Source organism: Arthrobacter sp. 05T444 (genome assembly GCF_056395905.1).
The window spans coordinates 171,376-226,680 of the sequence record NZ_JBFTKK010000003.1; the positions used below are offsets into that span (position 1 = coordinate 171,376).

Sequence of the window (55,305 nt, forward strand, 5' to 3'; positions counted from 1 at the left end):
CATTCCGGCCGCCGAGGTCAGCGCATGCTGCTCGGCGATTCCGACGTCGATGACGCGATCGGGGTGTCGCGCGGCGAACTTGTGCAGGCCGACCGGGATGAGCATGGCTCCGGTGATGCCGACAATGTCCTGGCGATCGTCCGCAATGTCCGCAATTTCAGTGGCGAAGACAGACGTCCAGGACTGGGCGGCTGCACCCTCCGTGGGTTCGCCGGTCTCCGGATCGATGATGCCCACTGCGTGGAACTGGTCGGCTTCGTGGGCGCGGGCGGGCGCGTAGCCGTGGCCCTTCTCCGTGATGGCATGGACAATCACCGGTCCGGCGTACTGCTTGGCCCTGGCGAGGGCGTGTTCCATGGCCTGCAGGTTGTGGCCGTCCACGGGTCCGATGTACTTCATGCCCAGGTCCTCGAACATGCCCTGGGGCGCCCACCAGTCCTTGATGCCCTTTTTCATGGCGTGCAGGCTGCGGTAGGTCAGCTGCCCCAGCGGGCCGCCGTTCTGGAGCTTGTGCTTCCACCAGTCGAGCGTGCCTTCGTAGGCGGGCGCGGTGCGGAAGGAGTCGATGGTGGGGCGCAGTGAAGCCAGGTAGTCGGCGAACCCGCCCACGGTGGGCGCATAGGAGCGGCCGTTGTCGTTGACCACAATCACCACGCGCCGCCGCTTGTCAGCCGCGATGTTGTTGATGGCTTCCCATGCCATGCCGCCGGTCAGGGCGCCGTCGCCCACCACCGCCACGACGTAGCGGTCGCCGTCGCCGGTCAGCTGGCGGGCGCGGGAGATTCCGTCGGCCCAGGACAGCGAGGAGGAAGCGTGCGAGCTTTCCACGATGTCGTGCTCGGACTCGGCCCGGGCCGGGTATCCGGACATGCCGCCCTGCTGCCGCAGGGTACTGAAGTCCTGGCGCCCGGTCAGGAGTTTGTGGACATATGACTGGTGCCCGGTATCAAAGACGATGCTGTCCCGGGGAGAGTCGAAGATGCGGTGCACGGCCATGGTGAGTTCCACGACGCCGAGGTTGGGTCCGAGGTGCCCACCGGTCTGTGAGACGTTGCTGATCAGGAATTTCCGGATGTCGGTAGCCAGCTGGTCCAGCTGCGCTGCGGACAATTTGCTCAGATCCTGCGGGTTCCGGATGGTCTCCAAGATTCCCAACGGCCCCTCCTTCGGTGGTAGACGTGCCTTTTAACTCTAACGCCTCCCGCCAAGCAGCCGCGCCGGGCGCCCTTTCGGCCAGAGGCAGTCGGCCATCCTGCGAAGGACAAACGAAAGGCTCCGGCGGTCCAGGACCGGCCGGAGCCTTTCACGTTCCAGATTCCCCGGGAGGCATCGCCTCCCGGGGAACTAACCGCTAGTTCGCGGAGATCTGGCGCAGTACATACTGCAGGATGCCGCCGTTGCGGTAGTAGTCGGCCTCGCCCGGGGTATCGATGCGGAGAACCGCATCGAAGGACTTGGCGGTGCCGTCTTCAGCCGTGGCGGTCACCTTGAGCGTCTTCGGCGTGGTGCCTTCGTTCAGGGCTGTCACGCCCTCAACCGCGAAGGTCTCCGTACCGGTCAGTCCGAGCGTGGCAGCGGACTCGCCTGCCGGGAACTGCAGCGGAAGGACGCCCATGCCGATCAGGTTGGAGCGGTGGATGCGCTCGTAGCTCTCGGCGACGACGGCCTTGACGCCCAGCAGGGCGGTGCCCTTGGCGGCCCAGTCACGGGATGAGCCGGAGCCGTACTCCTTGCCCGCCAGGACCACCAGCGGGGTGCCGGCTGCCTGGTAGTTCTGGGCTGCGTCGTAAACGTACGCCTGCGGACCGTCTGCCTGGCTGAAGTCGCGGGTGAAGCCACCCTCGACGCCGTCAAGCAGCTGGTTCTTGATGCGGATGTTGGCGAACGTGCCGCGGATCATGACCTCGTGGTTGCCACGGCGCGAGCCGTAGGAGTTGAAGTCCTTGCGCTCCACACCGTTGGCCAGCAGGTACTGGCCGGCAGGGGTGTCCGACTTGAACGAACCAGCCGGGGAGATGTGGTCGGTGGTGACCGAATCGCCGAGCTTGAGCAGCACGCGGGCGCCGGAGATGTCAGTGACGGGCTCCGGCTGTGCCTTCATGCCCTCGAAGTACGGGGGCTTCCGGACGTACGTGGATTTCTCGTCCCAGGCGAAAGTGTCGCCGGCCGGGGTGTCGAGTGCTTTCCAGCGGTCGTCGCCGTCGAAGACGCCCTCGTAGCCGCGGGCAAACATTTCCTTGTCAATCGAGGAATCGATGACCTGCTGGACCTCGACCGGGTTCGGCCAGATGTCCTTCAGGAAGACGTCGTTGCCGGCCTCGTCCTGGCCCAGGGCGTCGGTGTCGAAGTCGAAGTCCATGGAACCGGCCAAGGCGTAGGCGATGACCAGCGGCGGGGACGCCAAGTAGTTCATCTTCACGTCCGGGTTGATGCGGCCTTCGAAGTTGCGGTTGCCCGAGAGCACAGCGGTGACGGAAAGGTCGTTGGCCTGGATGGCCTCGGAGATTTCCGCGTCCAGCGGACCGGAGTTACCGATGCAGGTGGCGCAGCCGTAGCCCACGATGTAGAAGCCGAGCTTCTCCAAGTAGGGGGTCAGGCCGGACTTCTCGTAGTAGTCGGTGACAACCTTAGAGCCAGGGGCTACGGAGGTCTTGACCCACGGCTTGGAGGCCAGGCCCTTGTCGACGGCGTTGCGTGCCAACAGTGCGGCCGCAAGCATCACGGACGGGTTGGACGTGTTGGTGCAGGACGTGATCGAGGCGATCGACACGGCACCGTGGTCCAGCTCGAACTCGCGGCCATCTTCGGTGACCACGTGGACGGGGCTGGACGGACGGCCTTCGGCGCCGTTGGCGGCCGACTCAACGCGTGCAGTTTCCGTGGTGTGGGAATCAGCGTGGGTGAAGGAGGGCGGATCGGAGGCCGGGAAGGACTCTTCCAGGGACTCGTCCACGCTGCCGTCTTCGATGCTGACGTAGTTGTGGATGTCCTTGCGGAACTGCTCCTTCGCGTCCGTGAGCTCGATGCGGTCCTGGGGACGCTTCGGGCCGGAGATGGAGGGAACAACCGTGGACAGGTCCAGCTCGAGGTACTCGGAGAACTTGATCTCGCGGGAAGGATCGTGCCAGAGGCCCTGTTCCTTCGCGTAGGACTCAACCAGGGCGACGTTCTCGTCCGAGCGGCCGGTGAGGCGCAGGTAGTCCAACGTGACGTCGTCGATCGGGAACATTGCGGCCGTGGAGCCGAACTCCGGGCTCATGTTGCCGATCGTGGCGCGGTTGGCCAGCGGCACTGCCGCCACACCTTCGCCGTAGAACTCCACGAACTTGCCCACCACACCGTGCTTGCGCAGCTGTTCCGTGATGGTCAGCACGACGTCCGTGGCGGTGGCGCCGGCCGGGATGGAGCCGGTCAGCTTGAAACCGACGACGCGCGGGATGAGCATCGACACGGGCTGGCCCAGCATGGCCGCCTCGGCTTCAATGCCGCCGACGCCCCAGCCGAGCACACCGAGGCCGTTGACCATAGTGGTGTGCGAGTCGGTGCCGACGCAGGTGTCGGGGTAGGCGCGCAGTGCGCCATCAACCTCGCGGGTCATGACGGTGCGGGCCAGGTACTCGATGTTGACCTGGTGCACGATGCCGGTTCCCGGCGGGACAACCTTGAAGTCGTCAAACGCGGTCTGGCCCCAGCGCAGGAACTGGTAGCGCTCACCATTACGCTGGTATTCGATCTCCATGTTGCGCTCCAGTGCGCCGGAGTTACCGAAGACGTCGATCTGCACTGAGTGGTCAATCACCATCTCGGCAGGTGCCAGCGGGTTCACCCTCTTCGGATCGCCGCCAAGCTCCTTGACCGCCTCACGCATGGTGGCCAGGTCCACTACGCAGGGCACGCCAGTGAAGTCCTGCATGATCACGCGCGCCGGCGTGAACTGGATTTCAGTGTCGGGCTCGGCGCTGGGATCCCAGCCGGCCAGTGCTCGGACGTGATCGGCCGTGATGTTCGCGCCGTCCTCGGTCCTCAACAGGTTTTCAAGCAATACCTTGAGGCTGAACGGAAGGTTTTCTGCACCTTCAACGGAGTTCAACCGGAAAATTTCGTATTCGGTACCGGCTACATTAAGTTTGCCTTTTGAACCGAAGCTGTCCACAATGCTCATCGCAGGACTCCTCTCGCAACAGTTTCATCTTTGTCGCGCGGTAGACCGCTTGCTAGTTAGGTCATCCTAATTAGTACAAGGTCTTACAAAAGAGCATGGGGTCAGCCGAGAATACGGCGCGCGACGTGGGACTACTAGGCCCATCCTAGTCACATCAGCCGCGGGGAGTCAGCAGAGCCACGGTCTCCAGATGGTGCGTGTGCGGGTACAGGTCGAACGCCCGAAGCGCCGAGAGGGACCAGCCGCCCTGCTGGAAGTACCCGATGTCTCGGGCAAACGATGCAGGGTCGCAGGACACGTAGGCGATGGCACGCGGGTTTGCGGCCATCAGCTGGCTGACCACTGCCTTGCCTGCACCGGCACGCGGCGGATCCAGCAGGAGGGCGTCAAAGCTGCGGGGGTTCTGGCGCAGCACGCGCTCCACGCGGCCCTGCACAATTTCCACCTGTGGGGCACTGTGCAGGTTTTTCCGCGCGTCCCGGCTCGTTCCGGGTGCACCTTCCACCGACAGCACCGAACCCGTCTCACCAACGGCGTCGGCAAGCGGTGCCGTGAACAGCCCGGCCCCGGCATAGAGGTCGGCGACCGCCGCACCCGGCTCCAGGAACCCGCCGTCGTGCAGGAAGCCGGTCACGGCCCCCACCAGCGTTTCAGGGGCGTCGCGGTGGATCTGCCAGAAGCCGGCACCCGTGACCCTGTAGTCGTGTCCCGCGGCTGACTCCTGCACCCAGGTCCGGCCTCGCAGCTGCAGCGTCTCGTCATTAGTGGGGTCGTAGCTGGCTACTGAGACCTCCGCCGGAAGCTGTGCCAGGATGGTGCTGAGCCGTTTGGCGCGGGTGCCGGGCGCTGGAGCGAGGAGCACGAGCGGCCGCGAACCGTTGGCCGGTGCAGCCACTTCAACGCGCTCGATGCCCTGCAGGTCGATGTCCCACAGACGCAGGTCGTTCACGGCCGCGACCGCCAGCGGCATCTCCCTGACCGGAATAACCTGCTCCGAACGGTGGGCGTGCATGCCCAGCTTGCCGCCGGCAGTGACCGCAAAACCTGCCCGGGTCCGCCACGCGAGGCCCGCACCGCCGTCGTTCGTATCACCGCTGTCCGCGGCCGCGGCGCCCACAGCTTCCACCTCGGGAGAAAGTTCGACGCCGGCCAGCCGCTTGAGCTGTTCGGCCAGCACGTCGGACTTGAGGCGCCTCTGGCGCTCGAGGGAGATGTGTCCCAGTTCGGCGCCGCCGACCGGCGGCCGCCCGTGCTCCCACGACGTGAGTGAATCCGCCACCCGCCAGAAGTGCGGCACACGGTCCGGTGACGGCTCCAGGACCTCCACGACGTCGCCGCGCCAGAACTTGGCCGACTCCCCCGCGTCCGTCAGCCGGATTCGTGCTTTCTCGCCGGGGACGCCGTGGCGGACGAAAACAACGCGCCCCTCGTGCCGCGCGACGCAATGGCCGCCGTGGGCCACGGGGCCGATGTCCACCACCAGTTCCACGCCGGCTGAGGAGGTCATGGTGTCGGGGTTCATTGGATGTCCTGCAGTTTCTTTGCTTCTTCGGAGGATTTGAGCTGCCACGGGACACTGGCCACCATGACGCCGGGTTCAAAGTGGAGCCTGGTCTTGATCCGCAGGGCAGTCTGGTTGTGGACCAGCTGCTCCCACCATTTGCCCACCACATACTCGGGGATGTACACGACGATGAGGTCGCGGGGCGAGTCCCTTCGCATGCTCTTGATGTAGTCCATGATGGGCGTGATGGTCTCGCGATAGGGGCTCGCGAGCACGGTCAGCGGCACCGGGATTTCGAGCTTTTCCCAGTCGGCAAGCGTGTGCGCGGTTTCCTCGGCGTTGATGTCCACCGTGATCGCATCCAGCCGGGACGGACGCGAGGCACGGGCATAGGCCAGGGCCCGCAGAACGGGCTTGCGGACGTGGGACACGAGCAGCACGGCGTGGACCCGCGTGGGCAGTGCCCGCGGTGAGGAGTCCTCGTCCACGGCCAGTTCCTTCGCCACGTTGTCGTAATGGGCGCGGATGCTCCACATGATGAGGAACAGGACAAACATGGCCAGCAGGGCAATCCATGCGCCCTGTTCGAACTTGGTGATGAGCACGATCACCAGCACGAGGGCCGTCATGCCGAAGCCGATCATGTTGATGGTGCGGGACTTGATCATGCGGCGCCGCAGTGCCTTGTCCTTGGCCAGTTTCAACTCGCGGCCCCAGTGCCGGACCATGCCGATCTGGCTGGCTGTGAAGGATATGAAGACGCCGACGATGTAGAGCTGGATGAGCTTGGTGACGTCCGCGTTGAAGGCGAGGATCAGCACGAGCGCGCCGGCGGCCAGCGCGAGGACGCCGTTGCTGAACGCCAGCCTGTCGCCGCGGGTGCGGAGCTGGCGGGGAAGGTAGCCGTCCTGGGCCAGGATGGATCCCAGGACCGGAAAGCCGTTGAAGGCCGTGTTGGAGGCAAAGACGAGGATGACGCCGGTGGCGGCCACCACGATGTAGAACGGGATCGAGCCGGCCCCGAAAATGGTCTGCGCAATCTGGCTGATGGCCGGGTTCTGGATGTAGTCCTCCGGCAGCGGCTTGCCGTTCAGCAGGAATTCCTTGGCCGGGTCCAGAACAATGTGGACCTTCGTGGCGTTGGCAAGATAGATGATGCCCGCCAGCATGGCCGAACCGATGACTCCGAGCAGCAGCAGCGTGGTGGCCGCGTTCTTGCTCTTGGGCTTTTGGAAGTTCGGCACGCCGTTACTGATGGCTTCCACGCCGGTCAGGGCTGCAGCTCCGGAGGAAAATGCACGCAGCAGCAGGAAGGCCCCGGCCAGGCCGACGAGGCCCTGGTCGAAACCGGGGTCCGGAACAATCGTGAACGCCGCCGACGGCGCCTGGCGCAGCTGCCCTGTGACAGCCTGGAAGACCCCGACGATGGTCATGCCCAGGATTGATGCCATGAAGATATAGGTGGGGACTGCAAAAACGCTGCCCGCTTCCTTGATGCCGCGCAGGTTCACGAGCGCCAGCACCACCACACCGATGGTCGCGATCATGGCCTGCTGGCCGTGGAGCGAGGGTATCGCCGTGGTGAGGTACGCGGCCGCTGACGACATTGACACGGCCACGGTCAGCACGTAGTCAACGAGCAGGGCAGAGGCAACGGTCAGCCCGGCATACTTTCCCAGGTTCACGTTGGCGATCTCGTAGTCGCCGCCGCCGGAGGGGTAGGCGTGCACGTTCTGCCGGTAGGACGCCACGACCGTCAGGAGCACCACCATGACGGCCAGGCCAACCAGCGGGGACAGCGCCACCGCGCTTACGCCCGCCAGGGCCAGGGTGAGCAGGATTTCGTCCGGCGCATAGGCAACCGACGATAACGCGTCCGAGGCGAAGATGGGGAGCGCGATCCGCTTCGGCAGGAGCGTGTGGGCCAGCCGGTCGTTCCGGAAGGGCCTCCCCACCAGCACCCGCTTCACGGCATTCAGAATTGTCAGCACCACACAAAGTTAGTCTGATTCGCACGCGATGTCATGGCGGGATTCCGGCGGTAGAGTCTTACGGAGCAGTCGGCGAGAAGTTGAGGAGACACGGGTGGCGCACTTCGTGATCATGGGTTGTGGGCGCGTGGGGGCTACCTTGGCGCACACGCTGGAGGACGCAGGCCATTCAGTGGCCATTATCGACCAGGATGACAGGGCCTTCCGCCGGCTCCGTTCGGGCTTCACCGGCAGGAAAGTCACCGGCGTCGGATTCGACCGGGACACGCTGAAGCAGGCCGGAGTTGCCGAGGCGTACGCTTTCGCAGCGGTCTCCAGCGGTGACAACTCCAACATCCTTGCCACCCGCGTGGCACGCGAGACCTTCCATGTGCCTCATGTGGTTGCCAGGATCTATGACCCGGGCCGGGCCGAAATCTACCAGCGGCTTGGCATCCCCACGGTGGCCGCCGTGCGCTGGAGCGCGGACCAGGTCCTGCGCCGGATCCTGCCGGAACAGCACCTCGCCGGCGACTTCCGCGAACCGTCCGGCAGGCTCGTCCTGGCCGAAATCGACCTCGATCCGGGCTGGATCGGCCATGCCGTGTCCGCCATCGAAAAGGCCGCCGATATGCGCATCGCGTACCTGACGCGGTTCGGCGAAGGGATGCTTCCCTCTCCGGGCACCTCGTACCAGGACGGCGATACGGTCCACGCCATGCTGCGCCTGGACCGCAGCGCCGAAGTAGCCCATATTCTGGCCAAAGCACCCGCCAAGGAGTCTTAAGTGAAAGTCGTCATCGTCGGAGCCGGAAGCGTCGGTTCCTCGATCGCCCGTGAGCTGCTGGCCCACAAGCACGAGATTCTGCTGATCGATCTCAAGCCGGAAGTCATTGGCCGGAGCGGGCTGCGGGGAGCGCATTGGCTGGTCGGCGACGCCTGCGAACTGAGCACCCTGCAGGACGCGAAGCTCGACGACGCTGACGTGGTGGTCTCGGCCACCGGTGATGACAAGGTCAACCTCGTCGTGTCGCTGCTGGCCAAGACCGAATTCGGCGTCGGCCGCACGGTCGGGCGGGTCAACAACCCGAAGAATGACTGGATGTTCAATGATTCCTGGGGCGTCGACGTCGCGGTTAACACGCCGCAGCTCATGACGGCGCTGGTCGAGGAAGCGGTGGAGATCGGTGACCTCGTCCGCCTGCTCACGCTGCAGACCGGCGTTTCGTCCCTCGTGGAGTTCACGGTGCCGCACGACTCGCACGCCATCGGGCTCACCGTGGGTGACATTGACTGGCCGGAGGACTCAACGCTCGTGGCCATCCTCCGCGACCAGGCACCTATTACGCCCAGCCGGGACGACGTCATTGACGGCGGCGACGAGCTGTTCTTCGTCACCACGATTGCCGCGGAAGACCAGTTGCGTGAACTGCTCTCGCCTGGATCACGCGACGAGCCGAACCATGCCGACGAGCCGGAAACGGCAGAGTCAGCCGACGTTCCCGCCGGGGCGGCCGTCCAGCAGACGGGGCTGGATCAGTCGGTAGAGGACGACGGCTTCGACGGCTGAGTCCCGGGCACGGTGGCCGGCCTGGTGATCAGCCAGGCCAGCCACACGCCCAGGATGTACAGCGGCGCCCCCATGATGAGCCTCGTGGTAGCCAGCGCCGCGAGACCGTCCTGGCCCATGAGGTACAGCGGCACCTGCACCAGAAGGCGAAGCGCCAGCACCCCGACGATGATCCACGTGCCCAGCCGGTAGGCGCGTACCCGTGCCGGGCTTTGACGCCAGTCAAGGCCTTCGTTTCTGATGAAGCCGAAGAGCAGCCCGGCAATGGGCCACCTGACGGCGATCGAGATGACCATCGCGAGGATGTACGCCGCGTTGGTCAGGAATCCGGGAAGGTAGAAATCCTCCGCCTTGCCGGTGCTGTTGGCAAGCCAGGCGGATATGCCGACGCCGACGACTCCGGCCAGGGCCTGGGTCAGCGGGCGGCGTTGGACGAGCCGCACCACGGTAAACACAGCGGCAGCAGCGAGGGCTGCAATGAGCGAGGGCGTCAAAGCAGCCGTGAGCGTGAAGCTGATAAGGAACACCAGGCCAGGAAGAATGCTCTCTGCGATCCCCTGGTAGCCGCCGGCGCTCTTCAGGACGTCAATGCGGCCATCATCCGTGCGGTGCAAACCTGCCTTGGATGCGTAGCCCTCGGCAAGTCCCGCAAGGCCCGGAGCGTCCGGCACGGACTTGGGTTCCGGCCGTTCGGTTCCCGGTTCAGGGTTTTCAGGCGATGTCATTGGTTCTCCTGGCGGGACAATATCTCGTAGCGGGGATTGAACATGGTTGGCACACCGTCCCGCACGGTCAGCATGCCCTCCAGCCGGACTTCCGTCCCGGCGTCGATGCCGGGAACCCGGCGGCGCCCCAGCCAAATGACCCGCAGCCGGCCGCGCTGGGTCATTGACAGCCGGTTCCTGCCCGTGCCCGCCGACGGCGCCGCAGAGGATTCCGCCGGCAGTGCCGGGACCGCCGTTGCCGTGGACGGTGAAATTCGCGCCCGCGTCGCCCCGGCAGGAATGTCGTGGTCTGTCACCATGACGGTGAATGCCGCCACCTGGGTGGCGGGCACATAGGTCACCGATTCGATGAATCCGTGACACAGCACGTGGCCCCGCTCCGGCAGCCCCCTGATGGGCACCGGCTCGACCTGCGGGTGGCTGCCGGCATCAACCAATCTGGGTGATCTCCGGACCGCGCTCAGGCTGCTGGAACTCCGGGGCCCCGGGAGGCACGGATCCCGTGGCGTCCTTGGGCAGACGCAGCTGCAGGAGATCCCGTGGGGGCATGGGGTTGTCGCCGCGGATCACCACAATCTTGCGGAAAAGCTCCTCGAGACCGGCCGCGGCGTCGCGGTTCAGTGCCGCTTCGCCGCCGAACACGCCGCGGAGGAACCAGCGCGGACCGTCAACGCCGATAAAGCGGGCAACGCGGTATCCCTGGCTGCCGTCGCTGATGCCAGAGGGGAGCTTGGCCACGAGCTCCGTGCCGAAGCCGCCCTGGATCTCTTCCACCTGGCCGCCCTGGCCGCCCACCGACTGGCCGATCTGCTCGCGGATCTCGTCCCACAGGCCTTCGGAACGCGGTGCGGCGAAGGCCTGCAACTGCAGGCTCGACCCCTCCAGGTCCATGGTTACTGCCACCACCCGCTGGGTGGCCTCCTCGACCTCAAGCCGCAGCTGTAGCCCGTCCCGGGGTGCAATGAGCAGGGCACCCAGATCCACATAGCCGTCCCTGTTGCTGATCTCTGAGACATCGAAGGGGCCGGTGGCGCTGCGTCCGGATGTTTCCGTGGCGTCGTCAGCGGCATCGGCGGCGTTGCCCTCGCGGACTTCCGCCGGCTCTGTGGCCTCTTCCTTCTTGGCTTTCCTGCCACGCCCAAAAACCATGGGGTTGTCTCCTTAGTTGTGATCTTGTCGCGCCGGCCGCGCGGGCGCCGCATCTTGTCTTCGCTGACCGCCGGGCGCGCTGTCCGGGAGGCTTCGCCCGCCGGAAACGCTCAGGGTTTCCGGCGTGGGCCGTTTCCGCTGCGGAACTAGGCGCCAGGAACGGCGAAGCCGCCCGTGGAGCCGAAGCCTCCGGCACCGCGGACAGAGTCGCTCAACTCCCCCACGGCAACGAACTGCGCGTACTCCACACGCTGGATGACCATCTGTGCAATTCTATCGCCGCGCCGGAGTTCTATGGCCTTGTCCTTGTCCGTGTTCAGCAGCGTCACCGCGATTTCACCGCGGTAGCCCGCATCGACAGTTCCCGGCGCGTTGACCACCGTCAGCCCGTGTTTCGTGGCAAGGCCAGAGCGCGGGTGGATCAGTGCCACAAAGCCGTCCGGCAGGGCGATCGACACCCCGGTGGGCACCAGGCGCCGCTCCCCCGGTTCCAGGACCACATCCTCGCGGGCGCGCAGGTCTGCCCCGGCGTCACCGGGGTGGGCGTAGGACGGCGCCGCCAGGCCGGCGTCGAGCATTTTCAGTTGAACCTGCACAGTTGGGGCTCCATATTCTGCTGCGGGCGGCGCTTCCGCTGTTGCGGGTGACGCAGCTCCAGGTGCCGCATGCTGCAGCGGAGGCGTAATGGCTGTTATTTCGTCAGTCACAGTTCCTCACTCTATCGCCCGGGGGCGCCATAGTCCTACCGGCCCGGCGCCCTGGCAGGACCGAACCGGCCGGGATGAAATGGCACGGCAAAGATGGAAAGCTGGGTGCATGCCCGAATCAAGCGCAGCCGTGCCTGCACACCACCAGCCTTCACAGGATGACACCGTACTTTTCACCGAAAAGCTGTGGCCGGGAGCCTGGATCTGGCTGGTCGCTGCGGGCTTGGCCAGCGCCGGCATTCTGGTGTTCGCCCCCATCAGCATGACCGCGGGAATCACGGCGGCCGTAGTCCTGTTCGCCGTCGAGACGGCCCTGCTGGTACTGTCCACGCCTGCGCTGACAGTGACGGCCCGGACGCTTCAGGTGGGCCGGGCCAGCATTGAACGCGGGCTCACCGGACCTGCGGAGGCGTTCCGCGGCAAGGAAGCCACGGCCGAACGCGGCACGCGCCTCAACGGCCTCGCTTACCTGTGCATCCGCGGCTGGATAGATCCGGTGGTCCGCATTGAAATCAACGACACCTCGGATCCCACCCCGTACTGGCTGACCTCCACCCGCCGCCCGGATGAACTGGTGGCAGCACTCAACGCAAGGTAGCTCGCCGGGCCTCAGCCTTCGCAGTCGCGGCAGTACAGGTGGCCGTCCTTTTCACGGGCGATCTGCGAACGGTGCCGGACCAGGAAGCATGAGGAACATGTGAATTCGTCGGCCTGGGCGGGCATGACGCGGACCAGCAGTTCCTCACCGGACAGGTCTGCGCCGGGCAGCTCATACCCCTCAGCGAGGTCGGTTTCGTCTTCTTCAACCACTGCCGTCGGTTTGTCGGCACGGCGGGTCTTCAGCTCCTCAATCGAGTCCTCGTTGAGGTCCTCTTCCGACTTCCTCGGCGCGTCATAGTCTGTCGCCATGGCCTGCTGCTCACACTCCGTTGACTCGGGTGGGTAATTCAACGTGCACAACGCCGGACGCCGCCAGTTTGTGCCCGGTCCGGGGCACATTTTTCCCTAAGCTGCAGGGAAAAGCCATACCTGCGCCCAAGCAGTCTTCAGCGGCTTCCCACCGCCGGCGGCAATGCCGTCCCTGTGCCGAAAGTCCCGGAATTTCGCGGCGCGCCCTTCGTCCTAACAGGAAAAGACAGGCTTGGGTGGCAGAGTTTCGATTGATAGTAATGCCAGGGTGGAGGATTGTATGCAGGATCTACGGCTTGTAGGCGTCCACGACGACGGGGAGCATCTCCTGTTGTGCGGCACCGGCGGCGAGATGTTCCAGCTGCCGATCAATGAAGCTTTACGGCTGGCGGCAAGCCGGCCTGCCGTGCGGGCATCGGCCGCGCCGGTTGTGGCCATGTCCCCGCGCGATATCCAGGCCAGGATCCGGAGCGGCTCAACGGCCGCCGAGGTTGCGGCTGCGTCCGGAATGCCGCTGGAAAAGGTTGAACGGTACGAGGGACCGGTCTTGGCCGAACGCGAGTACGTAGCCCAGCAGGCCCGCAAAGTGGAGGTCGCGACTCCCGCTCCCGGCCACGACATCTACCGGGCGGCCTTCGGCGATCATCCGGCCACTTTGGCGGACATGGTGGCCCACCGCCTGACCGCCCACGGCATTGAGTCCTCCACGCTGGAATGGGATTCCTGGCGACGCCCGGACGGAACCTGGACGGTCGTGGCGAGGTTCGATGCCCAGCCGGGCGGCCATTCCAGCATCGGCGAAGAGCCTCCGGCCATGTGGACGTTCAATCCCTCCCGCAAGTCGCTGCAGAATGCCAACCGTTGGGCGCAGCAGCTCAGTGAGCTTGAACCCCTGGACGGTCCGGTTCCCGCACGCCGCCTGTCAGCGGTTTCAGACCGCCCCTTCGATTTTGAAACGGACGCCGAAACTGCCGCCCGGAACGGAGCAGAGCAGCAGAAGGAGGCCGACGGCCTGCTGGACATGCTGCGCTCCCGGAGGGGGCAGCGGCTTGGCTTGGATGAGAACAGCGACGACGCCCTGGCGCTCCTGCTGACCAACGGGGTCCCGGCGGCCCACCCGAGGCTGCCGGAAATTCCTCACGGATCCGGCGCGGACGCGGAAGAACCAGAACCGGAGGCCGCGGAAGCGGAATCATCCGATTCGCCGGCAGCCCAGTTTGGGCCGCTGACCCGACGGCGTGACGGCCGGCCCTCCATGCTGTCCCGCCTCAGCCTCGCACCCCAGCACCAGGATTCAGCCGACGATTCCCTCAAGCTTCACGACGGCGTCAGCACTGATACGCGGGAAATCACCATCGTCCCGTCCCCTCTTCGCCCGGCCGGCACTGCGGGCAAGGAAGGTCCGGCCGCCCCGGCGGCCACGGACAAGCCAATGAACCCGCCGGCGGACAGTCCGGACCGACCTGCCGGCGGTAACGTCGGTCTTGACGAGCTGCTCGGCGGGGGAACCCCCCGGCGCCGGCTGGACGCCGGCAGGTCCGCAACGGACCAGGGTTCATCCGCGCGTCCGGAACCGGACCGGGACGAACCTGAGCGCCAGCCGTCAAGGCCGAAGCGCTCCAGCGTGCCGAGCTGGGACGAAATAGTCTTCGGCACCAGGGGCGACTAGGTCGCGTTCAGCCGTCGGCAGCCGTCCTGCCGGCACGGCTGCTGGCTCCCTGCCACAAGCAGGCGTCGACGTCGAACGGAAGCAGCTGGTCCTGCTGGGCCATGATGTTGGCGCCGTGGGCGGTGACGCGGCGCATGAAGTGGCGACGGCAGAGCGTCTCGTAGCCAACGACCGGCACCTGACTCGAACTTGTGGAATCGGTCTCCGCACCGGAAACCGCCATATCGCCGCCCATCTCGACGTCGCCCACCACCACCTGGGCACCCTTCATGACCATGACGCCGTCTACCGTCCGGGCATTGTGCGTGGCACGCCGCCCGCACCAGCAGAGGGCCTCCACCTGGAGGACCTGCACGCGGTCCGCCAGTTCAATAAGCCGCTGTGAACCGGGGAACAGCCGGGTCCGGAAGTCCGCGGTGATTCCAAAGGCGAAGACGTCAACATCGATCTCGTCCACGACACGTGCCAACTGCTCCACCTGCCCAGGCGAGTAGAACTGTGCTTCGTCGCAGATGAGGTAGTCGACGCGGATCCCCTGGGTCCGGCGGAGTACCACTTCGTCCCAGAAGTCCGTGGTGTCCACGACCTCCACGGCGTCCGTTTCGAGCCCCAGACGGCTTGAGATCCGGGAGCCGCCGGCGCGGTCATTGCAGCTGAAGCGGACCCCGCCGCGTCCGCGGGCACGGTGGTTGTAGTCCATCTGAAGGGCAAGGGTGGACTTTCCGCAGTCCATGGTTCCCGAGAAGAAGACGAGCTCAGCCACGGGCTCCCCTGCGGCCGGGGGCCTTGCCCGCAGCCTGGAAGCATAGCAGCGGCACTTCGCGTTCCGCCTTGGTCAGGGAGCCGTGCTGCCCCACCACTTCCATGGCCGTGGGGCGCACGCGGCGTGTGTCGTAGAAAGCCAGCGCATCGCGGGCGGCGATCATGACGTCTCCGACCCGCCGTTCCACGGCCGGCCTGACCTGCCCGAACAGGCCGGCGGCAATCGCCTCTTCCCGGGTAAAGGCCCAGATCCGGTCACCGAACCGGCCGCGCCAGGCGTCAAGCAAGCGCTGCCGGGTGGTACCGCCGTCGCCGTTCCAGGCATCGTCCTCAAGGTACAGGTGGAGCATTCGCGGCTCCCCTGCAGTGTGCCTGACACCGGCCACGAGCGCCGGGTCGGCGGAGTAGTCGATCCGCTGGGCTTCGGCCACATCGAGCATGCCGTGGTCGGCCGTGACCAGCACAGTGGTTCCGGCCGGAAGAGTCGCGTGGAGGCGCTTGACCGTGGCGTCCAGCTCCTCGAGCTGGTGCTCCCACTGCGGCGATTGGGACCCGTAGCGATGGCCGGCCTTGTCGAGGTCGTTCACGTAGAAGTACATGAGGGAAGCGTCGGAGCCCGCCATCACCTCGGCCGCGGCAGCGGTCCGGGCGTGCGAGGTGGTCGCCGAAACGAACGTGCCGCCCCGGAGGGCAGCCCTTGTCATGGGCGAGTCGCCGAATTGGGGAAGGCTGACGGTGGTGACGTCGACCTGCTCCGCGGCGCGTTCAAAAACTGTGGGGAAAGGCTGCCAGTCATGGGGGTCCACGTCGGCGTCCCAGTTTCCCAGCATGTTGACCACCTTGTCCTGGGACGGATCAAGGACGTCGTATCCCACGAGTCCGTGCTGGCCGGGAGCCAGGCCCGTGCCAAGGCTCGCGAGGGAGGCCGCCGTGGTGGACGGGAACGCGGAGTCCAGCCACACCGGCACCGCCCCCTGGCCCTGCTGCATGACGTCGCGAAGGAAGGGTGTGTGGGCGGACTTTTGTTTCAGGAGGCTGCGGCCCAGCCCGTCGGCGAGGACAACGCAGATTCGCTTGGCCGGTGGCAGGCCGAGCCTGTTTTCGAAGCCGTCGACCCCGAGGCTCGCCGCGGCGCTGCCCAGCACCTCGGCAACGGAACGCCGGCCGTAGGCGGGTGCGGGCGGAAGCGACGGTGCTGCGGAAAGTGTCAACGGGGCGGCGGGGGTGGGGAGGTCGTGGTCGGGCCCCATTTCAGCGCTGGTGTCCGCGGCTTAGGCGGTTCGAGAAGACGCCCATCCGGGGGCGCGGCTGCGATGCAGGGAGCCCGTGCGGAACGGGGGCAGCGGACGCCGTGTTGACGGCCCGCAATGCCCGGGCAAAAAGCTTGGCGTCCTGGACCGCCTGGAGTCCGTCGGCCTCGGCGCTGATGCGCAGGACGATGTCCTCCTGGGCAATGGTTCCGCTGTAGCCGTGGTCTGCCTCGCACTGAGGGTCGCCGCAGCTTGCCGGGCCCATCTCGAGCCTCTGGCCGCCGGACCAGGCGATGGCCAGCGTGACTTCACGCACGGGGTCCGAGGGCTTGTAGTTCTGCGGCTGCGCGTACATGTAGCTCAGCACCACGGAACGGATCTGCGTCACGGGTACGGACTCCGTGGAAATCTGCGCCACGATCTGTTCGCCCGCGTCATCGAGCTGCTGGTCGTCCACATGCGTGATCACCAGCATGTCGTCGGTAAGCACCAGCACGGTGATGTGCCGCCGGACTTCGGCGCGGTCGAAATGCGTTTCGAGGTGCACAAGGTGCGCCACGCAGTCCCGTCCGTCAAGTGCGTCATCCACGACGTCGGCCACCAGTCGCGGGTAGAAGCCGGCCTGCTGAAGGGCCCCGTCCAGGCTCTGGCCCTGGGCCGTGTGGTTGTGTGAGCTGTGGTGAACGGAAGCCTGGGGGCTGTGGTCGGGCGCTTGAGGCTTCGAGGTGGGAGGCTGGGAGCTCATTTCCCCATTTTCACAGATCGGCTTGGCACATGCTAACCCGGGGTCAGCTGCTCATGGCACGGCGGGCACTGTCCGTGCGCTGGGCAGCGTTGCCGATCCGGACGTCCGCGCCCAGTATGAAGGCGCCCCGCGGTGTGGCCAGGACCGGGTTGAACTCCACAAGGGCAATTTCCGGATGGGTGTCCTTGAGCCGGGAAAGACGCGCGGCGAGGTCTTCAAGCGCGGCAACGTCGACGGCCGGAAGCCCCTGGTAGCCGAAGAGCTTGCGGGACGCCCTGGGGCTCCGGATGAAGTCCCGGAGATCCGCACCGTACAGCGGCGGCACCCGGTGTGCCCAGTCGTCCAGCAGGTTGACGGCATCGCCCGCGAGCCCGAACGAGACAACCGGCCCCAGCAGCGGGTCCTCGATGGCGCGGAATGTGCAGGCCTGGCCCACCGGCGCCATTGTCTGCACCTCCAGCGACGAGGAACCGTAAGGCTCGAGTGCGCGCCGCATCTGCTGAATGTTCAGCCGGAGGGACTCTGGGTCCTGGATGTCCAGCCTCACGCCGCCAAGGTCGAGCCGGTGCCGCAGCATCGGATCGGTGGTCTTCAGCGCCACCGGCCAGCCCAGCCGGTCCGCGGCTTCTACGGCTTCCTCTGCCGTTTCGAATCCGGCGGAGGGCAACACCTCGACGCCGTAGTGCCCCAGCAGGCGCGCAGCGTCCGCCGGGGCAAGCTCCTTCAGCTGTTCGCCTTTGACATCCGTGAGCATCAGTTCCAGGTCGGCGTGGGCGGCTTCGGGGTCACAGCCCTCCGGGTCTGCGAAGAGCCCCTGGTCACGGTTCGCCCACTCGGCGTACCGCACCACCGCGGAGAGCGCGGCGACGGCCGCCCCCGGGTTTGAGTAGCACGGGACCGGTTCCGCCCGGGCATCCTCCCCCACCATGCCCTCCACATAGACAGAGGGGTCCAGAATGCCGGTGAACGCTGCCACCACGGGTTTACCGGCCTCGGCCGAACAGGCGGCGAGCGCGGCCGCGATCTTCTCCACTGTCAGGCCCCTTGCCGGCAGGAAAGCCACCACAGCCGCGTGCACGGCGTCCTGCGACAGGATCTCGCGCAGGCGGCCCTGCAGGGCAGGCAGCGCACGCGACATGCCGGTGTCAAGATCCAGGTCGGCCGCGATCTCTTCCACGCCGAGGCCGTGGGCCGCCGCACTGTCCGCCACCACCTTTCCCAGCGCCTTGGAGTTGCTGAAGACCGCGACGCCGGCACCCTTGGGGAGCGGCTGGGCGGAGACAATCTGCGCAACATCCATGAGCTGTTCGATGGTCTCCACGCGGATGACGCCGGCCTGGCGCATCATGGCGTCCACGGCGCCGGCGGGCGCCTGCGTGGTGCGCACCGCATGCCCGGGAGGCAGCTGCAGGCCCATGGAGCTGGACTTGGCAACGATGACGGGCTTGATGCGGGCCAGACGGCGGGCCAGCCGCGAGAACTTGCGCGGGTTGCCGATCGACTCCAGGTACAGACCCACGGCGGTGGTATCGGCGTCGTCCTCCCAGTACTGCATCATGTCGTTGCCGGAGACATCTGCCCGGTTGCCGGCCGAGAGGAACGTGGAAATGCCGACGCGGCGGCGGCTGGACGCGGCATAGACGGCGACCCCGATCGCGGCGGACTGGCTGAAGAGGCCAAGGCCGCCGCGCCTGGCCAGGCTGGGGGCCATCGAGGCGTTCAACGACACCGCGGGATGCGTGTTCACCATGCCCAGCGATGCGGGGCCGATCACGCGCATGCCGTTGGCCCGGGCTTGCCGTACCAAAGCCTGCTGGCGCACCAGGCCGCGGTCGCCGTCCTCGGCAAACCCCGCCGACGCCACGACGATCCCCTTGACGCCGGCGGCCGCACACTCGTCCACCACTTTGGGGACTTCCTCGTAGGGCACGGCCACAATGGCGAGCTGCACGGGCCCGGGTACCTCCGAGAGGCTGCCGAAGGACAGCATCCCAGCGAGCTCCAGCGCTTCGGGGTTGATGGCATAGACCGGGCCGGTGAAGCCTGCCTCAATGATGTGTTCCAGCAGTTGGTACCCCACGGTGCCCCACTTGCGGCTGGCCCCGATGACCGCAACCGACGACGGCGCCAGCAGGTCCTGCACGCTCCTCGCCTCCGCACGGTGTTCCCGGGCTTCCATCACCGCCCGCGACTTGTCGGTGGGATCGATGTTGAACTCCAGGCTGACGACTCCGTCGTCAAAATGGCGTTTGACGTCATAGCCTGCGTCGGAAAAGACCATCAGCATTTTTCGGTTCTCCGGCAGAACCTCCGCGGCGAACCTCCGGATTCCGTTTTCGCGGGCGGCGGCTGCCAGGTGCTCGAGCAGGATGGAGCCGATGCCGCGGCCCTGGTGGGCATCGGCGATGTTGAAGGCCACCTCGGCTTCGGCCGGATCGTCGAGCCGGTCGTAGCGGCCGATCCCGATGATTTCCCCGCCGATGGTGATCACGAATGCCACCCGGTTGCGGTAGTCGACCTCCGTGAACCGCTTGAGCTCCTTGCTCGAGAGCCGGGCCTTGAACGCGAAGAACCGCATGTAGATTGAGTTCTGCGACTGTCCGGCATGAAAGGCTTGAACGGCGTCAGCATCCGAGGGATGAATGGGCCGCAAGTGTGCCGTCCCGCCGTCCCGCAGGACGACATCGGCTTCCCAATATTCCGGATATACGCCGTCCCCGGGCTGATCCACCATAGGCTTAGCCTAGCTAAGACTCCCGAAGTGCACCCCAAAAGGATTTACCAGCCCCATGGCCCGCCGCCAGACTTCAGCCCCGTCAGGGGAAACCGCCCAGGACTACACCGAAAACATCGTAGACATTGACGTCACTTCCGAGATGGAAGGCTCCTTCCTGGAGTATGCCTACTCAGTCATCTACTCCCGGGCACTGCCCGATGCCCGCGACGGCCTCAAACCGGTCCAGCGGCGCATTCTGTACATGATGAGCGACATGGGCCTGCGGCCGGACCGCGGCCACGTCAAGAGCGCCCGTGTGGTGGGCGAGGTCATGGGCAAGCTCCACCCGCACGGCGACACCGCCATCTACGATGCGATGGTCCGGATGGCCCAGGATTTCTCGCTGCGGCTTCCGCTCATCGACGGACACGGCAACTTCGGGTCGCTCGACGACGGCCCTGCGGCGCCGCGCTACACGGAGGCCCGCCTCGCGGCGGCGGCCCTGACGCTGACCGACCACCTCGATGAAGACGTGGTGGACTTTGTCCCGAACTATGACAACCAGCTCACCCAGCCGGATGTCCTGCCGGCCGCGTTCCCCAACCTGCTGGTCAACGGCGCCACGGGCATTGCTGTGGGCATGGCCACCAACATGGCGCCGCACAACCTCGTGGAGGTCATCTCCGCTGCCCGGCACCTGATCGCCAACCCGGACGCCACCCTGGAAGACATCATGAGGTTCATCCCGGGTCCCGATCTCCCCACGGGCGGCCGGATCGTGGGCCTGGACGGCATCCGGGACGCGTACGCCACCGGCCGCGGATCCTTCAAGACCCGCGCCAAGGTGGAGGTGGAGCAGCTGTCTGCCCGGCGGACGGGCATCGTCGTGACCGAACTCCCCTACATGGTGGGCCCGGAGAAGGTGATCGAGAAGATCAAGGACGCCGTCAACGGCAAGAAGCTTGCCGGAATCAGCGACATCATTGACCTCACCGACCGCAAGCACGGCCTGCGCCTGGTGATCGAGCTGAAAAATGGTTTCAACCCAAACGCGGTGCTCCAGCAGCTCTACCGGTACTCGCCCATGGAAGATTCCTTCGGCATCAATAACGTCACTTTGGTGGACGGGCAGCCGCAGACCCTGGGCCTGCTGAAACTGCTGACGGTCTATGTCGACCACCGCCTCAACGTGGTCCGCCGCCGGACCGCGTTCCGGCTGGGCAAGAAGAAGGACCGCCTGCACCTGGTGGAGGGCCTCCTGATTGCCATCGTGGACATCGATGAAGTCATCCAGATCATCCGGTCCTCGGATGAGGCGTCAGCGGCGAGGGAGCGCCTGATGTCCATCTACGACCTCTCCGAGGTCCAGGCCAACTACATCCTGGAACTCCGGCTGCGCCAGCTGACCAAGTACTCCCGGATCGAACTCGAGAAGGAGCAGGACCAGCTCCGCCGCGAGATCGAGGAGCTCGAAGCCATTCTTGGTTCCGACGCGCTGCTGCGTGAACTGGTTTCCGGGGAACTCGCGGAAATTGCGGAGAAATACGGCACTCCCCGGCGCACGGTATTGCTGGAATCCGAGGCCGTCTCCCCCACCGTCGCTGCGGCGGCCGCCCCCGGCGTCAAGGGCAAGGCCGCGCCGCTGGCCTTGGAGATAGCGGATGATCCCTGCTGGGCCATCCTTACGGCATCGGGCCAGATAGCCAGGACGTCCAACCAGGACAGCCTCGCGGAAGCCGGGCCGCGCTCCAAGCATGATGTGTTCCGCTCCGTCATCAAGACCTCGGCCCGGGGTGAGATCGCCGCAGTCACGTCGCAGGGGCGCATGCTGCGCATCCAGGTCATGGACATGCCCGTCCTCCCGCCGATGTCCGGCCTGCCGAACCTCGCCGGCGGCGTCCCGGCCAAGGACTTCATCACGCTGCTGAAGGGCGAAACACTCGTCGCTTTTGCGCCGCTGGATGAGGTCCTGGCCATCGGGACCGCGCAGGGGGTCATCAAGCGCGTGCAGCCTGACTACCCGCTGAACCGGGAAGACTGGGAGGTCATCGCGCTCAAGGACAAGGACGCAGTGGTGGGTGTGGCGCCCGCGGGTTCCGACGACGCCGACCTCGTGTTCCTGACGCGCCAGGCCCAGCTTTTGCGGTTCAACGCGGCAAGTGTCCGCCCCCAGGGGCGGACCGCCGGTGGCATGGCCGGCATCAAGCTTGCGTCCGGCGACCAGGTGATTTTCTTTGGTTCCGCCGCCCCCGGCGACGAGGCCGCCGTCGTCGTCACGATTTCCGGGACCGACGGCGCCCTGCCGGGCACGGCGCCGGGCGCCGCGAAGGTCACGGCGTTGTCCGAGTACCCGGCCAAGGGCAGGGCCACCGCCGGGGTCCGGGCACACCGGTTCCTGAAGGGCGAGGACACGCTGCTGCTGGCCTGGGCCGGCCACGGCCCGGCAAAGGCCTCGTCCTTGGCCGGGGTGGCCCGTTCCCTTCCCCAGGAACACGGGCGCCGGGACGGTTCCGGCATTCCGCTCTCGCAGGCTGTGGAGGCGATCGGGCCCAGCATGACGTGGCCTGAGGCGGAGCAGCCGGGCTGACCGCGCTGCCGGCGGGCCTAGACTACTGCCATGCCTATCATCCCGGATGAAAAAGACTGGACCTGGGTCCTCTCCCGCCCGTGCAGCGAATGCGGCTTCGACGCCTCGACGGTCACGCCGTCCACGGTGCCTGGCAGCGTGGAAAACATGCTCCCCCGGTGGCGCGCTGTTCTGCGCCGTCCGGGCGCTGCTGAGCGCCCCGATGACAGCACCTGGTCGACCCTCGAATATGCCTGCCACGTACGCGATGTTTTCAGTCTCTTCGACCGGCGCCTGAACCTGATGCTCACCGATGACAACGCCCGCTTTGAAAACTGGGACCAGGACCGGACGGCCGTGGAGAGCGATTACGCCGGGTCAGATCCCGCCGCGGTCAGTGCCGAGCTGACGGCCGAGGGCGAACAGGTGGCCGCCTCCTTTGCCCGGGTCAGGGAATCCCAATGGGGCAGGACCGGGCTCCGCAGCAACGGTTCGGAATTCACGGTGCTGACGCTCGCGCAGTATTTCCTGCACGACGTTACCCACCACCTGTCGGATGTGGAGGGCTAGCCTGAATTAGGCCGGGCCTCCCGCTGGCCCTGCGCTTCGGGTATTGGTCAGTGATCTTTGGCGAGGAACGTGGTGATCAGTTCCGCCATGCGCTTGGACTGGGTCCAATGCAGGTAGTGTCCACCGTCGAGCGTCACGATCTCGTGGCGCCTCACGTTGTTCAGCAGCTTTTCCGCAGCGCGCTGTTTGGTTTGGGTTTCGGGTGTCTTTTCGTCTGAGATGAAGGCAAGTACGGGCAGCCCATCGGGATACTTGACGCCCCTGAGGGCGGCAGCGTTGTTTCCGATTCGGGCCGTTTCGTCGACCACAGCTTGGTTCCCGAAGTTCCAGCTCTGCATCAGGCGCATCCGCTCCAGTTCGTCTGCCGTGTAGGCGTCGCCGTCGGGGTTGACAAGGCCGGGGGCCACTGAACCCACGATGCGGACCAGCCCCGTGACAGAGGGGATCCGTTCCCAACTGGCATCCTGCAGCGGCAGCTCGACGGGTCCGCTCTCCGCTTTCGGTATGGTGGCATCGATTCCGATCACCGCCGACACTTCCTTCGGGTAGCGGTTCGCGTAATCCAGCGTGTAGAAGCCGGCGATCGAGTGTCCTGCCAGGACATAGGGCCGCTTGATGTTGAGTTTGGTGAGCACCTCGTGGAGCTCCTTGCTGATGTTCTCGGTGCTGCGCTCCTGGGCGCTCATGTCGCTGTAGCCGTAGCCGAATCCCTCCACCACGGTGACGTCGAAGTTGCCAAGTTCCCGGATCAGGGGTGCGAAGTCGAGGGCGGGTGCCGCCGTCCCGAGGCCGCTGAGGAGAACGAGCGGTTGGCCGGTGTGTCCGTTCCGGTACACGTTGAGGGCGCCGCTGCTGATCTGGATTCTTTCGCCATACGCCGCGATGCTGGATTTCTCTGCCCGCTCAAAAAGCAGGTTGGCTGCCGTCGAGGCGAGTCCCAACACCACGGCGATGAGTGCCACGATGCCGGTGACCCGCAACCAGCGCCTCGGCCTCTTGTAGCCGGCACCGGGCGCGGTAACTGCCGGCGGCCTGGCAGTTCTGTGAGGAAATATGCGCATGACGGGCCTAGAGAACCTTGTCCCACGCCAGGCTTCTGTTGACCGGCTGGTAGCCCATCTTGAGGTACAGTGCCAGCGCTCCCGTGGGATTTTCGGAGTCGACATCCAGTGACGCCACGTCGAGCCCAGCCGCAGCGAACCGCCGCATCGCATCCGCCAGCAGCGCGCGTGCAATGCCGCGGCCGCGGAATTTCCGGCGCACGCCGAGCAGATCGGTGTAACCCTCGCTGAACCCGCGCGTCACGGCACTTTCCTGGTCATGGGCGGCCAGCTGGTAGCCCGCCACCTTGCCGGTGCTGCGTTCCAGCACCACGGCGCTGAGGTCGGGGCGGGCCTGCGGGTCGTTGACGACATATCCCCAGGATTCTTCGTCCTTGGGTTCGCTGCCCCAATGGTCGCGGAAAGCGTCGTTGTGCGCGAGCCGTACGGCTTCGCTGAGTTCGGGATCCATGGTCACGAGCTCAAGGTCCGGGCCGAGGACCGCCTCCGGCAATGGCGGGGTCAGCGGCCGGTGCATCTCGTTGAAGTAGCGGACCACCTCGTAACCGCGCGCGGTGAAGAGCGCCGCCTGGTGCTCGTGCTGCTGCTCGTTGTGGATCCGCAGCCTGGCTGTGACGCGGCCGCCCACGGCGACGTCCTCCAAAAAGCGCTGCCACGCCCTGGCCTCAAGCCACCCGAGCAGCGCAGAGCCGACGCCGCGTCGCTGCCACCGCGGATCCACGCAGCCGAAGCCGTACGACTTATCGCTGGACGTGTTCTTGGTAATGCGCGCGTACGCCCGTGGAACACCCTCCGGATCAAATCCCAGCACGGTGTTGTCCTCCGGCGGATTCTTCCGGGACTCCATGAGCTGCTCGAGGTCCGGCCGGTGCTCAAACCACACCGGTTTCTCGACTGCCGCCGTCCGGGCGATGAGCGCCGCCCACGCATCAAGGTCCCGGGCCCCGGCGCTCCTCCACCGCAGCCCTGGAAAGTCAACGGTGCAGCCGGCGGCTACGTCTGATCGCGTCATGGGAACAGGCTAGCCGGACGCCAGCGACGGCGCCATCACCTCAGCATCGGTGGAATTGCCGCTCTGGCGAAGGGCCAGGAGTGCGTCCCCGGGACTGATGTCGGCGGGGTTGTGTGTCACCAGCACCACCGTGCGGGAACGGAGCCCGGCGCGGAGGTCAGCCATCAGCGCACGGCCGGATTCGGCGTCGAGGTGGGCCGTGGGCTCATCCAGCAGGATTACCTCGGCTTTGGTCATCAGGGTGCGGGCCACGGCCAGCCGCTGCCGTTCGCCGCCGCTGAGAAACGCGCCACCCGGTCCGATCCTGGTGTCGAGGCCGGCGTCCAGCCGGCCCAGCAGCGGGTCCAGGCCCACTGCCGTGACCGCCTCGCGCATGTCCCGTTCGGCGTCAGCCGCCGAGACTTGCTTTTCCGGGCGTGCCAGCAACAGATTGCCCCTGATGGTCGAGTCGAAGAGGTGTGCCTCCTGAGGGCACCATGCCGCGGCCCCCGTGACCGCGATGCTTCCTCCACGGGCCGGCAGGAAGCCGAGCATGACCGCCAGCAGCGTGGACTTGCCTGCCCCCGAGGGGCCGGTGACGGCCAGCCAGCGGCCAGGTTCCGCCGCTGCGGACAGGTCGCTGAACACGGGGGCACCGCCGGGCCACGCGGCCGACAGCCCGGCCAGTTCGATGCCCGGACGGCAGCCCGTGCGGGCGTCCGGCAGGACTAGTGCGTCCGTGTCCGGTCCCCCGGCACCGAGTACACCCGACTCGCTGACGCGGCGCAGCACCGCGCGCAGCGCCGGAAACTGGCGTACCGCCGTCGTCATGGCGGCAAAAGGTTCCACGAGCGCCAACTGCAGAAGAACCACGACGGCGACCGTGGGGGCCGCGGCGGCGCCCGCCAGGACCTGTGGTGCTGCCAGCACGGAGCCGGCAAGGGCCCCCGCGCCGCAGGCTGCCACCGTAATGGCCTGGCCGAGCCCCTCGGCCCATGCCGAGCGCTGGGAAGCGCGGGTTGCCGCGCGGTCCTCGGCGCGGATGTCGTGGAGCACCGGCGCTGCCGCACCGTTGGCGTGAAGTTCCGCCCGTGCGTCGAGGGCCGCCGCGACCCGGCGGAGGACCCCCGACCGGAGACGCTGTTCTGTGCCGGCCGACATCCGGTCGGCAAACAGCGCAGCCGCGGGCGCCACGACAAGGCTGACGGCCGCCGAGGCCAGGACCGCAGGCAGGGCAGCCGGCACCAGCCAGGCCGATGTGCCGGCCGCGACTGCGGCCACCGCCACGGCGGTAACGGGCGGAAGGACCACCCGTGGCAGCAGGTCCCGGACGGTGTCGACGTCGTCAATGACCACTCCGAGGACGTTGCCGCCCTGGAGCAGGCGCCGCAGTGACAGGGCCCGCCGGCTGAGGGACTCCCACAGCCGGCCGCGCAGCATGGTCAGTGACGCAAAGACCGCTTCATGGAGCACCAGCCGTTCGCAGTAGCGCAGGACGGCCCGGCCGATTCCGAAGAACCTGACGCCCACGATGGCCGAAAGCAGGTACAGGATGGGAGGCTGTTCGCTTGCCCTCAGGATCAGCCAGCCGGACAGCCCGGAGAGGGCAATGGCAAAGAGTGAAGCCAGGGTTCCCACGACTCCGGCTCCGGCGAACCTGCCGCGCACCGGCGCGAGCAACCTGGCCAGCAAACCGGCCGTCGGCGGCGCCGCAACAGGCGGCACCGTCTGCAGGTGCTGCGTGGACGCCGTCAGCTCCGTGGCAGGGATGGCCGGCGGCGTGTCCGTGCCGGTCCCGGCTCGCACCGGCGCGGGCGCCTCGATGGCGACGGCAGTTCCGGCGCGGGCCGCCGCGGTGTGGGAGTCCCCGGGGATGTCTGCAGAGCCGGCAAGCGGAACGATATGGTCCGCCAGCTCGCGCGTCTGCCGGTCGTGGGCTACGAGGATCACCGTCGCCCGGCCACGGAGGTGCCGGATGGCGTCGTGGACCACGTCGGCGGACGCCCGGTCCAGGTGCGCGGTGGGCTCGTCGAGCAGCAGCACGGTGGCCCCCGCTTCGATCCGGGCCAGGCCCCGGGCCAGCGCAACGCGGCGCAGTTCCCCGGGACTCAGTTCGGCGGCATGCTTACCTGCCAGGTGTGCCGCACCGGCTGCGGCGAGGCACCGCTGGACTGCGCCGGCCCGGTGGCCGTCATCCACGCGACTGCCCGTCAACGGGCGGGCTGACAGGTACAGCAGCATCTCCTCCCGCACCGTGTCCGCAACCATGACCGGGTGCTGTGGCACCCACGCCACCTCATCCGGGGAGAAGCCGTCAACAGTGCCGCTGACTTCGGTGCCGCCTCCCGAGCCGATGATGCCCGCGAGGACACCGAGAATGCTGCTCTTGCCCGCGCCGCTGGGGCCGTCCAGCGCCGTCACGCTGCCGGCCCGCGCGGAAAAGCTGACGGGCCCGACGGCGGTACCCTCCCTGCCGGCGTAACTGACGGAGAGTCTGCTGACTGTCAGGTCAATAAGCTGCTGCCGTCGCCCAGCCGCGGCAGGCCCGGGTTCGAGCCGCTGCTGCTCCGGTGAATCAAGCACCGCCGTGGTTTCGGCGAGGGCCGCGCGGCCGTCGTCGCTCGCATGGTGGGCCGTTCCCAGCTCCCGGAGCGGAAGATAGCAGTCAGGAGCCAGGATCAGCGCGAGGAGTCCGGCTTCCAGTGCCATCTCACCGTGTACCAGCCGCACGCCGATGAACACGGCGACCACCGCCACCGAAATCGTCGCGATCAGCTCGAGTGCCAGGGCAGAGAGGAACGCGGTCCGGAGTGTTCCCATGGTGCGGGACCGGTACTCCTCGGAGATGTCTTCAAGAGCCCGGCGCTGCGCCGAGGCCCGGCCCAGCCCAACCAGGACGGGCAGGCCTTTGGCCAGCTCCAGCATGTGCCCGGACAGCCGGGACAACGACGCCTGCGCGTCCCGCACTCTGTCTTCCGTGTAGCGGCCGATCAGCACCATGAACAGCGGCACGAGCGGCACCGTCAGCACAATCACCACCGCACTGACCCAGTCGGCAAAAAGGATCCGGGCGCCGAGCAGCAGCGGGATGGCCGCGCAGTTCACCAGAGCAGGAAGGAACTGGGTGTAGTAGCTGTCCAGGGCATCGAGGCCCCGGGTCGCCAGCACGGCCAGGCCGCCGTCCGCGGGGCCCGCAGACCGGACACCGTTCCGCAGGGCTTTCTCCAGGAGCTGCGAGCGGAGCTCCTCCTTGACGCCGAGGGCGGCCCGGCGGGAAGCGACACCCTGGGCCCAGACAGCAGCCGCCCGGAGGACAACACCGGCCAGTCCCCAGCCCAGCTGGTCAGCCCAGGCGGGATCCCGCACCATGAGGCCGGCCAGGACGGAGGCCACTGCCTGGCCCATGAGCACCAGCGCGAGGGCCTTCAACGCCGCGAGCAGGCCAAGACCGTAAAGGGCGGCGCGCGTTGAAGGGCCGCCGGGGAACTGCTGTTTCACGGGTCCTCAGTCGTTCCGGGCCAGGGCCTTGGCGGCGATCGCGGGAAGGAAGCTGTGCGCCTCCGGGATATGGGCGGCACTGACCCGGCGGCGGAACACCCAGTAGGTCCAAGCCTGGTAGGCGATCACCAGCGGGAGCCCGACGCACGCCACGATGCTCATCAGCCCCAGGGTGTAGTCCGAGGACGAGGCGTTGGTGACGGTGAGGCTGAACGCAGGATCGATAGTGGACGGAAGGACTACCGGGAACACGGCCCCGAAGATCGAAGCTGCTCCGCACAGCAGGAACACTCCGACGGCCAGGAAGGCCAGCCCTTCGTTGCCCTTTCGCCCCTGGAGCCAGGCGGTTGCCGCGGCACCCACGGCGACGGCGAGGATGGCCACGGTCCACAGCTCCCCGCTCAGGAGCTGCACGCTGATGGCCCAGCCGGCCATGGGAAGGAGCAGGACGGGAAGGAGCCGCACAAACCAGCGGCGGGCGCGGTGGCGGACGTCGCCGTCGGTCTTCAGTGCCAGGAACGCGAGGGCGTGCAGCAGGGCGAAGCCTGCCACCGCGAAGCCGCCGAGCAGCGCATACCCGCTGAACCAGGAGAAGGGGCCGCCGTCGCGGTCGCCGTTGCTGTTCAGAGGCAGGCCAGTGGTGGTCAGTGCCAGCGCCGCGCCGACCCCGAAGGCAGCGAGGAAGGACCCGCCGGCGATGGCCCAGTCCCAGGTGTTGCGCCACCGGTCGGTGTCCACCTTGCCCCGGTACTCGAAGGCAACGGCCCGGAAGATCAGTGCCACCAGGACGAGGAGCAGCGGCAGATAGAGGGCTGAGAACAGGGAGGCGTACCAGAACGGGAAGGCGGCGAAGGTGGCGCCGCCCGCGGTCAGGAGCCAGACTTCATTCCCGTCCCACACTGGCCCGATCGTGTTGAGCAGCACCCGGCGCTCGGTGTTGTTGCGGGCGAAGAGCTTCATGAGCATCCCCACGCCGAGGTCGAAACCCTCAAGGAACAGGTAGCCGGTCCAAAGGACGGCGATGGCGATGAACCAGATCGTGGGCAGAAGTTCCATGGTCGGTATCCTCAGCTCTTAGTAGGCGAATGCCAGGACGTCGTCGGAGGATCCGGGCTTGCCGCCTGGACCGGGCGTGGCGTCCTCGTTTTCGTCGATGGGTGCGTGCACGAGTTCCGGCATGGCAGAAACGACGCCGCCGCGGATGTACTTGACGAGCAGTTTCACCTCTACAACCAGCAGCACGGCGTACACGGCCGTAAGGACAATGAGCGACGTCAGGAGTTCACCGGCGGAGACGCCCGGGGAGACCGCGGCGGCGGTGAACATGAACACTTGGTCAATTCCGTTGAGGTCAGGGTTGGGGGCGACGACGAACGGCTGGCGGCCCATCTCCGTGAAGATCCAGCCTGTCGCGTTGGCACCGAACGGGGCGAGGATTCCGAAAACTGCCAGGCGCATGAGCCAGCGCGACTCAGGGACGGTGCCCTTGCGGGTGAGCCACAATGCCACGAGTGCTGCCAAGGCTGCCAGCCCGCCGAAGCCGATCATGGCACGGAAGCCCCAGTAGGTGACCTCCATGACCGGAACGTACTGGATCTCCTGGCCGGCCCGTTCGCCGTAGATGGGGTTGTCCGGGAGCGTGGTGCCGTAGTCCGCCTTGTACTGTTCCAGCAGGCTGTTGACGCCCTTGACCTCGGTGGTGAAGTCCCCCTTGGCGAGGTACGAGAGTATGCCCGGGACCTCGATCACGGCTTTGATCTCATCGCAGTTCTTCGAGCCGAGGTTGCCCACGCTCAGCACGGAGAACCCGGTCCCGTCATGGCAGGCGGCTTCGGCGGCGGCCATTTTCATGGGCTGCTGCTCGAACATCAGCTTGCCCTGCAGGTCGCCGGTAAGGGCGGTGCCCGCGAAGGAGATCATGGCGACGACGGCCCCGATCCGCAGGGAGCGGATCCAGACGGTGTGGTCGGCACGGTCACGCCCGGCAATGGCCGCTTCGCCCGGGATCACGCGGCCGTCAGGCCCGACGGTGTCGATGCCGTCACGGCGGCGCCGCCAGAGGTGGTACCACGCAATGCCGAGCAGGAACCCGCCGGCCACGGCAAGGGCGCCGAAGAGGGTATGCGGGACGGCCACGAGGGCCGTGTTGTTGGTGAAGACGGCCCAGGCATCGGTCATGTGGGGCCTGCCGTCGACCATCTTCACGCCCACGGGGTGCTGCATCCAGCTGTTGGCCACGATGATGAAGTACGCCGAAAAGACGGAACCAATCACGGCGATCCAGAGGCAGGCCAGGTGCACGCCTTTCTTGAGCTGCTTCCAGCCGAAAATCCAGAGGCCCAGAAAGGTGGATTCGACGAAAAACGCGAGCAGTGCCTCGAGTGCCAGTGGTGCCCCGAAGACATCCCCCACAAAGCGGCTGTACTCGCTCCACGCCATGCCGAACTGGAACTCCTGGACGATTCCGGTGGCCACGCCCATGATGAAGTTGATGAGGAACAGCTTTCCCCAGAACTTGGTCATGCGCAGGTAGGCCGGGTTCCCCGTGCGGAACCAGATTGTCTGGATCACCGCCACGACGAGGCCCAGCCCGATCGTCAGTGGCACCATCATGAAGTGGTAGACGGTGGTGATGCCGAATTGCCAGCGTGCGATTTCCAAGGCTTCCAAGGCGGTCCCTACTTTTTTGCTAGGTCTCAAGCTCTCAAGCGCTGTTTTCTACGTAGCGTAGAACATCAACTTCTACAGAGTGTAGAACACTGCTCCGACGCTGTAAACATCGTTACACCGCCGCCGGCAGCCTGCAACGAGCAGCGGCGCGCCGGATGTTCTACCTCATGTAGAAAGAACGGCGCAAACGCGCTAGATTTGGAGGTGAAGAATCGTAATCGGAGCACGGGGCGGCCAGCCGGCCGCTGGCGATGCGTTGTCAGAAGGATGTACAAATGGCAAGTCTTGGGGAACTGGAACGGGCAGTGATGGACCTGCTCTGGGCTGGCCAGGAAGCAGCGACTGCCAACACTCTGCGCGACATGCTCGCGCTGAGCACGGCAGCACACGGCGGCGCGGCAGGACACGTGGGCAAAGACCTTGCGGTCACCACGGTCCTGACGGTGCTCTCCCGCCTCGAAAAGAAGGGCCTGGTTGAACGCGAACGCGGCACACGGCCCCACCGGTATCAGGCGGTGTCGAGCCGCGAAGACCATACCGCCGAGCTCATGCACGAAGTCCTGGGATCGGCTCCGGACCGCGAGGCCGTACTTGCCCGGTTTATCGGTTCCGTGACGGAAAGTGAAGCTGAGACGCTGCGCAAACTGCTTGGCCACAGCTAGCGGACGATGTTCTGGACCTCATACTTCCTGGCGGTCCTGGCCATAGTACTGGCCTGGCCGGTACCTATCCTTCTTTCCCGCGCCCAGTGGCCGGCCCGGGATCCGTTTACCGCCATGCTGCTGTGGCAGGCCATCGGCCTCGCCGGCGGCCTTTCGATGATCGGCGCCATGCTGGTGTACGGTCTGGAGCCTGTCGGCGACAATCTGATCGCCGGGTTGCGGGCACTGGCCGGAATGGTGCTCCAGAACGCTCCCACCACCGCACTCGGCTTCTGGCACCTCTTCGCACTGTCGGCGGCGGCGCTGCTGACGGCGCATCTCGTGTTCACGCTGCTGCTGACGTATTTTAAGATCGGGCGGCAGCGCCGGCGGCACCGCGAACTGCTGGCACTGTTGGCCTCGCCGTCCGCTGACGGCACGGGCACCATGGTGATCAACCACGATTCTCCCGTGGCTTATTGCCTGCCGGGCGGAGCACGGTCCGTCACGGTGCTCTCCGACGGGCTATTGGCGGCCCTGGAACCCGCCGAACTGCGGGCGGTGCTGATTCATGAGAACGCCCACCTGAACCAGCGGCACCACCTCCTGCTGTGGGCGTTCGCTGCCTGGCGCCAGGCCCTTCCCTGGCTGCCCACGACGCGCCTGGCACAGGAAGCCGTCAATTCCCTGATCGAGATGCTCGCGGATGACGTTGCCCTCAAGTCGGAGAGCAAAGCCACGCTGATCAAAGCCATAGCAATCGTGGCCAGCGGATCCGCCGTCCCGCAGGCGGCACCGGCCATGGGACCGGCCGGACTTTCCGATTCCGGCCTGCAGTTTCCCGAGGGTGCCGGCGGCGCCGGCCCGGCCGGCACGACGGCGTCCCGCGTCAGCCGACTTCTCTCACCGCGTCCGCCGCTTCCGGGTACCCTCCGGGCTGCGGTGCTGGCCGTGTGCATCCTGCTGCTGGCGATGCCCACCGCTCTGCTGATAGTGCCCGGCCTGCTGGGCTGAGCCGGCCCGCCGGGCCGCTTCGCCGCGGTCAGGCGTCGATGCGCTCCCGGTCCAGGCTGGCTGCCCCCGCTATGATGAAGTCCTTCCGCGGCGCCACGTCCGATCCCATCAGCAGGTCGAAGGTGGCCTCCGCGCGCTGGGCGTTCTCGATGTTCACCTTGCGGAGCATCCGGTGCCGGGGATCCATGGTGGTTTCGGCGAGCTGTCCTGCGTCCATCTCCCCCAGGCCCTTGTAGCGCTGGATCGGTTCCTTGTACCGCTTGCCCTCCTTGGCGAGCCTGGCCAGCAGTGTGTGAAGCTCGGCCTCCGAGTAGGTGTAGATCATCTCGTTGGCCTTCTGGCCGGGGTTGATGACTTCCACCCGGTGCAGCGGCGGCACGGCTGCGAAGACTCTGCCCTCCTCTACCATGGGGCGCATGTAGCGGAAGAACAGCGTGAGCAGCAGAGTGCGGATGTGGGCGCCGTCGACGTCGGCGTCGGTCATCAGGATGACTTTCCCGTAGCGGGCCGCCTCGATCGCGAAGCTGCGGCCCGAGCCCGCCCCGACCACCTGGATCAGCGCGGCACATTCGGCGTTGGACAGCATGTCGCCCACCGAGGCCTTCTGGACGTTCAGGATCTTTCCGCGGATGGGCAGCAGCGCCTGGAAGTCGGAGGACCGTGCCAGCTTCGCCGTGCCCAGGGCGGAGTCGCCCTCAACGATGAACAGTTCGGAGCGGGCAACGTCGTCGGTCCGGCAGTCCGCCAGCTTGGTGGGCATTGACGACGTCTCAAGCGCGGTCTTGCGGCGCTGCGTCTCCTTATGGACGCGGGCCGAGATGCGCGACTTCATCTCGCTGACGATCTTCTCAAGCAGCAGCGCTGACTGCGCCTTGTCGTTGCGGTTTGCGGAGTTGAGTTTGGCGGAGATCTCCCGCTCCACCACCCTGGCCACGATCGCCTTGACCGCCGACGTACCCAGGATTTCCTTGGTCTGGCCCTCGAACTGCGGTTCGGCGAGCCTGACAGTCAGGACGGCGGTGAGGCCGGCGAAGATGTCGTCTTTCTCGATTTTGTCGTTGCCGGCCTTCAGTTTCCTGGCGTTGGTCTCCACGGCCTTGCGGAATGTCTTGACCAGTGCCTGCTCGAAGCCTGCCTGGTGCGTGCCTCCCTTGGGGGTGGAGATGATGTTGACGAAGCTGCGGACGGCGGTGTCGTAGCCGATCCCCCAGCGCAGGGCGACGTCCACCTCACAGTCACGTTCCACTTCGGCCAGCTTGCTGTGGCCTTTGTCGTCCAGCACCGGGACGGTTTCCTTGAACTTGCCGGCCCCGTGCAGCCGCCACACGTCAGTGACCCCCGAGTCAATGGCGAGGAATTCCACGAATTCGGAGATGCCGCCGTCGTGGTGGAACACCTCCTCATGGGGACCGTGTTCCCCCGGGGTACCGGGAACTTTGCGTTCGTCGCGGACGGTCAGCTTCAGACCAGGAACCAGGAAGGAGGTCTGGCGGGCTCGGGCGGCCAGTTCCTCGTAGGAGAACTTGGCGTCCGTGGTGAAGATCTGCCGGTCGGCCCAATACCGGATCCGCGTTCCGGTGACGCCGCGCTTGGCCTTGCCTACGATGTCAAGCACCGAATCGTCCACAAAGGGGGTGAAATCGGCCGCCGGATCGGGCCGGGGGCCACTGTCCTTAAACCGCCCGGGCTCGCCCCGTCGGAAGGACATCTTGTACGTCTTTCCTCCGCGGTCCACTTCCACATCGAGCCGGGCGGACAGCGCGTTGACCACCGACGCGCCCACGCCGTGCAGGCCGCCCGAGGCAGTGTACGAGCCGCCGCCGAACTTGCCGCCGGCGTGCAGCTTGGTAAAGACGACCTCCACGCCGGTCAGGCCGGTCTTGGGTTCCATGTCGACCGGGATGCCGCGGCCGTCGTCGTGGATCTCCACGGAGTTGTCGGCGTGAAGGATGATCTTGATGTCGTGGCCAAAACCGGCCAGGGCCTCATCCACCGAGTTGTCGATAATCTCCCAGAGGCAGTGCATGAGGCCCCTGGAGTCCGTGGAACCGATGTACATGCCCGGACGCTTGCGGACGGCCTCCAGGCCCTCCAGCACCGAAAGGTGGCGTGCGGTGTAATCAGAACTCGGTGTCACAGGTGGTGCACTCCTTCAGCGGCGGGCCGGCTAAGGCATAAAACGACTCCTTCCAGCCTAGTCCCGCGGCCCCTTTGCCCCCGGCTGCCACTCCCGCCGGAGCACCCGGCGGCCCTGGTTCGTTACGCAGACGTGATACGCGCACAGCGAAAGTGACACATCCTTGCCATGCTTTGGCGCCGAATACTGGTTATATAGATGTACAGATCTACTAAGGAGGCCGACATGACAACAGCAGTTGCCGACCGCACACTCACCGCAGCTGACCGGTGCGACCGTTGCGGTGCACAGGCATACGTCCGGGTTGTACTCGAGTCCTCCGGAGGTGAGCTGCTCTTCTGCGCTCACCATTCACGTGCCGTCGAAGCGACGCTCAAGCCGCTGAGTTCGGACTGGCACGACGAGACGGGCCGGCTTCATGAGAAGGCACCGGTACCGGTCGACTAGACCACGCAGCTGAAAAGCTCGAAGCAAAAAAGCCAGGGTTCCCGAAAGGGACCCTGGCTTTCTTCTGTCCGGAATCAGGAACGGGATCAGCGCCCTCCGGCTGAAAAGCGAAAGCCAGGGCCGCCGCCGGTTTGTCCGGCGGCGGCCCTCGCCTTGGAGCTACTGGTCCAGCATGTCCTAGTCCAGGTAATCCCGCAGGACCTGGGACCGCGACGGGTGCCGCAGCTTGGACATGGTCTTGGATTCGATCTGGCGGATGCGCTCACGGGTGACGCCGTAGACCTTGCCGATTTCGTCTAAAGTCTTCGGCTGGCCGTCCGTGAGGCCAAAGCGCATGGCAACCACGCCGGCTTCGCGCTCGGAGAGCGTATCCAGCACCGAGTGGAGCTGTTCCTGCAGCAGTGTAAAGCTCACGGCGTCGGCCGGAACCACGGCTTCGGAGTCCTCGATAAGGTCGCCGAACTCGGAGTCGCCGTCCTCGCCGAGCGGGGTGTGCAGGGAGATCGGCTCGCGGCCGTACTTCTGGACTTCGACAACCTTTTCGGGGGTCATGTCCAGCTCAAGGGCCAGCTCCTCCGGCGTGGGTTCGCGGCCGAGGTCCTGCAGCATCTGGCGCTGCACGCGGGCAAGCTTGTTGATGACTTCCACCATGTGCACCGGGATGCGGATGGTGCGGGCCTGGTCCGCCATGGCGCGGGTGATGGCCTGGCGGATCCACCAGGTGGCGTAGGTCGAGAACTTGAAGCCCTTGGTGTAGTCGAACTTCTCAACCGCACGGATGAGGCCCAGGTTGCCTTCCTGGATGAGGTCCAGGAACAGCATGCCGCGGCCGGTGTAGCGCTTGGCCAGGGACACCACGAGGCGGAGGTTGGCTTCGAGGAGGTGGTTCTTGGCGCGCTTGCCGTCGTGGATGATGAATTCGAGCTCGCGCTTGAACTTCGGATCCATGGAGCCGTCGTCGGCGTTGATCTTCTCTTCGGCGAACAGGCCGGCCTCAATGCGGAGAGCGAGGTCAACCTCCTGTTCGGCGTTAAGGAGTGCAACCTTGCCGATCTGCTTCAGGTAGTCCTTGACGGGGTCGGCGGTCGCACCTGCCGACATGACCTGCTGGACAGGAGCGTCGTCGTCGTCGGCATCGGAGTAGACAAATCCTGAACCTGTCGGCGCAGCAGCAGCCTTGCCGGTCTCGTCGCCTTCTTCAACAAGGTCGGCGGCGTCAGGCGATGCATCCTCGAGATCTTCGTCGGCTTCATCGACGTCATCGTCCGATGTCGAACGGCTTCCGGCAGCTTCGGCTGCGGCCTTGGCGCCGGGCTTGGGGCCACGCTTCTTCGGTTCGGGCTTAGCGGCGGACGTTACGTCGCCACCGGCGACGGCAGCATCCTTGACGGCCTTATTGGCGGCACGGGTAGCTGCACGCTTGGCGTTGGTTGCCGCCTTCTTGTCCTCGGCAGACACATCGGCCTGGGCGGCGGGTTCCTTCTTCGCGGAAGACGGGGTCACAGAAAACCTTTCTAGCGGCGGTCTGTGGAATCACCATACGGGCAACACCACTATGACCCTGTCAAGTCCGTGATTGACATCAGGTGCAACCACGACCGACAGAGCCATTAAGTAGAACTGCCGGAGCGGCCGCAATGTTCCCGTTTCCGGTTCCACTGCAAGCACTGATTCACGGACCCAACCGGGTCTCGGCAACCATTGTCTCATGATTTTCCCAATCAGGGGCCGATGCGACCGTAAGGGCAGCCGACGGGCAACCCTCCGCGGGAGCGGCTGCGCTAGGCGGCGTCCGTTCCGAATTTCTGCCAGGCCGCCTCCCGCCTGGCCGCCCAGCCGCAGATGGTTCCCCGGCGGACCACCTCGGAAAGAAGTTCCGCCAGCCTGTATCCGGGGGTCGCCTCCAGTGCCCGGTCCAGCGAGGCGTGGGCAAAGGAGCCCCTCCCCCGGCACCATTCGATCCACCCCTTGGCGGTCCATGCCGCTGCCTGCGCCTCGCCGGGGCCGCAGGACACGAGCTGCAGCATCACATCCTCAAGACATTTCATCCTGCTCCAGTCCGGCAGATCCGGGCTCAGGCCCAAGAGGACCTCGCCATAGCCGGGAATGGTGGCCGGCTCGGGCTTCCCGCCGGAAGTCGCATCATCGGCCGCGCCCGACGCCCCCGGGGCTGAGGCCGCCAGTCCTCCAGGCCGTTCGGCCTCCGGCAGTCCCGCAAATGACGGACCCATCGCCGGGGGGCCCGGCCGGCCCGAGAAGATGCCGAATTGCTCGGCACCGGCCACGGCTGCAGGTCGCCCCGCCGCCGCCATCACCAGGACTGCGTCGCGCCAGGAGGGTACGCCAAGGGTCGCGCGCAGGAAGCCTGCAAGGTCGTCCGGCAGTTCGGCGCCGGATTTGGCACCCAGCGCCAGTTCCCAGGCGTCCAGCACCCTGTCGAACTGGGGACGGCTGGTCCGCCGGGTGCAGAGCTCGGCCGCCCAGTGCCGTTCAGATGCCAGCACCGCAGGATGCGGTCCCGAGGCGCCGCCGCCGGCTGGATCGTCTCCGGGCGGCGACCCGACGCTGCTGCCCAGATACACCATCTCTGCGTTGAGGCGGCTGTCGCGGATCTCGGCTACGGGACGTCCCGGCAGGGGGCAGCAGCCGGTGTCAGTGCAGTACACGTTCCGCCAGTACTGCTCGCCTACGTACCAGGCGTCCCGCACCGGCATTCCGGCCAGTCCAAGAGCGGATTCGAGATCTGCCAACAGTGCCCGGTTGACGCGGGGCCCGGCGTCCTCCGCCCAGCCGACGTTCGTGAAGAACATCAGCAGCGTGCCGTCGGCGTCGTTGTCCGCGAGAAGGTAGTCGGCCACGGCGCGGGCGAAGTCTTCCCGTCCGCGCCTGGATGCCGCCGCCTCCGGCAGGTCGACCCGGAGCGTGGCCCCAAGCCGCTTTCCCTGCATGGTCATGGCCACAAGGCTGCGGGATGGCCAGTACCCCAGCGTGTGCGGTACATATCCGAGGATGTCTTCGGGGCCGTTAATGGTCAGGTGCTGGGGTGCGGTCATGCCTCCAGCCTCCAGCAGTCCATTACCGCCCGGTAGGTCCGGCTTTCGGCATGTGGATCAATGCCGGATGTGGAGGGATAGTGTCAGCCGTCAGCCGCGGAACTGCGAGGCGGCGGTCCGCCCGGCAGCGGACCGAAATGCTAGCCGGGAGACGAGGACTTGCGCCGGGCGTTCCGCGCCCTGCGCTGCTCGGCCATGGCCTGGAGCAGCGGCGGAACCACCACCCCCTGGGCTGCCATCTGCCGGCGCACCTTGCGGCGGACCGCCAGCATGGCGACGGACCCGATGCCAAGGATCAGGAAGTGCACGGACAGGGCGACGCGGAACGGTTCGAGGCCATACAGCACCCCGTGGGAGAACCCGGTGGAGTACAGGATGTCCAGGACGGCGCCGATCAGGAAGATGGCGACGAGGGCGGCGACGAAACCGCCCACATTGACGATGCCGGTGGCGGTACCGATGCGGTGCGCCGGATTAAAGGTGCGGGCGAAATCGAAGCCGATCATGGACCCTGGCCCTCCGATGGCCAGCACCACCACAAGCCCGGCAAGCAGCCACAAGGGTGAGCGGCCTGGGTAGAGGAGCACCGCCGCCCAGGCCGCGGCCGTAGCCGCGACCAGGAGGAGAACCATGGTGGAGCGCCGGAGGGGGTGCCGTGACACAAACCGCCCGATCAGCGGCCCGGCGCCGATGGCACCGGCCACGTAGAGGGACATGAGCGCGGCCACGGTGCCGGCGTCCAGGCCCTGCGCCGAAATCAGGAAGGGATATCCCCAGGTCATGGCGAACACGGTGCCGCTGAACTGGATAGTGAAGTGACTCCACATGCCAAGCCGGGTGCCGGGCTGCTTCCAGGCCCGGGACAGCGAGACGCCGGTGGCCCGCAGACCCTTTGTTGACTGCTGCTGGGGAGTACCTGGCGGTGCGTCCTGCAGCAACAGAGTGACGAAGACCACTGCGACGCCGGACAGCCCCGCCAATGACAGAAAGGCGGGGCTCCAGCCGGCAGTATGCAGAATGAAGGCGAACGGCACCACACTGAGCAGCTGCCCGAGTTGCCCCGACATCCCGGTGAGCTGGGTCAGCAGCGGCACCCGGGCTGGGGCAAACCAGAGCGGGACCAGCCGGATGACGGAGATGAACGTCATGGCGTCGCCGGCGCCCACCAGCACCCGGCCGAGCGCGCCGGCAGGGACGCTTTCCGCGAAGGCGAGCTGGAGCTGGCCGAGCCCCATGAGCACGGCGCCGCCGGCAATCATGGCCCGGGACCCGAACCTGTCCACGAGGACGCCCACGGGGATCTGGAGCGAGGCGTAGACCAGCAGCTGCAGCACCGTGAAAAACGAAATTGCCGAGGCGCTGGCATGGAACCGCTCGGTGGCCTCGAGGCCCACCACGCCAAACGACGTACGCTGGGTCACAGCCACCAGGTAAGAGAAAATACCGATGGACCAAATGAGCCAGGCGCGGGGTGCAGTCACCTTTTTATTATGCCCGCCGTCAGCAAAAATCCTATTTTATCGTCAGGTTTAGTGACGAGGATTATTGACCTGGAGTCTCTCGCGCCAAGTAGGCCTCAACAGCGGCACCCAGGGCATCGCCGTCGGGCAGTTCGTCATTTTCGTCGGCCAGCAGGGACCGCCGGACGGTGCCCTCGGCTTTCTCGTCGTAGCGGGCCTCCAGCTTCGAAACCACCTGCTGGACATCCGCCGAGGCCTCGATCTGTTCGGCGATCTGCCGTCCGACCTCACGACCCGACTCCCGGAGCCTGTCGGCGGGAAGCATGAGGGACGTCGCGGCGCCCAGGTACTCCAGCCCGGCGACGGCCGCCGTCGGATATTCGGCCTCGGCCAGGTAATGCGGCACGTGGATGACGTAGCCCGCCACGTTGCGCTCCGCTTCCATCAGGCGGAGTTCCAACACATGGCCCACGGCTGCCGGCACTTCGACGGTGGGCTTCCAGGCAGAGATGCCTTCGATCAGTTCGGGACGGTTTCCGTGCACCGTCACGCCAACCGGGCGGGTGTGCGGCACGGGCATCGGAATGGAGTGGATCCACGTGACAAGGTTGACGTCGAGGGCGTCGACGATCTGCACCACGGCGCGGGCGAAGCGTTCCCACTGCAGGTCCGGCTCGAATCCTGCGAGGAAGAGAAATGGTTTACCCAGGCCGTCGACCAGCCGGTACAGCGCAAGGCTCGGGGCCTGGTAATCCTCCAGGTGGTCCTCCACAAAGGACACGTGCGGCCTCCGGGACCTGTAGTCGATCAGCTGGTCGGCGTCGAACACGGCCACGCGCTCGGAATCGAGCGTGTCCAGCAGTTCGGCCGTGATCTGCTTGACCACGTGGCCGGCGTCGGCAAAACCGGTGAAGCCCATCACCAGATTCAGCCCGCGGAGTTCGGGGCTGTGGAACAGCTCAATGTTTTTGGCATAGAGCGCATCGGGGTCCAGCAGCGAGCCGGAAATCCGTTCAAACACGGCAAGTTCCTTTCGTGGTCGGGGTTAATGTCCATAACGCTGTGGATCTCCGCAGCATTCCTTGCACGGAAGTGGCGCGGCTCTCAATTAATCCGGCTGCGCGGCGGCCGAGAGACTACGATCGGAACTGGCCTTTGCTGAGGGCCAGTGTTTTCCGGCGGCCTCCCATTCGGACGGCGTCCGGGTACCCATGGCAGGGCGCCTCACATGGACTTCCTGCCCGAACCGTCACAGAGAATTGAGGACTGATCCTCGTGGTCAAGAATAGTGAAATCAACATTAGTGCCATTGCGCGCGACCTCAAGAAGGCTGCCAGCGACGCGGTCGTCATCGGTGTAGGACAGGGCGCGAACGGTCCGGTCCTCCTCGAGAACCCGCTGACGGCCAAGTCGGCCGAAGCGCTGGCCGAATCGTTGAAGGTTCTTGGCATCACGGGGGCGGCGGACCAGGCCGTCCGCCTCCCCGGACTTCCCGAAACCGGCGCCTCCGTGATTGTGCTGGCTGGCGTCGGCAAGGTCATCGGCGGCCAGCCGCTGACCCGCGAGGCGCTGCGCCGCGCCGCCGGTTCGGCCGTCCGCCAGCTGGCCGGACTGGCCACGGTAACGCTGGCCTTCCCGACGGCGGACGTCGCCGATGTCGCCGCCGTCGCCGAGGGCGCGGCACTGGGCTCCTATTCATTTACGGAATACCGTTCCTCGAAGGACGGCCTTAAGGACCCTGTCAGCAACGTGGTCATCTTCACGGACTTTGCCGCCGACAAGGAACTTGAGCCGGCCCTGAAGCGCGCAGGCCTGCTTGGCAAGGCCGTCAACGCCACGCGTTCCCTGGTGAACCAGCCGCCGAGCCACCTGTTCCCCGAGTCCTTCGCGGATGCCGCCAAGGAACTGTCGAAGGGCCTGCCCGTCAAGGTGACAGTGTGGGACGAGAAACGCCTCGAGAAGGAGGGCTTCGGCGGCATCATGGGCGTCGGCAAGGGCTCCTCACGCCAGCCCCGCCTCGTAAAGGTGGAATACGCGCCGGCGAAGGCCACCAAGAAGATCGCACTCGTGGGCAAGGGCATCACGTTCGACACGGGCGGCATCTCCATTAAGCCGGCACTCGGCATGGGCGACATGAAGAGCGACATGGCGGGCGCCGCCGTCGTCCTTAATACGGTGCTCGCCCTGGCGGGCCTGGGCCTGCCGGTCAAGGCGACCGCCTGGCTCTGCATCGCGGAAAACATGCCGTCCGGTGCCGCCTCACGCCCGGCGGACGTCCTGACGATGTTCGGTGGAAAGACCGTCGAGGTGCTCAACACCGACGCTGAAGGCCGTCTGGTCATGGCCGACGGCATCGTCGCCGCGAGCCAGGAGTTCCCGGACGCGATCATCGACGTCGCCACGCTCACGGGGGCGCAGCTGATCGCGCTCGGCAACCGCACCGCGGGCGTCATGGGCGCCGACAGCGTGACGGGGCCGCTCAAGGACGCCGCGGACCGCGCCGGTGAGCTGGTCTGGCCCATGCCCCTGCCCGAGGAGCTGAGGCCGAGCCTGGACTCGCAGGTCGCGGACCTGGCAAACATCGGCGAACGTCACGGCGGCATGATGACGGCCGCCGTGTTCCTGCGCGAATTCGTGGGCAACGGCAAGGACGGCCAGCCGATCCCCTGGGCGCACATCGACATTGCAGGTCCGTCCTTTAACAACGGCGCACCGTACGGCTACACGCCCAAGCAGGGCACTGGCTGCACGGTCCGCACGCTCGTGGCGTATGTCGAGGATCTCCTGGCCTCAGCCTGACCGGCGCCGCGGCAGTGTGGCGGGCGGTGTGATCCGCCCGCCACACTGCCGCGTGACACTGGACACAAGCGCTCCACAAAAGTCGCGGCAAGGTGGAGCATGGATAAGTGGTTCGCTAAGGTGAACCTCGGTAGTCACAAATGAAAGGGAACCGGCCTGCTGGCATAATCACGGCAGAGCAAGTTCCAAGACCAGATGATGCGTACTCTCGTGTCATCGTTCACGCGAGGGAGCGTCTAAGTGGCCGATCAGGCAACTGCGCAAGAATTCGACATCCTGGTACTCGGTGGCGGCAGCGGCGGATACGCCACGGCCCTCCGGGCCGTTCAGCTTGGCTTCACCGTCGGCCTCGTGGAGAAGGGCAAACTCGGTGGAACCTGCCTGCACAACGGCTGTATTCCCACCAAGGCGCTGCTGCACTCTGCCGAACTGGCCGACCACGCCCGCGATTCCGCGAAGTACGGCGTCAACGTCACCCTGGACAGCATCGACATCAGCGCTGTCAACGCTTACAAAGACGGCATCATCGCCGGCAAGTTCAAGGGCCTGCAGGGCCTGATCAAGTCCAAGGGCATCACCGTCATCGAAGGTGAGGGCAAGCTCCAGGGCACGGACACCGTCGTCGTGAACGGCACGGCCTACAAGGGCAAGAACATCGTTCTCGCCACGGGTTCCTACTCCCGCACGCTGCCTGGCCTGGAAATCGGCGGCAAGGTCATCACCTCCGACGAAGCCCTCACCATGGACTACATCCCCAAGAGCGCGATCATCCTGGGCGGCGGCGTCATCGGCGTCGAGTTCGCCTCGGTCTGGAAGTCCTTCGGCGTAGACGTCACCATCGTCGAAGGCCTGCCGTCGCTGGTCCCGAACGAGGACGCCGCGATCGTCAAGAACTTTGAGCGCGCCTTCAAGAAGCGCGGCATCAAGTTCTCCACCGGCGTCTTCTTCCAGGGCGTCGAGCAGAACGAGAACGGCGTCAAGGTCACGCTGGTGGACGGCAAGACCTTCGAAGCCGACCTTCTCCTCGTGGCCGTCGGCCGCGGACCGGTCACGGCCAACCTTGGCTACGAAGAGGCCGGCGTCACGATCGACCGCGGTTTCGTCATCACCAACGAACGCCTGCACACCGGCGTCGGCAACGTCTACGCCGTCGGCGACATCGTCCCGGGCGTCCAGCTTGCCCACCGCGGCTACCAGCAGGGCATTTTCGTGGCCGAGGAAATCGCCGGCCTGAAGCCGGTCGTTGTTGAAGACGTCAACATCCCCAAGGTCACTTACTCCGAGCCTGAGATCGCCACTGTGGGCTACACGGAAAAGGGCGCCAAGGACAAGTTCGGCGACGACCAGGTCGAGATCCAGGAATACAACCTCGCCGGCAACGGCAAGAGCTCCATCCTGGGCACCGGCGGCCTCGTCAAGCTGGTCCGCCAGAAGGACGGCCCCGTCGTCGGCGTCCACATGATCGGCTCCCGCATGGGCGAGCAGATCGGCGAAGCCCAGCTGATCGTGAACTGGGAAGCCTACCCGGAGGATGTGGCCCAGCTGGTGCACGCCCACCCGACCCAGAACGAGGCGCTGGGCGAAGCCCATCTCGCCCTCGCGGGCAAAGCCCTCCACGGCTAAAGCAGCTCCGCAATACAACAGGGCTTAGTGCACCCGGCATGATCCGCAGGGTGCACTAAGCTCGAACAAGCCAGCAATCATCCGCACAAAAGATCAATAAGGAGAACGGGGACGACATGTCTGAATCCGTTAACTTGCCCGCCCTCGGTGAGAGCGTCACCGAAGGAACCGTCACCCGCTGGCTCAAGCAGGTAGGTGACCGGGTAGAGGTGGACGAACCGCTGCTCGAAGTTTCCACCGACAAAGTAGACACCGAAATCCCCTCTCCGATCGCCGGCGTCATCGAGGAAATCCTCGTTGCCGAAGACGAAACCGCAGAAGTTGGTGCTCCCCTGGTCCGCATCGGTGATGGCTCCGGTGGAGGATCAGCCCCCGAGGCCGCTCCCGCCGAGGAAGCACCCGCGGCGGAGGCACCCGCTGAAGAAGCTCCGGCGGCCGAGGCACCCGCTGAAGAAGCGCCCGCCGCTGAGACACCCGCCGCAGCCCCTGCCGCATCCGGCGAGGGCCACGAAGTCACTCTCCCCGCCCTGGGCGAGAGCGTCACCGAAGGCACCGTGACCCGCTGGCTCAAGGCCATTGGCGACACCGTTGCAGTGGATGAGCCGCTCCTCGAGGTCTCCACCGACAAGGTCGACACCGAGATCCCGTCCCCGGTGGCCGGCACGCTCCAGGAAATCCGCGTCAACGAAGACGAAACGGCCGAGGTCGGTTCCGTCCTCGCTGTCATCGGCTCCGGCGCTGCCGCGCCGGCACCTGCCGCGGCTCCCGAGAAGCCGGCCGAGGCTCCTGCCCCCGCGCCGGCTGCTGCCCCGGAGAAGCCGGCAGAAGCACCGGCTGCTCCGGCCGAGGCCAAAGAAGAAGCTCCGGCACCGGCGGCCCCCGCCGCTGCACCGGCTCCCGCAGCACAGGCACCGGCTGCCGGCGCCGAGTCGGGGTACGTTACTCCCCTGGTCCGCAAGCTGGCCAACCAGCGCGGTGTGGACATCTCCTCCCTGTCGGGCACCGGAGTTGGCGGCCGCATCCGCAAGCAGGACGTCCTGGCTGCGGCCGAGGCGAAGCCCGCTCCGGCAGCAGCGTCAGCAGCTTCCGCTGCTCCGGCTTCGGCTGCGGTTTCCTCCCTGCGCGGTACCGTGCAGAAAGCCCCCCGCATCCGCCAGGTCATTGCCCGCCGGATGCGCGAGTCCCTCGACACCTCCACCCAGCTCACGCAGGTCCACGAAGTGGACATGACCAAGATCGCCAAGCTGCGCCTGAAGGCTAAGAACCCGTTCCAGGCCCAGAACGGCGTCAAGCTGACGTTCCTGCCCTTCATCACCAAAGCTGTCGCCGAAGCACTGAAGCAGCACCCGAAGCTGAACGCTGCGTACGACGAGGACAAGCAGGAAATCACGTACCACAACGCCGAGCACCTGGCGATCGCTGTGGACACGGACAAGGGCCTGCTGGTGCCGGTCATCTCCGATGCCGGCAACCTGAACCTTGCAGGCCTCGCCGGCAAGATCGCCGACGTCGCTGACCGCACCCGCAACGGCAAGATCGGCCCGGACGAGCTCTCCGGCGGCACGTTCAGCATCACCAACTTCGGTTCCGTCGGTGCGCTGTTCGACACCCCCATCATCAATCAGCCGCAGGTGGGCATCCTCGGCATCGGCGCGATCGTCAAGCGCCCCGTGGTGGTGGCCGATGAGAACGGTGACGACTCGATCGCCGTCCGGTCCATGATGTACCTCGCCCTGACCTACGATCACCGCCTGGTTGACGGCGCGGATGCAGGACGCTTCGTGCAGACGCTCAAGGCCCGCCTCGAAGAGGGCGCCTTCGAAGCGGACCTGGGACTCTAGGCTCCGCACGCTGTGAGGGCGGCGGCCAACCCGGGCGTCGGTGGATAACCACCGGCACCCGGGGTGGCCGCCGCTTTTTTCGTACCACCGGGTCCTGCCGGACGCGCGGGCCGCTCGTACTACGGAGTGTAGAAGTATCTGGCTAGACTGTTGCCATGCGAATTCTTTTTGACATCCTGCTGTTCCTGCACATCGTTGGCGCCGCCATGATCGTGGGGTACTGGATCGCCACCCTGAGGCAGCCGACCATCCACCCGCGCCAGCGCGACGGCGCGTTCGTTCAGCTGCTCACGGGTATTGCGATGATGGGACTGCTGCCGCTCATGCCGGATTCAGATCCCAACTACTTCAAGCTCGGCATTAAGTTCGCGATCGGGCTCGCCGTTGCCGTTCTGGCCGTGATCGGCTCGCGCAAGGTCAAGAGGGGCGAAGACATCTCGACCGGCCTGGCACACGGTGTCGGCGGCCTGGCGCTGATCAACATTGCCATCGCCACGATCTGGCACTGAGCCGCTTATCGAATGAACGACGACGGCGACGCACCCCTCGCGGGTGCGTCGCCGTCGTCGTCTCTTGCGTTGGGCTGCCTGGCGCACTCCGGGGGCCGGTCATAATCCTCTGACAGCGGACAACCCGTGCGCCCACCACGGGGAATCCATAGGATTAGGCAGGAAGGATCGGGCGTCAGCCGGATCCTTGACTGAACCCAAGCTAAGGAGTGGACATGGCAGCAACACGCACCGCACACACGGTATGGAACGGCGACCTGATGACGGGTGCCGGCAACACAACGCTCGACAGCTCCGGGCTGGGCACGTATGAGGTCACCTGGAAGGCCCGCACCGAGGCCTCGGAAGGCAAGACCAGCCCTGAAGAGCTGATCGCCGCCGCACACTCCGCCTGTTTCTCCATGGCTTTCAGCCACGCGCTCGCCCAGGCCGGCCACACCCCCGAAGAGGTCCACACGAAGGCGGACGTCACCTTTAAGCCGGGCACGGGCATCACCGGCAGCCACCTGACCCTGAACGCCAAGGTCCCCGGCATCTCCGAAGACGAGTTCCAGAAGATCGCAGCGGAGGCCAAGGTCGGCTGCCCTGTCTCCGGTGCTCTGGCCAGCATCGACATCACCCTGGACGCAACGCTCGCGGCTTCCTGATTTCTGGCCCCGGCTGCGGCGCAGCAGGGGCACACAGAAAAGGCCCTGTACCCGGACTGGAAGATCCATCGGGGCACAGGGCCTTTTTGCGCAGTGAGCCGGGCTCTCCGTGAGCAGGACTGCCGCGGGCCGGACTGTGGGTCAGCGGTTCGCAGGCTCAGCCCGGGTCAGCCGCCCGTGTTTCGGCGGGCAGGCAGTGGCTCCGGCCGGAGTCGGCGGTAGCCTTCACGGGCCGGCGGCCGGTCCGTGGGAAGCTCCTGAACCATTTCCTTCAGCGCCCCGATGCCGTACTCCAGCTGCGGGTCCCGTCCCGCAGCATAGGCGTGCGGCGGGAACGTCACCTCGATGTCCGGAGCAACGCCGTGGTTTTCGACGCTCCAGCCCACGCCGCCGCCGAACCAGGTGGCGTAGCGCGGCTGGGTAACCCCGGTGCCGTCCGCCAGCGTGAAACGGCTGTCGATGCCCACCACGCCGCCCCAGGTCCGGGTCCCGATCACGGGACCGATTCCCCGAAGCTTCGAGACCTGGGTGATGATGTCGCCGTCGGAACCGGCAAACTCATCGGCGAGGATGATGACCGGGCCGCGCGGTGCGTGGTGCGGGTAGGTCCGGGGCTTCTCGCCGCGCGGCATGCTCCAGCCTGTCACCTTGCGTCCGATCAGCTCGGCCACCAGCTGGGACGTGTGCCCGCCGCGGTTGCGGCGAACGTCAACGATCAGGCCGTCCAGCGCGGTTTCGGTGTCCAGGTCACGGTGCAGCTGCGCCCAGCCGTTGGCCATCATGTCGGGAACGTGCAGGTAGCCGAAGCTTCCTTCAGAGGCCTGCCGGACGGTGCGGCGGTTAGCGGCCACCCAGTCCTGGTAGCGGAGGCGCTCCTCATCCTTGATCGGGACCACCGCAATGCGGCGCTGGGCGCCCGCGGCCGGACCGTGGGCGGCACCGTTGCGGATGGTCAGTTCCACCGCCCGGCCGGCAGCGCCAACCAGCTGCATGGCGGGCGTCAGGGCCTCGGTGAGCGGCACGCCGTCGACCGCGAGCAGGACATCCCCGGCCTTGGCGGCGGCGCCGGGGCGGGCCAGCGGTGAGGTCGCGAGGGGGTCGGAGGATTCGCCGGCGAGGATGCGGATGATCTCCCAGCCCTCCCCCGTGAATGCCAGGTCGGCGCCCAGGCGGCCCTGGCCATTACTGCCGTTCTCGGTGGCCGCAGCCGGCCGGACGTAGGCATGGGACGTGCCGAGCTCGCCGTGGAGTTCCCACAGCAGGTCCACGAGGTCATCGTGCGAACCGAGCCGGTCAACCAGCGGCCGGTAGCGCTTGTGGATGGACTCCCAGTCCTGGCCGGCCATGTCCTCGGTCCAGAAGAAATCGCGCTGCAGCCGCCAGGCTTCATCGAACGCCTGGCCCCAGACGCTGAGCGGGTCCATGAGCACCCGGATGCGTGTGAGGTCCACCTTGACCAGCTGGCCGGATTCCTCGTCGGCCTTCGCGTCGGACGGCACCACCCGGACCTGTTTGTCGTGGACGAGCACAACCTTCTTGCCGTCACCGGACACGACGTAGCTGTCGAGCGCGTCCACAATGGTCGCGGCCTTGCGCTTGGCAAGATCAAACCGGACCAGTGTTGGCGCAGTGTTCTTGTCCTCCAAGCTGGCTTTGCCGTCGCCGGTCACCCCGGCGAGGGGGCTGTCCAGCCACAGCAGCGCGCCGTCGACCGCGGCCAGCGAGGAATAGTTGCCCTGCGGGACCGGAACGCTGATGACCCGGTGCGCGAGCCCCTCGGCGTCGACACGGACCGGCGCAGGCCTACCGGGCTGTCCGGCGTCGGCGTCCCGGTCTGCCGCCGTCTCCGTCTCGACGGAGAGATCCACGTTGGGGCCGAAGGGCGACGCCGTTTCCGCTGCCAAGGCCACAAGGTACGGCTTGATGGGGCTCGGGAACGAGAGGTCGAAGGAATGCCCGTCGTAGACAGGATCGAAGCTGCGGTTGGAGAGGAACGCGAGGAACTTGCCGTCCGGCGTGAACGACGGCGACTGGTCACGGAAGCGACCATCGGTCACCTCGACGATGTCGGGGTCCCCGGCGCCTGGCTTCCCTGCCCCGGACTCCACCGTGTGGACGCGGGTCAGCCTCAGGCGGCTGCGGGAGCCGAGGGACGTGACGGGTTCCGACCAGGCCAGCCAGGCGGAGTCCGGCGACCAGCACAGGGCTTCGATGCTGCCTTCGCCGATGCTCGTCACCGACGTGATGGTTCCGTCCCGCGTGTCGGCCACGTAGACGTCGCCGAAGGCGGTGCCGACGGCGATCCAGCGGCCGTCGGGGCTGGTCTCCAGGGCGCTGGCGCGCGACGGCTTCGGGAAGGCGATCCGCCTGGATGCCGAACCGGCAGGTGCCGAGACAGCCCCCGCGCCCGCCACCGTGCCGTGCTGTTTCTCTATCCCCGCTGCGGGAGCGACGTCCGCCTGGGAGTCGTCGGAAACGGCGACGTCGACGCCCGGACCCACCAGGCCGGCCGCTGAGACCGGGCTCGGCAGCGCAGGGCTGGGCTGGGGGGCCGCGGGAGTCTCGGATTCCTGGTGTCCCTTGACGGGCTCTGCCGGGGCAGCCGGGGTTTCGAGCCGCGGGGCGATCTCCGCCATAACTAGGGCCTCCGTGCCGTCGTGGTCCGCAACATAGGCGATGCGGCCATCCGTCAGGGGACGCGGAAGTCTTGCCCGGACACCCGGAGTGCCTTCGACAACGCGGGAGGGCCCGTCCTTGTGCCGCAGCCAGTGGATGGTCCCGTGCGCCTCCACGGCGCTGGCCGATCCGGTGCAGTCCGGCCGGACGTCTCCGAGGTGCTTGGAAACCTTCAGCAGCGACGGGCGGCGGCCCTGGGAGGCCGAGCCGAGCGAGATCTCAAGCCTGACGGCGTCGGAGGCAAGATCATGCAGAATCCACAGCTCACCGGCGGACTCGAAGATGACACGCTTCCCGTCAGTGGACGCGTGGCGGACGTAGAAGTCTTCGTGGTCCGTGTGGCGGCGGAGGTCTCCGCCGTTGGGCAGGACTGAGTACAGGTTCCCGTACCCCTCGTGGTCCGAGAGGAAGGCGATGCGTCCGTCCACCCACATGGGGTCCGCCAGGTTGCCGTCAAGGTCCGGGAGCAGCCGTTCGAACTCGCCGTTGCCGTCGGCGTCAATCCAGAGTTTGCCGGCAGTGCCGCCGCGGTAGCGCTTCCACCAGGCCGGTTCGCGGGACAGGACGCTGGCCACGACTACGGGCTTCTCGTCTCCGACCTCGGGGCCGAACGCCACGGATTCGACGGGACCGAAGGGCAGTTCCTCGGCCCAGCCGCCCTCGGTGGAAAGGCGGTAGGCGTGCGTGTGGCGGCTCTCCGCCTGCCGGAACGCGCTCGTGACCACTACTTCGCCCCCGGCAGTGAAGCCTTTGACCTTGGTGGTGCTGTGCCCGAAGTAGGTCAGCTGCCGGTATCCGCCGCCGTCGACGTCGGCGATGACAACCTCGGGCGCCGTGCCCTGCACGACCGTCCAGACGAGCTTCTTGCCATCAGGCGTGAAGCGCGGATTACGGGCCGGGAGTTGCAGGGAGGAAACCCGCCAGGCGCGGCCGCCGCCGACAGGCGCGATCCAGACGTCGTCCTCGGCCACAAATGTGACCAGATCGCCGTGAACATGCGGGAATCGGAAGTAGCTCGAAGAGGTCATCGTTCGATCATAGTCAAAGTCAACAGGGGTGGCTGGGAGGTGCCGTACCGTGCCGGGACATGGTGAGATGGATCATGCGAATCGTCATGGCCGGCGCCTCCGGGCTCATCGGAACCGATCTTTCCACCCGTCTCGTTTCGGACGGACACGACGTCACGCGGCTGGTTAGGAGGACGCCGGCTTCCCCGGCTGAAGTCCGCTGGGATCCGTCCGCCGGCCAGCTGGACCCGGCCTGCCTTGAGGGCGCGGACGCCGTTATCAATCTGTCCGGAGCCGGCATCGGCGACAGGCCATGGACGCGCCGACGGATCGATGAGCTGTTCCGCTCGCGCCTCGATCCCACGCGGACCCTCGCCACAGCAATGAAGCATCTTGACACACCGCCGAGGACCTTCATCAGCCAGTCCGGAGCCGGCTACTACGGCGACGCCGGGTCGGCCGCCCTCCGGGAGGGGTCGCCCGCCGGGACTGGCATCATGGCCCGGATCTGCGTTGAGTGGGAAGCAGCCGCGCACGAAGCTCCGCCGGGTGTCCGGGTGGTAACCCCGCGGACTGCGGTGGTGCTGAGCAGATCCGGAGGGGCCCTGGGCAGGCTGCTGCCGCTGCTGCGGCTCGGCGTTGGCGGTCCGCTCGGCAACGGCCGCCAGTACTGGCCCTGGATCACGTTGCCGGACCTGTCCGCTGCTTTTGGATTCCTCCTGACGGCCCAGCTCTCCGGCCCCGTCATCGTCTCCGCCCCCGAAGCCGCCAACGTCAACACGCTGGTTGCTGAGCTCGCCGCTGCCCTGCACAGGCCCGCGCTGCTCCGCGTTCCGGCGCCAGCGCTGCGGCTGGCCATGGGCAAGCTGGCCGACGAACTCCTGCTCGCGAGCCAGCGGGTGGAACCCGCCCTGCTGAAGGAAGCGGGCTTTGAATGGCAGCATCCAAGCCTTCGGCGTGCCGCCGCATGGGTGGTCAGCGGCGCCTGACGGCACGTGGGCGATCATGGGGCCGGAAGGATGTCCGAAATCAGCCACTTGCCGTTCACTCTAACCAGGACCAGCCGCAGAGCGCGGCCTGGCTGAGGTGCGCCGGTGGCGACTACGGCACCGGCGGCAGATCTCTCCTTGTAACCGGACGTCGAAGCCGTCACGGCGACCACGGCCCGCGCCCCAGTGCTTTCGGGCATGTTCCGGATGGCCGTGAGGCTTGTGGTGAAGCCGGCCAGGATGTTCCCGGAGTCCTGCAACCGGGCGCTGATCCTGCGGTCCGCGGCCGCGGCCGGGGAGTTCCCGGCGTTAACCTCGCCGAGCAATTCCAGCCTGCCCTCACTCAGGGCCTTCGAGCGCAGCCAGGCCAGCCCTTTGACAGCCTCGGCGGGATTTCCCGCCCGGAGCTGGTTCCGGACAGCGTCCGGAACCCTCGCGGAATCCAGTACCGTTGCCGGCTGCGGCCCCCTCGGCGCCGGAACCGGAACGGTTCCGGGCCCCGGAAAGCCACGGACCAGGGACGGCAGCGTGGCTGCGATGCCCGGAGGCTGGTTCGAGAGCGGCGTCCCCGGCGCACCGAGCAGCAGCCACGCGCTTGCAAGAACGGGAACTGTGAAAAGCCCGGTCCATGCGGCAGTACGACGACGTCGAGGCGCGGCTGCCGTCGCGGCCCGCCGCGAGTGCAGCCTCGGCTGGTCCGGCAGCGTCTGGCCGGGCAAGGCCTGGTCGTAGGAGGTCCTGCGCTGCCGAAACGCCGTGACGGGCGGGGACGTGGACAGCCGCCTGCCCCAGGCACGGATCCGCTCGCGCCGCCTGCCGCCCGACGGCGGCTCCGGCCTGCGTGTCAGCAGCTCCGGCAGGACGGTCGGATGCGCAGAGCGAGATAGGTCGACGGGAACTGCGGCGGCGCTCCGGTAGATGGCGGTGGCAAGCTCCGCTGCATCCGGCCGTCGCCGCCGGTCATCACTCAGGCCTGCCTCCAGGGCGGCGGCAAGTTCGCGGGGCACGTCCGGAACCAACAGCGAAAGGGGTGGCCTGTCTGCCGTGGGCCGGGGCGGGGCTCCGGTGAGGCAGTACCAGCCAAGCGCAGCCGCGGCATAGACGTCGCGTCCGGGCTGCAGTCCTGCCCGTACGGCGTCCACCGGCGAAGGATCCCTGAACCCTTCAGTCCCGAGGCCGGGAACGGCGCCGGGATCGCCGACCATTCGCGCCACCCCGAGGTCAGCGAGCAGAGGCTTTCCGTGTCCGGAAAAGAGCACGTTTCCCGGTGACACATCCGAGTGGGTGAATCCCTTGCCGTGGAGGTATCCGAGGACCTGCGCAATGGGCGTCAGCACAGTCACGGTCTCCCCCACGCCCAGCTTGCCCCGGGCGGCGATGAGCTGGCCCAGTGAACCGCCTGGTGCGTAGTCCATCACGATCCCCAACGGGCTTTCGGCGGCCTCGCCCAACCTCACGACGTCGTGCGCCTTGACCAGATGCCCGTGGTCAAGGACGGACATGATCAGAATCTCCCGGCGTACATCCTCTTCGGCAGTCCCCGCGGCGTGGTTCCCGGACGCCGCGCCGAAACACTTCAGGGCCAGCTTCCGCCCGGTAGCCTCTTCCGTCACCAGCCACACGGCGGCGCTCGCCCCGCGGCCCAACCAACGGCAGACCTGGTAGCCCGGAACCTTCGGCTCGCGCCCTGCGGAATGGTCGGCGTCCTGCCTCACATCGTCCATGGCTTAAGGAGTACCGGAAATCGACACATCCTGCAGAAGTTATCCACAGGGGGCGGGGGCCGGCACATGACCCGCGGGCCGGGTGAGAGCTTGGGCACACAATCGGGCAGGACGCCGGCCGGGGTCTAAGCTGGATGCCATGACTCTTGAGTTCACACAGCTGGGTCTTGCCCCGGATCTCGTGGATTACACGCGTGCCTGGGACCTCCAGCGCGAAATCCACGAGAACGTCCTGGCCGGCATGGCCCCCAGCACAGTTCTCCTGCTCGAACACTCCGCCGTCTACACCGCCGGCAAGCTCACCGAGGACCACGAGCGTCCCTTCGACGGCACGCCCGTTGTAGCCGTGGACCGCGGTGGCAAGCTGACGTGGCACGGACCCGGCCAGCTGGTGGGTTACCCCATCATCAAGCTGAAAAACAAAGCGGGGATCCGCGACTACGTCGAGCGTCTCGAGGCAGTGATCATCGCCGTCCTGGCCGACTTCGGAATTACGGCCGTCCGCATCAGGGGCCGCGCCGGCGTGTGGATCGACGAAGACCACAAGGGCCCCGCCCGGAAGATCGCGGCGATCGGCATCAGGGTCAGCCAGGGCGTAACCATGCACGGCTTCGCCATCAACTGCAACAACGACCTCGCCCCTTACGGCCAGATCATCGCCTGCGGAATCACCGATGCCGGCGTGACCACCATTGCCCAGGAGACCGGCCGCGACGTGGCACCGGCTGATCTCGTTTCGCGGATCATCGAAGAGCTGCGCAAGAATGAAGACGCCCTAGTTGCAACCCCCGAAGGAGTTCTACTGTGACACTGGCACCAGAAGGCCGGAAGATGCTGCGCATTGAGCAGCGTAATGCGGCCACCCCGGTGGAGCGCAAGCCGGAGTGGATCAAGGCCAAGGTCCAGATGGGCCCGGAGTTCGTCCAGCTCAAGAACCTCGTCAAGAAAGAGGGCGTGGCCCGGTCGGTCCAGGCGATGCAGCTGCGTTACGCCACCGTCACCGGCGTGGCCCGTGACGACCTCGAGGACGAGGGCGTCTGGCTGTACGCCGAGACGGTCCGCAAGATCCACGAGCTGAACCCGGGCACCGGCGTCGAACTTTTGATCCCGGACTTCTCCGGTAAGCCCGGGCACATCGAGGCGATCTGCGACTCGAAGCCCGAGGTCTTCGCGCACAACGTCGAGACCGTGCCGCGGATCTTCAAGCGCATCCGCCCCGCGTTCCGCTACGACCGGTCCCTGGACGTCATCACCCAGGGCCGGAACCTGGGCATGGTCACCAAATCCAACCTGATCCTGGGCATGGGCGAAACCCGGGMGGAAATCTCCGAAGCCCTGAAGGACCTGCACGAGGCCGGCTGCGACCTGATCACCATCACCCAGTACCTGCGCCCGTCCGAGCGGCACCTCCCGGTGGACCGCTGGGTCAAGCCACAGGAATTCGTGGACCTCCAGCAGGAAGCGGACGAGATCGGCTTCCTCGGCGTCATGTCCGGACCCCTCGTCCGGTCCTCCTACCGTGCCGGCCGGCTCTGGGCCACCGC

The 55,305-nt window shown here is 66.6% G+C and carries 42 protein-coding genes (1 of these 42 only partly in view); 17 read left to right on the plus strand and 25 right to left on the minus strand.

Annotated features, from left to right (window positions below; translation table 11 throughout):
• The 4 genes from dxs to AC1DD3_RS05025 all read right to left on the minus strand — a co-directional run.
• On the minus strand, nt 1–1,155 hold the 5' portion of the coding sequence (dxs, locus tag AC1DD3_RS05010) for a 1-deoxy-D-xylulose-5-phosphate synthase (protein WP_476881113.1). It extends 819 nt beyond the left edge of the window; 1,155 of the gene's 1,974 nt are visible here — the first part of the coding sequence; it begins with the start codon at nt 1,153–1,155; its stop codon lies off the left edge, out of view.
• Between the two features lie 196 nt (nt 1,156–1,351).
• Entirely contained in the window at nt 1,352–4,162 is a 2,811-nt protein-coding gene (acnA, locus tag AC1DD3_RS05015) for an aconitate hydratase AcnA (RefSeq protein ID WP_476881114.1), read from the minus strand.
• 154 nt (nt 4,163–4,316) lie between these two features.
• Nucleotides 4,317–5,684: a class I SAM-dependent RNA methyltransferase gene (locus tag AC1DD3_RS05020; protein ID WP_230116744.1), complete on the minus strand. Its 1,368-nt coding sequence runs from the start codon at nt 5,682–5,684 to the stop codon at nt 4,317–4,319.
• Nucleotides 5,681–7,657, minus strand: a complete 1,977-nt coding sequence (locus tag AC1DD3_RS05025; protein ID WP_230116787.1) for an APC family permease — start codon at nt 7,655–7,657, stop codon at nt 5,681–5,683. Before AC1DD3_RS05025 ends, AC1DD3_RS05020 begins: the two co-directional genes overlap by 4 nt.
• A 94-nt stretch (nt 7,658–7,751) precedes the next feature.
• Here AC1DD3_RS05025 and AC1DD3_RS05030 point away from each other — a divergent pair, with 94 nt between their 5' ends.
• Both AC1DD3_RS05030 and AC1DD3_RS05035 read left to right on the plus strand, forming a co-directional pair.
• A complete protein-coding gene (locus tag AC1DD3_RS05030) occupies nt 7,752–8,423 on the plus strand; it encodes a potassium channel family protein (RefSeq protein WP_230116745.1) in 672 nt (223 codons plus the stop codon).
• Entirely contained in the window at nt 8,424–9,206 is a 783-nt protein-coding gene (locus AC1DD3_RS05035; RefSeq protein ID WP_476881115.1) for a potassium channel family protein, read from the plus strand.
• Here the strand turns inward: AC1DD3_RS05035 and AC1DD3_RS05040 are convergent.
• The 4 genes from AC1DD3_RS05040 to dut all read right to left on the minus strand — a co-directional run bounded on the left by AC1DD3_RS05040 (nt 9,173) and on the right by dut (nt 11,754).
• The gene (locus AC1DD3_RS05040) at nt 9,173–9,931 is read right to left on the minus strand and encodes a DUF3159 domain-containing protein (protein WP_476881116.1); all 759 of its coding nucleotides are present in this window, start codon (nt 9,929–9,931) and stop codon (nt 9,173–9,175) included. The genes AC1DD3_RS05035 and AC1DD3_RS05040 overlap by 34 nt on opposite strands.
• Nucleotides 9,928–10,368 carry a single stranded DNA-binding domain-containing protein gene (locus AC1DD3_RS05045; RefSeq protein WP_230116748.1) on the minus strand — a complete coding sequence of 147 codons (441 nt, stop codon included), beginning with the start codon at nt 10,366–10,368 and terminating at the stop codon, nt 9,928–9,930. The genes AC1DD3_RS05040 and AC1DD3_RS05045 overlap by 4 nt, the downstream gene beginning before the upstream one ends.
• Nucleotides 10,361–11,080 (minus strand): DUF3710 domain-containing protein, encoded by a 720-nt coding sequence (locus AC1DD3_RS05050; RefSeq protein ID WP_230116749.1) that lies wholly within the window; start codon nt 11,078–11,080, stop codon nt 10,361–10,363. Before AC1DD3_RS05050 ends, AC1DD3_RS05045 begins: the two co-directional genes overlap by 8 nt.
• Nucleotides 11,081–11,226: 146 nt before the next feature.
• Complete coding sequence (gene dut / locus AC1DD3_RS05055) at nt 11,227–11,754, minus strand: dUTP diphosphatase (RefSeq protein WP_476876034.1); 528 nt, start codon at nt 11,752–11,754, stop codon at nt 11,227–11,229.
• Between the two features lie 142 nt (nt 11,755–11,896).
• Here dut and AC1DD3_RS05060 point away from each other — a divergent pair, with 142 nt between their 5' ends.
• On the plus strand, nt 11,897–12,385 hold the full coding sequence (locus AC1DD3_RS05060) for a DUF3093 domain-containing protein (protein ID WP_230116750.1): 489 nt from the start codon (nt 11,897–11,899) through the stop codon (nt 12,383–12,385).
• Nucleotides 12,386–12,396: 11 nt separating this feature from the next.
• Here AC1DD3_RS05060 and AC1DD3_RS05065 read toward each other — a convergent pair whose 3' ends face one another.
• Nucleotides 12,397–12,696, minus strand: coding sequence for a DUF4193 domain-containing protein (locus AC1DD3_RS05065; RefSeq protein ID WP_230116751.1), 300 nt, complete (start codon nt 12,694–12,696; stop codon nt 12,397–12,399).
• Between the two features lie 280 nt (nt 12,697–12,976).
• Between AC1DD3_RS05065 and sepH the strand changes: the two genes are divergently transcribed.
• The gene (gene sepH / locus AC1DD3_RS05070; RefSeq protein ID WP_230116752.1) at nt 12,977–14,365 is read left to right on the plus strand and encodes a septation protein SepH; all 1,389 of its coding nucleotides are present in this window, start codon (nt 12,977–12,979) and stop codon (nt 14,363–14,365) included.
• Nucleotides 14,366–14,372: 7 nt separating this feature from the next.
• Here sepH and AC1DD3_RS05075 read toward each other — a convergent pair whose 3' ends face one another.
• The 4 genes from AC1DD3_RS05075 to AC1DD3_RS05090 are packed head-to-tail and all read right to left on the minus strand — an operon-like array spanning nt 14,373 to nt 19,856.
• Entirely contained in the window at nt 14,373–15,128 is a 756-nt protein-coding gene (locus AC1DD3_RS05075; protein ID WP_476881117.1) for a thymidine kinase, read from the minus strand.
• Nucleotides 15,121–16,377 carry an alkaline phosphatase family protein gene (locus tag AC1DD3_RS05080; protein WP_230116754.1) on the minus strand — a complete coding sequence of 419 codons (1,257 nt, stop codon included), beginning with the start codon at nt 16,375–16,377 and terminating at the stop codon, nt 15,121–15,123. Before AC1DD3_RS05080 ends, AC1DD3_RS05075 begins: the two co-directional genes overlap by 8 nt.
• A 1-nt stretch (nt 16,378) precedes the next feature.
• On the minus strand, nt 16,379–17,122 hold the full coding sequence (locus AC1DD3_RS05085) for a DUF5998 family protein (RefSeq protein WP_230116755.1): 744 nt from the start codon (nt 17,120–17,122) through the stop codon (nt 16,379–16,381).
• A 43-nt stretch (nt 17,123–17,165) separates the two neighbouring features.
• The gene (locus tag AC1DD3_RS05090) at nt 17,166–19,856 is read right to left on the minus strand and encodes a bifunctional acetate--CoA ligase family protein/GNAT family N-acetyltransferase (RefSeq protein WP_230116756.1); all 2,691 of its coding nucleotides are present in this window, start codon (nt 19,854–19,856) and stop codon (nt 17,166–17,168) included.
• A 55-nt stretch (nt 19,857–19,911) separates the two neighbouring features.
• On the opposite strand from AC1DD3_RS05090, the gene AC1DD3_RS05095 reads away from it, so the two are divergent.
• Nucleotides 19,912–22,425 (plus strand): DNA gyrase/topoisomerase IV subunit A, encoded by a 2,514-nt coding sequence (locus AC1DD3_RS05095; RefSeq protein ID WP_230116757.1) that lies wholly within the window; start codon nt 19,912–19,914, stop codon nt 22,423–22,425.
• 30 nt (nt 22,426–22,455) lie between these two features.
• Nucleotides 22,456–22,974 (plus strand): DinB family protein, encoded by a 519-nt coding sequence (locus AC1DD3_RS05100; RefSeq protein WP_230116758.1) that lies wholly within the window; start codon nt 22,456–22,458, stop codon nt 22,972–22,974.
• A 47-nt stretch (nt 22,975–23,021) separates the two neighbouring features.
• Here AC1DD3_RS05100 and AC1DD3_RS05105 read toward each other — a convergent pair whose 3' ends face one another.
• Genes AC1DD3_RS05105 through AC1DD3_RS05125 form a run of 5 tightly spaced genes read right to left on the minus strand, consistent with a single transcriptional unit; the run spans nt 23,022 to nt 31,194 of the window.
• Entirely contained in the window at nt 23,022–24,035 is a 1,014-nt protein-coding gene (locus AC1DD3_RS05105; RefSeq protein ID WP_476881118.1) for an alpha/beta fold hydrolase, read from the minus strand.
• A gap of 7 nt (nt 24,036–24,042) precedes the next feature.
• Complete coding sequence (locus AC1DD3_RS05110) at nt 24,043–25,047, minus strand: GNAT family N-acetyltransferase (RefSeq protein WP_476881119.1); 1,005 nt, start codon at nt 25,045–25,047, stop codon at nt 24,043–24,045.
• 9 nt (nt 25,048–25,056) lie between these two features.
• The gene (cydD, locus tag AC1DD3_RS05115; RefSeq protein WP_476881120.1) at nt 25,057–28,524 is read right to left on the minus strand and encodes a thiol reductant ABC exporter subunit CydD; all 3,468 of its coding nucleotides are present in this window, start codon (nt 28,522–28,524) and stop codon (nt 25,057–25,059) included.
• Between the two features lie 6 nt (nt 28,525–28,530).
• Nucleotides 28,531–29,580: a cytochrome d ubiquinol oxidase subunit II gene (gene cydB / locus AC1DD3_RS05120; protein ID WP_230116762.1), complete on the minus strand. Its 1,050-nt coding sequence runs from the start codon at nt 29,578–29,580 to the stop codon at nt 28,531–28,533.
• A gap of 18 nt (nt 29,581–29,598) precedes the next feature.
• On the minus strand, nt 29,599–31,194 hold the full coding sequence (locus AC1DD3_RS05125; protein ID WP_476881121.1) for a cytochrome ubiquinol oxidase subunit I: 1,596 nt from the start codon (nt 31,192–31,194) through the stop codon (nt 29,599–29,601).
• A 275-nt stretch (nt 31,195–31,469) separates the two neighbouring features.
• Here AC1DD3_RS05125 and AC1DD3_RS05130 point away from each other — a divergent pair, with 275 nt between their 5' ends.
• Nucleotides 31,470–31,856: a BlaI/MecI/CopY family transcriptional regulator gene (locus AC1DD3_RS05130; protein ID WP_230116764.1), complete on the plus strand. Its 387-nt coding sequence runs from the start codon at nt 31,470–31,472 to the stop codon at nt 31,854–31,856.
• 6 nt (nt 31,857–31,862) lie between these two features.
• A complete protein-coding gene (locus tag AC1DD3_RS05135; protein ID WP_476875970.1) occupies nt 31,863–32,849 on the plus strand; it encodes a M56 family metallopeptidase in 987 nt (328 codons plus the stop codon).
• A gap of 28 nt (nt 32,850–32,877) precedes the next feature.
• On the opposite strand, the gene AC1DD3_RS05140 is transcribed toward AC1DD3_RS05135, so the two are convergent.
• Nucleotides 32,878–34,986 (minus strand): DNA gyrase/topoisomerase IV subunit B, encoded by a 2,109-nt coding sequence (locus tag AC1DD3_RS05140; protein WP_476881122.1) that lies wholly within the window; start codon nt 34,984–34,986, stop codon nt 32,878–32,880.
• Nucleotides 34,987–35,211: 225 nt separating this feature from the next.
• On the opposite strand from AC1DD3_RS05140, the gene AC1DD3_RS05145 reads away from it, so the two are divergent.
• Complete coding sequence (locus AC1DD3_RS05145; RefSeq protein WP_056628651.1) at nt 35,212–35,433, plus strand: DUF7455 domain-containing protein; 222 nt, start codon at nt 35,212–35,214, stop codon at nt 35,431–35,433.
• Between the two features lie 177 nt (nt 35,434–35,610).
• On the opposite strand, the gene AC1DD3_RS05150 is transcribed toward AC1DD3_RS05145, so the two are convergent.
• From AC1DD3_RS05150 to AC1DD3_RS05165, 4 genes are all read right to left on the minus strand, one after another.
• Nucleotides 35,611–36,936 carry an RNA polymerase sigma factor gene (locus tag AC1DD3_RS05150; RefSeq protein ID WP_230116767.1) on the minus strand — a complete coding sequence of 442 codons (1,326 nt, stop codon included), beginning with the start codon at nt 36,934–36,936 and terminating at the stop codon, nt 35,611–35,613.
• A 278-nt stretch (nt 36,937–37,214) separates the two neighbouring features.
• A complete protein-coding gene (locus tag AC1DD3_RS05155; protein ID WP_230116768.1) occupies nt 37,215–38,486 on the minus strand; it encodes a DUF4192 domain-containing protein in 1,272 nt (423 codons plus the stop codon).
• 140 nt (nt 38,487–38,626) lie between these two features.
• Nucleotides 38,627–39,967, minus strand: coding sequence for an MFS transporter (locus AC1DD3_RS05160; protein ID WP_476881123.1), 1,341 nt, complete (start codon nt 39,965–39,967; stop codon nt 38,627–38,629).
• Between the two features lie 61 nt (nt 39,968–40,028).
• Nucleotides 40,029–40,967, minus strand: a complete 939-nt coding sequence (locus AC1DD3_RS05165; protein ID WP_230116770.1) for a proteasome assembly chaperone family protein — start codon at nt 40,965–40,967, stop codon at nt 40,029–40,031.
• Between the two features lie 254 nt (nt 40,968–41,221).
• On the opposite strand from AC1DD3_RS05165, the gene AC1DD3_RS05170 reads away from it, so the two are divergent.
• The 5 genes from AC1DD3_RS05170 (at nt 41,222) to AC1DD3_RS05190 (ending at nt 47,365) form a co-directional block, all read left to right on the plus strand.
• Nucleotides 41,222–42,745: a leucyl aminopeptidase gene (locus AC1DD3_RS05170; protein WP_230116771.1), complete on the plus strand. Its 1,524-nt coding sequence runs from the start codon at nt 41,222–41,224 to the stop codon at nt 42,743–42,745.
• A gap of 240 nt (nt 42,746–42,985) precedes the next feature.
• Nucleotides 42,986–44,368, plus strand: coding sequence for a dihydrolipoyl dehydrogenase (gene lpdA / locus AC1DD3_RS05175; protein WP_230116772.1), 1,383 nt, complete (start codon nt 42,986–42,988; stop codon nt 44,366–44,368).
• Between the two features lie 116 nt (nt 44,369–44,484).
• Nucleotides 44,485–46,209, plus strand: coding sequence for a 2-oxoglutarate dehydrogenase, E2 component, dihydrolipoamide succinyltransferase (sucB, locus tag AC1DD3_RS05180; protein ID WP_230116773.1), 1,725 nt, complete (start codon nt 44,485–44,487; stop codon nt 46,207–46,209).
• A gap of 155 nt (nt 46,210–46,364) precedes the next feature.
• Nucleotides 46,365–46,718, plus strand: a complete 354-nt coding sequence (locus AC1DD3_RS05185; protein WP_230116774.1) for a hypothetical protein — start codon at nt 46,365–46,367, stop codon at nt 46,716–46,718.
• Nucleotides 46,719–46,933: 215 nt separating this feature from the next.
• Nucleotides 46,934–47,365 carry an OsmC family protein gene (locus AC1DD3_RS05190; protein ID WP_476875963.1) on the plus strand — a complete coding sequence of 144 codons (432 nt, stop codon included), beginning with the start codon at nt 46,934–46,936 and terminating at the stop codon, nt 47,363–47,365.
• 167 nt (nt 47,366–47,532) lie between these two features.
• On the opposite strand, the gene AC1DD3_RS05195 is transcribed toward AC1DD3_RS05190, so the two are convergent.
• Nucleotides 47,533–51,069: a S41 family peptidase gene (locus tag AC1DD3_RS05195; protein WP_476881124.1), complete on the minus strand. Its 3,537-nt coding sequence runs from the start codon at nt 51,067–51,069 to the stop codon at nt 47,533–47,535.
• A 74-nt stretch (nt 51,070–51,143) separates the two neighbouring features.
• Between AC1DD3_RS05195 and AC1DD3_RS05200 the strand changes: the two genes are divergently transcribed.
• Nucleotides 51,144–52,037 carry a TIGR01777 family oxidoreductase gene (locus AC1DD3_RS05200; RefSeq protein WP_230116789.1) on the plus strand — a complete coding sequence of 298 codons (894 nt, stop codon included), beginning with the start codon at nt 51,144–51,146 and terminating at the stop codon, nt 52,035–52,037.
• Nucleotides 52,038–52,051: 14 nt separating this feature from the next.
• Here AC1DD3_RS05200 and AC1DD3_RS05205 read toward each other — a convergent pair whose 3' ends face one another.
• The gene (locus tag AC1DD3_RS05205; RefSeq protein WP_476881125.1) at nt 52,052–53,761 is read right to left on the minus strand and encodes a protein kinase domain-containing protein; all 1,710 of its coding nucleotides are present in this window, start codon (nt 53,759–53,761) and stop codon (nt 52,052–52,054) included.
• 139 nt (nt 53,762–53,900) lie between these two features.
• On the opposite strand from AC1DD3_RS05205, the gene lipB reads away from it, so the two are divergent.
• Nucleotides 53,901–54,569, plus strand: a complete 669-nt coding sequence (lipB, locus tag AC1DD3_RS05210) for a lipoyl(octanoyl) transferase LipB (RefSeq protein ID WP_230116778.1) — start codon at nt 53,901–53,903, stop codon at nt 54,567–54,569.
• Nucleotides 54,566–55,305, plus strand: a 740-nt coding sequence (locus AC1DD3_RS05215) for a lipoyl synthase (RefSeq protein WP_476881126.1), incomplete at its 3' end; no start/stop codon positions are given. The genes lipB and AC1DD3_RS05215, both read left to right, overlap by 4 nt.

Bases quoted from the DNA above. Each gene is read 5' to 3' on its own strand.
- acnA (WP_476881114.1), bottom strand. From the start codon at position 4,162: ATGAGCATTGTGGACAGCTTCGGTTCAAAAGGCAAACTTAATGTAGCC.
- AC1DD3_RS05020 (WP_230116744.1), bottom strand. From the start codon at position 5,684: ATGAACCCCGACACCATGACCTCCTCAGCCGGCGTGGAACTGGTGGTG.
- AC1DD3_RS05040 (WP_476881116.1), bottom strand. From the start codon at position 9,931: ATGACATCGCCTGAAAACCCTGAACCGGGAACCGAACGGCCGGAACCC.
- AC1DD3_RS05050 (WP_230116749.1), bottom strand. From the start codon at position 11,080: ATGGTTTTTGGGCGTGGCAGGAAAGCCAAGAAGGAAGAGGCCACAGAG.
- AC1DD3_RS05060 (WP_230116750.1), top strand. From the start codon at position 11,897: ATGCCCGAATCAAGCGCAGCCGTGCCTGCACACCACCAGCCTTCACAG.
- AC1DD3_RS05065 (WP_230116751.1), bottom strand. From the start codon at position 12,696: ATGGCGACAGACTATGACGCGCCGAGGAAGTCGGAAGAGGACCTCAAC.
- sepH (WP_230116752.1), top strand. From the start codon at position 12,977: ATGCAGGATCTACGGCTTGTAGGCGTCCACGACGACGGGGAGCATCTC.
- AC1DD3_RS05080 (WP_230116754.1), bottom strand. From the start codon at position 16,377: ATGGGGCCCGACCACGACCTCCCCACCCCCGCCGCCCCGTTGACACTT.
- AC1DD3_RS05085 (WP_230116755.1), bottom strand. From the start codon at position 17,122: ATGAGCTCCCAGCCTCCCACCTCGAAGCCTCAAGCGCCCGACCACAGC.
- AC1DD3_RS05090 (WP_230116756.1), bottom strand. From the start codon at position 19,856: ATGGTGGATCAGCCCGGGGACGGCGTATATCCGGAATATTGGGAAGCC.
- AC1DD3_RS05095 (WP_230116757.1), top strand. From the start codon at position 19,912: ATGGCCCGCCGCCAGACTTCAGCCCCGTCAGGGGAAACCGCCCAGGAC.
- AC1DD3_RS05100 (WP_230116758.1), top strand. From the start codon at position 22,456: ATGCCTATCATCCCGGATGAAAAAGACTGGACCTGGGTCCTCTCCCGC.
- AC1DD3_RS05105 (WP_476881118.1), bottom strand. From the start codon at position 24,035: ATGCGCATATTTCCTCACAGAACTGCCAGGCCGCCGGCAGTTACCGCG.
- AC1DD3_RS05110 (WP_476881119.1), bottom strand. From the start codon at position 25,047: ATGACGCGATCAGACGTAGCCGCCGGCTGCACCGTTGACTTTCCAGGG.
- cydB (WP_230116762.1), bottom strand. From the start codon at position 29,580: ATGGAACTTCTGCCCACGATCTGGTTCATCGCCATCGCCGTCCTTTGG.
- AC1DD3_RS05130 (WP_230116764.1), top strand. From the start codon at position 31,470: ATGGCAAGTCTTGGGGAACTGGAACGGGCAGTGATGGACCTGCTCTGG.
- AC1DD3_RS05135 (WP_476875970.1), top strand. From the start codon at position 31,863: ATGTTCTGGACCTCATACTTCCTGGCGGTCCTGGCCATAGTACTGGCC.
- AC1DD3_RS05145 (WP_056628651.1), top strand. From the start codon at position 35,212: ATGACAACAGCAGTTGCCGACCGCACACTCACCGCAGCTGACCGGTGC.
- AC1DD3_RS05155 (WP_230116768.1), bottom strand. From the start codon at position 38,486: ATGACCGCACCCCAGCACCTGACCATTAACGGCCCCGAAGACATCCTC.
- sucB (WP_230116773.1), top strand. From the start codon at position 44,485: ATGTCTGAATCCGTTAACTTGCCCGCCCTCGGTGAGAGCGTCACCGAA.
- AC1DD3_RS05185 (WP_230116774.1), top strand. From the start codon at position 46,365: ATGCGAATTCTTTTTGACATCCTGCTGTTCCTGCACATCGTTGGCGCC.
- AC1DD3_RS05190 (WP_476875963.1), top strand. From the start codon at position 46,934: ATGGCAGCAACACGCACCGCACACACGGTATGGAACGGCGACCTGATG.
- AC1DD3_RS05195 (WP_476881124.1), bottom strand. From the start codon at position 51,069: ATGACCTCTTCGAGCTACTTCCGATTCCCGCATGTTCACGGCGATCTG.
- AC1DD3_RS05200 (WP_230116789.1), top strand. From the start codon at position 51,144: ATGCGAATCGTCATGGCCGGCGCCTCCGGGCTCATCGGAACCGATCTT.
- AC1DD3_RS05205 (WP_476881125.1), bottom strand. From the start codon at position 53,761: ATGGACGATGTGAGGCAGGACGCCGACCATTCCGCAGGGCGCGAGCCG.
- lipB (WP_230116778.1), top strand. From the start codon at position 53,901: ATGACTCTTGAGTTCACACAGCTGGGTCTTGCCCCGGATCTCGTGGAT.